The following is a 57,143-nucleotide window of genomic DNA, read 5'->3' as shown; positions in this document are numbered from 1 at the left end:
GAAGCCGTAGATGCTCATCGGCCGGCGCAGATAGGGTGTCTCGCCGCCGAGCGAGGGGCACAGCAGGTTGAAGAACTGGCCGGCCCGGCAGAGATCGAGCATCTCGCGCGGGGCCGCCAGGACGAGGCGCATGTACTCGCCGTTGACCGGGTCGTTGGAGAGCACATCGAGGTCCCGCTCGAAGACGACGGGCTGCGCCCGTCCGTCAGCCGCGGACGCGGGTCTTGTCAGAACGCTGGTCATCCGAACACCAGATTGGGCAGGAAGGTGGAGATCGACGGGATGTAGGTGATGATCCCGAGGGCCACGAGATTGGCGATCACGAAGGGCCAGATGCCCGAAATGATCGTCATCACCGGCTTGCCGAGCGTCGAGGACGCCACGAACAGGTCGAGCCCGAAGGGTGGCGTGATCATGCCGGCGGAGATGTTCAGCGTGACGATCATGCCGAAATGCACCGGGTCGATGCCCATCGCCGTCGCCACCGGATAGAGCGGCGGCACGAGGATCAGCAGCGCCGAATTCGGATCGATGAACATGCCCGCGATCAGGAAAACGACGTTGACCACCAGCAGGAAGACGATCGGTCCCGCATCGACGGCGGCCAGGAACTCCAGGATCTGCCCGGGGATCTGCGCCAGCGTGATGAAGTAGGAGAGCAGACCGCCGAGCGCCAGCAGGATGAAGATGATGGCGGTGGACACGGCCGCCCGCTCGGTCACCTTGAACAGCTTCTTCAAGGTCAGCTCGCGGAACACGACCATCTCGACGAAGATGGCGTAGACGACGCTGACGGCCGCGGCCTCGGTCGGGGTGAAGATGCCCGAATAGATGCCGCCGAGGATGATCGCCGGCATGCCGAGCGCCCAGCCCGAATGCGCGACGGCCCGCAGCCGGTCGCCCCAGGAGGTGCGCTCGCCGGCCGAAACCCCGGCGCGCCGCGCCTCGATGGCGACCATGATGGCGAAGACGAGGCCGAGCACCAGGCCGACGGCCATGCCGGCGACGAACAGCCGCGCGACCGAGGTGCCGGTCATCCAGCCGTAGATGATGAAGGTGATCGACGGCGGGATCAGCAGCGCCGTCTCGGCGCTGGAAGCGATGAGGCCGAGCGAGAACTTGTCGCTGAAGCCGGCCTTGCGCATTTCCGGATAGACCAGCCGGCCCATCGCCGCCACCGTCGCCGGCGCCGAGCCGGACACGGAGCCGAAGGCCATCGAGCCGCCGACGATGGTGTAGCCGATGCCGCCCTTGCGGTGGCCGAACAGCGACTGCACGAGGCTGGTGAGGCGGCGGGCGATCTGGCCCTCGCCCATCAGTTCCGCCGCCAGGATGAAGAAGGGAATGGCGAGCAGCGTCGAATGGTTGATGCCGCCGAGGATCTTCTGCACGACGACCGGATCCGGCAGCGAGCCGTAGAAGAACTGCTTGATCAGGAGAGCCGGCACGCCGAGCACGAGAAACATCTCGAAGCCGGCGATCAGCAGTACCACGGCAAGCGCAACGATGAGGAAGAGAAGAATCATGCCTCGTCGGCCTCCCGTGCCGGCGTGCGATCGATCAGCCCGAGGAAGCTCAGCAGGTAGCGCAGGGCAAGCAGCCCGAAGCCGACCAGGGGCGCGACATAGATCCAGCCCATCTTGAGGCCCAGCGTCGGGCTTTTCTGGCCGGAGCCGAAGACGAACAGCGTCATCTTCCAGGCGAGCCAGACGAGATAGAGCGAGAAGAGGAAGCCGACGGCATCGATGATGCGCTGGACCGGCAGGTGGGTCGCCTCGGCGATGCGGGTGCGCCAGGTATCGACGGCGACGTGCCGTCCGATCTCGAGCGCGTATCCGAGGGCGAGGAAGACCAGGTAGAGGTTCATCAGGCGGACCGCTTCCTCGATCCAGCCGAGGCTGGAGGCAAGGGGGCTGCCCGAGGCGCGAACGACGACGTTGACGAAGTAGAGCCCCGCCATGGTCAGGAAAATCGAAACGAGTGCGCACCGTTCGACGGTGCGCAGGACCGAAAGAGCACTGCGCATAGATTTGCTCCAGACATCCGCCGCAAGGCCCGTCCCGTCCGCCACCGGACGGTGGTCGGGAGGAAGCTTGCGGGCGCGGTCCGAGCCGCGCGGACATTCAGGTCTGTACTGATGCCGGCCGGTACGGGCCGGGTGGCATCCCCCTGCTGCAACACCGCAGGCGGAAGACTGTGCGGGCGTTGTCCGGGCCCGCCCTGCCGAACGAAGCGGCAGGGGAAGAGCCTGCGGGCGCGGTCCGGGCCGCGCCCGCAGGCACCGCCGACGATTACTTGGTAATCGTAGCGTATTCCTGCTCGTACAGGTTCACCAGCTCGAGGCCTTCCTCGCCGGCGCCCTGGATGTAGGCGTTACGGGCAGCCGGGTACATGGTCTCGCGGAACGCGGCCTTCTCCTCGGCCGAGAGCTCGCGCACCTCGACGCCGGCAGCCTTGATCTCTTCCAGCGAGGAGGCGACGGAGGCCTTCTTGTGGGCGATCAGGTCCGGGATCACCTCGGCGAAAGCGTCGGTGATGATCGTGCGGTACTCTTCCGGCAGGCTGGCCCAGAAGGTCGGGTTGAAGAGGATCACGTCCTCCATCGCGCCGTGGTTGGAGAGCACGAGGTACTTCTGGACCTCGTAGAACTTCATGGCGCGGATGGTGTCGAGCGGGTTCTCCTGGGCATCGACGACGCCGGTCTGCAGCGAGGTGTAGAGCTCGCCGAAGGGCAGCGCGATGGCGGAGGCGCCGACGGCCTTGAACTGCTCGATCAGGATGCTGGAATCCATCACGCGGAACTTCTGGCCGGAGAAGTCTTCCATGCTCGCCAGCGGCTTGCTGGAGGAGAAGTTCTTGCGGCCGTTCGGCCAGAGCATCAGGCACTCGACGCCGCGGCTCTCGAAGGACTCGCACAGCGCCTTGCCGAAGGTGCCCGAGCGCAGCTCCTGGGCCTTGGCATCGTCCTCGGGGAGCAGGAAGGGAATGTCGAGGATCGACACGACCGGGTTGAAGCCGCCGAGGAAGGCAGCCGGAGCCACGGTCGCCTCGAGCGAGCCGAGCTGCACGCCCTCGGTCATCTCGCGCTGCTGGCCGAGCTGGCCCTGCGGGAAGATCTGGAACTCGACGGCGCCGTTGGTGCGCTCGGCGACCAGTGCCGCGACCTTCTCAAGGTGCACGTGACGGGACTGCTGGGTCGACTCCAGATGGCCGATCTTGGCAACGAAGTCCGCAGCGAACGCGCCGGTCGAGAAGGCGACGCCGGCAACGGCAATCACGGCCGAAGCGGCCAGTTTACGAACAGTATGTGTCATAGGGCTCCACCTCTAGGGGTAACAGGCACTGGATACGCTTTTGTTTCTTGGCGCGATACAGGCGCGGAAGTGAATAGCGTATTGAGCGCGCAGGAACCTGTCAACGACTCATCTCAAAAATGAGACAATTGGACAATTCATCCAAGAACTGATTATCATGCCAGGAATTGTACGGCCCGCTCCGGTCGACCGGCCATCGCGCCGGCGCGCCCTGAGCCAGCCCACGGGACCGCCTTTTGACCCAGAACGACGACGCCATCCGATTCAGCGACATCGGCGCAAGACTGAGGGCCCATCGCCTCGGCAAGGGCCTGACGCCGGAGGTGCTGGCGGAAAAGCTGGGCATCTCCCGCGCCGCCCTCTACCGGGCCGAAAAGGGCGAGATCCGCAAGATCGAGATGCTCACCTCCATCGCCGACGAACTCGGCGTGTCGCTGCCCAGCCTGCTCGGCGTCGGGGTGGAATATGTCAGCACCTCCATCGGCTTCTTCGAGCGCATGCGCCAGTTGGAGGACGACTGCCAGCAGATCATCGGCCTGTTCAGCCCGATGTCCTACCTGCTCACCTCCGACGGCTATGACGACATCCTCAAGGAGGTGCTGCTCGAATCGATTCCCGAAGGCACGGATCCTACGGGCGAGGCGGCGGAGGCCGTGGAGCGGCTGCTGGAGATCCTGCATGCGCGAAAGGACGCCTTCCGCCTGCGCCGGCCGCTGATCGTCAGCCTGATCTCCTCGGCCGACCTCGAGCGCTTCCTGCTGCACGGACTGATCGGCCGGCACGACCTGTCGCCGCAGGCGACCGACCATCGCCGGCTGATGGCCCGGCGCGAAGCCGAGTATCTGCTGTCGATGCTGCGCGACCAGCCCATCGGCATCCAGATCGGCATCGTCCGCGGCCCGGTGCCGGCGACGAGCTTCCAGATCTTCCGCCAGACCAACCGCTCGGTGCTGGCGATCAGCCCGTTCCGGCTCGGCGAGCAGCCGAACGTGCGCCTCGGCGTCGCCTTGATCACCTCGGCCGCCGAGGCGATGAGCCTGCACGAGGACATCGCCGAACGCCTGTGGGGCGATGCCCTGAAGGGCGCCGATGCGATCGCCTATCTGGAAGCGATGATCGAGAAATACGCGATCGCGGAGCCGCCTGCCTCGCGCTAGGGCGGCGGCGCCGACCTAGGGAAGGACCGGGGCGGACAGCGCCGCCAGGCACTCCTCGTCCGAACGCCGCTTGCCCTTCTGCCGCGCGGACGGGCCGGCCTGCAGCCCGTTCTCGGGCAGGGCGAGCGAACGGTTGATCACCAGGATATGCTCCTGCAGCAGGGCGTGGGCCGCCTCGAACTCGCGCCGCATGATGAGGTCGCGCATCTCCACATGTTCGGAGAAGGACCGGCTCCAGAAATTGCCCTCGCCCGACTGCAGCCGCGCGCGCAGCGCCTCCAGCGCCGTCGCGGTGAGATCGTAGGCCTTTTCCAGGTAGCGGTTGCCGGCCATCTGCAGGATGACCCGGTGATAGGCGCTGTCGGCGCGGCTGTAGAGCCACCACTCACCCACCTCGATGGCATGCTGCATCTGGGAGATCGCCCCGTTCAGCCGGTGCACGAGGGCATCGGGATCGCGCGCCAGCGCATCCTGCAGCGCCTCGCGCTCCAGCATCGCGCGGAAGCGGCTCATCTCCGCAACGTCCTGCCGCGAGGGCGTGACCACATAGGTGCCGGCCTGCGGCACGATCGTGACGAGCCCCATGTCGCGCAGGTCCATGAACGCCGCGCGCACCGGCGCCTTGCTCATGCCCAGCGCCCGGGCGATCTGCTCCTCCGACAACCGCTCGCCGAACTCGAACTTGCCCGACACGATGGCATCGCGCAGCCGCTCGCAGGCCTCCTGAGTGAGTGACAAGGGCGTCTCCTTCCCGGTCCGGCGGCAGTCCCAGCGCGGACGAACAAGCCTGAAATCACCCGAATTCCGGACTTTTTCAAGCGCGATAAAAACCGTTTGACATTCCATGAAATTCTAGAATTCTAGAATGGAAACGTCAATCACCAATCGCGTGCTTGCGAACTCCAAGAGGTTCACCATGTCCCGCCTACGCCTGCTGACCCCCGACGCCCAATACCCGGACGATGCCCTGATCGAGAGGGCGACGGCGGGCGAGGACGTCGAGTGGGACATCTACCGGGAGCGCAGCTTCGACCGGTTGCCGGATGCGGTGCTGCGCGGCTGCGACGCGATGGTGGTGTGGCACGAGATGCCGGTGACGCGCGAGATGATCGCAAGGCTGGAGCGCTGCCGCATCATCGTGCGGGCCGGCGTCGGCTTCGATCATATCGACCTGGACGCGGCGGCGGCTGCCGGCATCCCGGTCTGCAACACTCCCGACTACGGCACCAGCGAGGTGGCCGACCACGCCATCGCCCTGATGCTGACCCTGCGCCGGGGCATCGGCTCCTATCACCGCAACCTGATGGCCTCGCCGCAGGAGGGCTTCGACCATGCCCGCGCCCCGCTGCTCGCCCGCCTGAGGGGCAAGACCTTCGGCGTCGTCGGACTGGGCCGCATCGGCATCGCCGCGGCGCTGCGGGCCAAGGCCTTCGGCATGCGCGTGCTCGCCTACGATCCGTTGGTCTCTCGCGGCACGGAGATCGCCGCCGGCGTCGACCGCTGCGACCGGCTGGAGGAGCTGCTGGCGCAGGCGGACGTGGTCAGCCTGCACTGCCCGCTGACCCCGCAGACGCTGAAGATGATCAACGCGGAGCGCCTGGCGCAGATGCAGCCGCACGCGGTGCTGATCAACACCGCCCGCGGCGCCATCATCGACATGGACGCGTTGCTCGATGCGCTGCGCAAGGGCACCATCGCCGGCGCCGGCATCGACGTGCTGCCGGTCGAGCCGCCCTCGCCCGCGGACGCCATCGCCCTTGCCTATGCGAACGGCGCCGACCCCATCGTCGGGGAACGCCTGTTCGTCACCCCGCATGCCGCCTGGTCCAGCCCGGAAAGCGTTGCCGATGCCCGCCGCCTGTCGGTGGAGACGGCCATGCAGTTCCTGCGCGAGGGACGGCTGCGCAACCTGGTGAATTCGCCGGTCGCGACGCCGCTGAGCGGCGTCGCCTGACGTGACAGACTTCGCGGGGAAACCCCGCGGCACGATCCAGGGACATGGGATCAGACAAACATGTCCGCGCTTGGGAGGAAAACCATGAGAAAGACACTTGCAACCGCCATCCTGGCGACCGGCCTTCTGGCCGGCACCGGCGCCCTGGCACAGGAATTCGAGTTCAAGTTCCAGTCGGTCGACCCGGCCGGCAACCCGAACTTCGCCATCCAGCAGGCCTGGACCGAGCGGGTGAAGGAAATGTCCGGCGGCCGGCTCGTGATCGAGCTGCTGCCGGTCGGCGCGGTGGTCGAATACAACGAGACGCAGGACGCCGTCGGCGCCGGCATTCTCGACGGCCACATCACCGACGTCAGCTACTTCTCCGGCAAGGACCCGGCCTTCGGCCTGATCGCCAACCCGACCGGCGCCTGGTCGTCGCCCGACGAGATGTTCCGCTTCATCAACTATGGCGGCGGCCACGAGCTGATGAACGAGCTGGAAAACCCCTACGGCCTGCGCTTCATCGGCGCCACCACGACCGGCCTCGAGGGCTTCGTCTCCGCCCGTCCGCTCGACGGCGTCGACGACCTCAAGGGCCTCAAGGTCCGCGCGCCCGAAGGCCTGATCCAGGAAGTCTTTGCCGCGGCCGGCGCCGTGCCGGTGAACCTTCCCTATTCGGAGGTCTACACCGCGCTCGACAAGGGCGTGATCGATGCCGCGGACTCCACCGTGTTCTCGACCAACCACCAGCAGGGCCTGCACAAGGTGGCGCCGCACCCGGTCTATCCCGGCTTCCACTCCATGCCGCTGGTCGAGGTGTCGATGAACCTCGACAAGTGGAACGCCCTGCCGGCCGACCTGCAGGCGATCCTCACCGTGTCGGTCCGCGACTTCGCGCAGGATTCGGTCGCCATCCTGTCGATGAACGACCTGAAGACCTTCGCCGAAGCCTCGGCCGATCCGAACATCACCGTGCATAACTGGCCGGCCGAGGAGCGCGCGCGCTTCCGCACCATCGCCATGGACCAGTGGGCCAAGATCGCCGACCGCTCGGACAATGCCCGCAAGGTCTACGACACGCTGACGACCTACCTGAAGAGCCAGGGCCTGCTGAACTGAGGCACAGCCCGCATGACCCGGGCGCGCGTCCCGTGCGCCCGGGCAATCCTTAGAAACTCCCCGACAGCACCGTGCACCAGACCGGAGTGGCTCCCCATGTCCGCAGCCCCGGACCCGCGTCCCGACATCGCCAGCCCTCCCGCCAGGCGGCTCGAACACCTGCCGGAAGCCGGCCGGCTCGGCTGGGCCATCACCCGGATCGCGCGGCTTTTCGCCGTCGGTATCATCGTCGCCATGGCGGTGCTCGTGCTGGAGATCTTCCTGCGCTACGTCTTCAACTCGCCGACCACCTGGGCGCATGAGACGACGACCTTCCTCAGCGCCCTCACCTTCATCTTCGGCGGCCTCTACTGCGTGGCCCGCAACAGCCATATCCGCGTGGTGCTGATCTACGACATCGTCGGCAAGCGCCGGCGCAACGTGCTCGACGTGCTGATCTCCCTCACCTGTCTCGGCGCCAGCCTGTTCTTCGCCTGGGCCGCCTGGCTGATGGCGAAGAAGGCGATGTTCCGTCCCGACGGCAACTTCGCGCTGGAAACCAGCGGCAGCGCCTGGAACTCGCCGGCGCCGGCCGTGCTGAAGATTTTCCTGTTCGTGGTGCTGGTGACGATGAGCCTGCAGTTCCTGATCCTCACCTTCAATTACCTGCGCGGCCTCGCAAGGCCGGAGAGGCAGACCGATGCTTGATCTTCTCGACCTCGGCCTGAACCTGAAGGCGCTCGGCATCGAATACGGCACGGTGGTGCTGTTCGCCCTGCTGGTGGTGCTGCTGCTGACCGGCATGCCGCTGGCTCTGGTCACGCTGCTGGTGGCGCTCGTCTTCGCCATCGGCTGGTTCGGCCCCAATGCCGTGCCGCTGATCACCAGCCGCGTCTATTCCTTCGTCTCGTCCTTCGTCTTCGTCTCGGTCCCGATGTTCGTGCTGATGGCAGCGATCCTCGACCGCTCCGGCATCGCCCGCGACCTGTTCGACGCCATGAAGCTGGTCGGCGGGCGCCTGCGCGGCGGCGTCGCGGTGCAGACCGTCTTCGTCGCGGTGATCCTGGCGGCGATGAGCGGCATCATCGGCGGCGAGATCGTGCTGCTCGGCCTTGTCGCCCTGCCGCAGATGCTGCGCCTCGGCTACGACCGGCGTCTGGCCATCGGCGTCGTCTGCGCCGGCGGCTCGCTCGGCACGATGGTGCCGCCCTCCATCGTGCTGATCATCTACGGCCTGACCGCCAACGTCTCGGTCGGCGAGCTGTTCACCGCCGCGTTCCTGCCGGGCTTCATGCTGGCCGGCCTCTATATCGGCTACATCCTGTTCCGCTCCTACACCGATCCCACGGTCGCCCCGCCGCCGCCGGAAGACCGCCCGTCCTTCTCCGAGATGCTGCCCTTGCTGAAGGGGCTGATCCTGCCGGTCCTCGTCGTCTCGGTGGTGCTCGGCTCGATCTATGGCGGCATCGCCTCGGTGACGGAGGCCTCGGCCATCGGCGTCGCCGGCGTCATCGTCTCGACGATCCTGCGGCGCGAGTTCTCCTTCTCCATGCTGCTCGACGCGGCCATGCACACGCTGGCGACCGTCGGCATGATCATGTGGATTGGCATCGGCGCCAGCGCGCTGGTCGGCGTCTACAACCTGATGGGCGGCATCCGCTTCATCTCCTCGCTGATCACCGGCGTCTCGGACTCGCCCACCGTCATCATCCTGCTGATGATGGGCATCCTCTTCGTGCTGGGCATGTTCCTGGACTGGGTCGGCATCGCGCTGCTGACCATGCCGATCTTCGTGCCGATCGTGATCAGCCTCGGCTACGACCCGGTCTGGTTCGGCGTGCTCTTCGCCATGAACATGCAGGTGTCGTTCCTGACGCCGCCCTTCGGTCCGGCCGCCTTCTACCTCAAGAGCGTGACGCCGCCCGAAATATCGCTCGGCGAGATCTTCCGCTCGCTGGCGCCCTTCATCTGCCTGCAGGTCCTGGCGGTGGCGATCCTGATCCTCTTCCCGGGCATCGCCGTCTACTGAGCCGCCCCGCACCGCCTGCAACACAGCCCCTTCGGATACTTTCATGACGTCCACTCTCGACGGCGACTACGACTACATCATCATCGGCGCGGGAACCGCCGGATGCGTGCTCGCCAACCGCCTGAGCGAAGACCCACGCACCCGCGTCCTGCTGCTGGAGGCCGGCGGCCGGGACACCTATCCCTGGATCCACATCCCGGTCGGCTATCTCTACTGCATGGGCAATCCGCGCACGGACTGGATGCTGCGCACCCAGCCCGAGGACGGGCTGAACGGCCGCTCGCTCGCCTATCCGCGCGGCAAGGTGCTGGGCGGCTGCAGCTCGATCAACGGCATGATCTCCATGCGCGGACAGGCCGCCGACTATGACGGCTGGGCCGCGCTCGGCAACACAGGCTGGAGCTGGGAGGATGTGCTGCCGCATTTCCTGCGCTCCGAAGACCGGCCGGGGGGCGAGAGCCCGCTGCACCGCGAGGGCGGCGAGTGGAAGGTCGCGCGCCAGCGGCTGAAATGGCAGCTGTTGGAGGACGTGCAGGCGGCGGCGGCGGAAATGGGCATTCCCCGCAGCACCGACTTCAATGCCGGCGACAACGAGGGCGCCGGCTATTTCGAGGTCAACCAGAAGAACGGACGGCGCTGGAGCGCGGCCCGCGCCTTCCTGAAGCCCGCCCTCAAGCGCCCCAACCTGCGCCTTCTCACCCATGCGCAGGTTGACCGCATCCTCATTGAGGACGGACGCGCGGCCGGCGTGGCCTTTACCCGCGGCAACAGGCGGAGCGAGGCGCGCACGCGCGGCGAGGTCCTGCTGGCGGCGGGCGCGATCCACTCGCCGGTGCTGCTGGAGCGCTCCGGCATCGGCCAGGGCGCGCGGCTGAAGGAGGCCGGCATCGACGTCGTGCAGCACATGGAGGAGGTCGGCGAGAACCTGCAGGACCACCTGCAGCTGCGCATGGTCTTCCGCGTCGAGAACGCGCTGACGCTGAACCAGATCGCCAACTCGCTGACCGGCAAGATCTCCATGGCGGCGGAATACCTGTGGAGCCGCTCGGGCCCGCTGTCGATGGCGCCGAGCCAGCTCGGCATCTTCACCCGCAGCGGCCCGGACCAGGCAACGCCGGATCTGGAGTATCACATCCAGCCCCTGTCGACCGACCGGCTGGGCGAGCCGCTGCATCCCTATCCGGCGGTCACCGTGTCGGTGTGCAACCTGCGCCCGGAAAGCCGGGGCAGCGTGCACATTGCCGGCGATGCACCGGAGGCCGCGCCGCGGATCGCGCCGCGCTACCTGACGACGGCCGGCGACCGCGAGATCGCCCGCCGCTCGCTGCTGCATGCCCGCAAGCTGATGACCATGCCGGCCTTGCACAAATACGCGCCGCAGGAGGCGCTGCCGGGCGCGGAGATCGTCTCCGATGCCGAGCTGATCCACGCGGCCGGCGACATCGGCACGACCATCTTCCATCCCGTCGGAACCTGCCGAATGGGCGTCGACGACCATGCCGTGGTCGATCCGCAGCTGCGCCTGCGCGGCCTGACGGGCCTGCGCGTGGTCGATGCCTCGATCATGCCGCGCATCGTCTCCGGCAATACGGCAACGCCCGTGGTGATGATCGCCGAAAAGGCCGCCGACATGATCCTGCGCCCCGTCTGAGGGCTGCCGACAGCGCATCCCGTTTCAAGACCCGAAAGGACGACCCATGAAGTTTCTCCGCTTTGGACCGGCAGGCGCGGAAAAGCCCGGCTGCCTCGACGACACCGGCACGATCCGCGATCTCTCCGGCCTCATCGACGATTTCACGCCGGAAACACTTTCCTGCAAGACGCTGGAGCAGCTCAAGGACACCGACCTTGCCGCGCTGCCGCACGTCCCGGCCGGCACCCGCATCGGGCCTTGCGTCGGCGCGGCGCGCAACTTCTTCGCGGTCGGGCTGAACTATGCCCGCCACGCCCGCGAGACCAACAACCCGGAGCCCGAGGAGCCGGTGCTGTTTTCCAAGGCGACGTCCTGCATCTGCGGGCCGAACGACCCGATCATCCTGCCCAGGGGCTCCGTCAAGACCGACTGGGAAGTGGAGCTCGGCATCGTCATCGGCCGGGTCTGCGAGCATGTGGCGGAGGCCGATGCCCTCTCCCATGTCGCCGGCTACTGCACGATCAACGATGTCAGCGAGCGCGCCTTCCAGATCGAGCGCGGCGGCCAGTGGATCAAGGGCAAGTCCGCCCCGAATTTCGGCCCCATCGGCCCCTGGCTGGTGACGCCGGAAGAGGTGGGGGATCCGCAGGACCTTGCCCTCACCCTGTCGGTCAACGGCGAGACGATGCAGGACAGCTCCACCTCGGACATGATCTTCGGCGTCGCCACGATCATCTCCTACATGTCGCGCTTCATGCGGCTGATGCCCGGCGACATCATCGCCACCGGCACGCCGGAGGGCGTCGGCCTCGGCTTCACCCCGCCGCGCTTCCTGCGCGAGGGCGATGTGGTGGAGCTGTCGGTGGAAAAGCTCGGCGCCCAGCGCCAGACCGTCATCGCCAGCGGCAGCTGAGCAGCAAGGACAGGCGGCGCGGCGGCGACGGGACCGCCGCGCCGCACCTTCAAAGCAGCGAGGGCACCAGCGTCGCCAGCGGCGGGAACACATAGACCGCGACGGCGATGCCGAGGATCATGATCCAGTAGGGCGCAAGGCCGCGGAACACCTCGGACAGGCGCAGCTCCTTGTCCGGGATCGCCGCCAGCACCACGAAGGCGCCGATGCCGAAGGGCGGCGTCAGCACGCCGGCCTCGATCACCAGGATGCCGACGATGGCGAAGACCACCGCGTCGATGCCCATCGCCTGCGCGATCGGCCAGAACAGCGGCACCGTCAGCAGCATGATCGAGATGCTGTCGACGAAGCAGCCGAGCACCAGCCAGATCGCCGCCATCACCAGCACCGTGCCGGTAGGTCCGAGCTCCATCGTCTCGAACAGCATGCCCACCACCTGCGGGATGCCGGCGAGCGCCAGGAGCTTGGAGTACATCGCCGCGCCCAGCAAAAGCAGCATGATCGGCGTGACCACCATGCCCGCCTCGCGGGTCGCCTCGACGATGGCACTCCGGCTCATGCCCTTGGCGAGGGACAGCAAAAGCGCACCGGCAAGGCCGACGGCGCTTCCCTCCGTCGGGGTGAAGAAGCCGCCCCAGATGCCGCCGAGCGTGACGACGATGATCGCCAGGATGCCGAAGATCCCGACCGGATCGGGACGCGGTGCGCTTTCCGGCGCAACGGCGGTCTCGGCTTGCACGATCTGCGGGTTGCGGATCGCCCGCACCACGCAATAGAGCGCGAAGAGCACGGCCAGCGCGATGCCCGGCAGGACGCCGGCCGCGAACAGCCGGCCGATGGACTGCTCCGTCAGGATCGCCCAGACGATCATGAAGACCGACGGCGGGATCAGGAGGCCCAGCACCGACGACCCGGCGATGCAGCCGGCGGCGAAGCTGCGGCGATAGCCGGCCGCCTGCATCGAGGGATAGGCGATGTGGCTGAAGGTGGCCGCCGCCGCGACGCCGACGCCGGTCACCGCCGCGAAGAAGGCGTTGCCCGCGACCGTTGCCACCGCAAGGCGTGCCGGCACGCGGGAGAAGGTGCGGTTGGCGGCGGAGAAGAGGTCTGTCGCCGCGCCCGAGCGGGCGATCAGCAGGCCCATCACCGCAAACAGCGGGATCACCATCAGATTGTAGTCGCGAATGCCGTCGAAGGCCGTCTGCTGCAACAGGCCCAGCGTCATCCACCAGTCCTGGAACAGCAGGTAGAGCCCGACGGTCGAGCCGATGAGGAAGGCCAGGGCAATATGCACGCCGGCCAGCGCCAGCACGAAGATGAGGCCAAGGGCGATGACCGCGGTCTGTTCGATCATCGCGCGGTCCTCCGCAGGACGGAGCGGGCCTTGCTGAGGAAGGCGACCGCCAGCATGCACCACAGCAGCGCGACCACGAGGCGCACCGGCCAGGCGGTGACGCGGAACGCGTCGGTGCCGAAGAATTCGTGGGTCCGGTAGGCCTGCTCGATGGGCTCGACGGAGATCGCGGCAAGGCACAGGAACAGCGCCGCGCCGACCAGATTGGCAACCGTCATGGCAAGCTTCAGCACCGCGCCCGGCAGCTTTTCCAGAAGCAGCGTCATCTGCAGCAGCCGATCCTGCAGCAGCGCCTTCATGGCCTGCAGGAAGGTGACGAGAACCAGCGCGATGGCAACGAGGTCGGCCGTGCCGGCGAAGGGGCGCCCGAAGGCAAGACGGGCGCACACGTCATAGACGATGAGCCCGGCACAGAGATAGACGACGAGGCTGCCGAGATCCGCCAGCAGGCTCGACGCCCGGTTGATGAAGCGTTCCATGTCTTTCCACCTGTTGGACGGACGGCACCGGACGGCAGCCGGCCGGACTGAAAGCCCGGCCGGTAACCGCCACTCAGAACTGGTAGTCCGTCGGGAAGGTGTAGCCTTCCTCGCCGAGGATCCGGATATAGGTCCTCAGCACCTCGGCGGTGGGATAGCCCCGATCTTCCAGGCCGACAATCGAGGACACCGGAATGTCGGCCACCGCCCTCGCCCAGCGCGCGCGCTGTTCGTCGGAGAGATCGCGCACGGTGATGCCCTCGGCCGTCAGCTTCTCGGCGAGCTGGCGGTCCCGCTCGGCGCTGCGCTCGGCAACGATCACCGCCGCCTCGGCCGCCACCTCGTCGATGATCGCCACCACGTCCTCGGGCAGCCGCTTGCGGGTGTCCTTGTTCATGAAGGAGACGAAGGTCGACAGCGAGCCGAAGCCGGTGCGGGTGAAGGTCGAAGACACTTCCTTGAGCTGGAAGGCCTCCATGCCGGAAATGAAGAACAGGCTGCCCTCGGCAAGGCCCGTCTGCATCGCCTGGTAGTGCTCGCCGATGCCGAGATTGACCGGCACGGCGCCGATGGGCACAAAGAGCGGCGCGTTGGTGCCGGCCATGGCGATGCGCCGGCCCTTGAGCTCGTCGATGGCCGTCCAGTCGAAGCTGGTGGCAAGGCCGTAGGCCTCGGTGACCATCATCGACAGGATATGGGCGTTGTAGGGCTCCATGCTCTCCTGCAGGCTCGGCACCTCGGCCAGCATGCGCGAGGCGACGCGCCCCTGCAGCACCGGGTCGGACGTGGTGAAGGGCACCATGGCGCTGTAGTTCAGCAGGGCGGCGCGCGACTGCTCGAAGCCGATGGGCGACAGGCCGATGTCGAGCGTGCCGCGCTGCACCGCCTCGACGGCGCCGTCGACCTTGGCGACGCTGCCGCCCCAGGCCTTGATGAAGCGGATGTCGTGACCCGTGCGCTCCTTGACCCGCTTCTGCACCTCCTCGGCGAAGAACGTGTCATAGGTGGCGATATAGGTCAGGCCGGTGGTGTGCCCGCCGCCCATGCGCAGCAGGAAGCTGTCCGCCTGCGCCCCGATGGTGCCGCAAAGCAGCAGCGCCGCCCCGCAGACGCTGCCGCTAAAACCCTTGATCCACGTGCCCAGTTTCATTTTTTTCCCTCCCAGGTATTCCTGCCTCAGATGGCTGCAAGCACTGTGCGTGCAAACTCCTCCGGGGCGTTGACATAAGGATAGTGTCCACCGGAAATTTCCCGGTGGCCGGCCTCCGGCCAGCTGTCGCGGAACAAGGCCCTGGCCCGCTCGCCGACAATCGGATCGTCATGGCAATCGACCACCGTCACCGGGCCGGCGAAACGCTCGCCCAAGGGCACCGGCAGCGACGAGGTCACTTCCAGCAGGCGGCCTTTCAGGTCTTCCGCCGCCAGCCATCCGCTCATGGCCTGCAGCAACAGCTCCGACAGCATCGCGGGCGGGGCCGAGGCCGCGCGCTCGCGCCATTCCTCGCGCAAGCTCGCCGTCGGCGTTGCCGCGATCGCGGCATGGTCGAACAGCGGATGCGGCTTGAGGTCCTCCGCCTCGACGAAGCCGTTGCAGAGGATCAAGGCGCGGAACGGCCCGTCCGTGGCGGCGTGCTGCAGCCACCAGGCGCTGTAGGAGCAGCCAAGGGCAACAGGCGCCGCGAGCCCGAGCTCCATTGCCAGGCGCTCGGTGCGCCGGGCAAGCTCGCGCGGGGCGAGCGTGCCGGGATAGTCGACCAGCACCGGATCCACGCCGCCGGCCGCCAGCAGCGGCGCGGCAAGGCAGAAGAACTCCGAAGTGCCGCTCGCCCCCGGCAGCAGCAGCACGGGCCGCCCCGACGGGGAGGCGGACCGGCGAAACGACAGGGCGCCGTCCGCACCCTGCGTCTTGGGGAAAGCCGCGTCCAGGGCGGCAAGCGGCTCTCCCGTCAGATGTGCGCCAGTGGCCGCCATCAGTTTTCCAGCAGGCCCCGCTCGCGCAGCTCGTCCATCGAGCCCGGCGAGAACTCGGCCTTCGGCTGGTTGCCGCCGATCACGAACATCAGCAGATGCTCCTTGTCCGGCTCGTCGAAGGTGATGTTCTCGAAGCGGCGCTGCACGCCCGGGGGGAACGAGATGACGTCATGCGGGCCGAGCTCGAAGGCCTCGACCTGGCCGTCGACTTCCCACGAACAACGCCAGCGGCCGGTCATCGGAATGAAGGTCTCGTTGGTGTCGTGGTTGTGCATCATCGGCCCCTTGCCGGGCTTGGCATGGCAATAGCCGAGATTGAAGCCCTCAGAGATCTTGATCGACGCGTTTTCCGCAGCCTGTGCGCCCACCGGCGAGGTGGTGGCGACATCCTCACCCTCCGGCGGCTGGAAGCCGACCACGTTGTACAGCGTACGCTTGCACTCCGGATGATTGCTGTCCGGCAGTCCGCCGTCGAACCCCTTGAGTTCCGAGAAAAGGGCAACGCGCTTGCGCATCTCCTCACGGGTGACGCGGATCGTCTTCAAAGCCATTACGACCTCCCTGGCCTGGTTGCGTGATAACCGGCATTGCCGGTTTTGCCCTCCGTGCAACTACGGAGAACTATCACGATGGAGAATGGCGCGAGCAGATCGATTGCAGCAATCGGCTGACCTTGATATGCCTTATTCGATATCCGAATAACTGAAGAGTAAGAGATGGCTGGCCCCGACTACAGCCTGAAGGACCTGCGGGCGCTGGACGCCCTGTTGCGCGACCGGCATGTCAGCCAGGCGGCGAACCGGCTCGGCATGAGCCAGCCGGCGATGAGCATGACCTTGAAGCGGCTGCGCACGGTTTTCGACGATCCGCTGCTGATCCGGCAGGGAAACAAGCACGTCCTGACCGACGTGGCGCGCGGCCTGCACGAACGCGTGCAGATCCTGATCCGCGAGATGGAAGGGCTGGTCGACGACAGCGGCGGCTTCGATCCGCTGCGCTCGCGCCGCACCTTCACGCTGATCCTGACCGACTATATCGACGCGATCCTGATCCCCTCGCTGCAACAGCGGTTCCGCGAGCTGGCGCCGGAAGTGCGGCTGCGCATCGTCGGGCCGGACCCGTTCCGCCTCGCGCGCGTCTTCGGCGAGGGCAGCGTCGACCTGACCGTGTCCTATTTTCCCGATGCGCCGGGCGACCTGATCTCGCGCAGGATGTTCTCCGACAGGATGGTGTGCCTTGCCAGGCGCGGCAATCCGGCCCTGTCCGGCGACCTGACACTGGCCGGGTTCTGCAATCTCGATCATGTCGCCATCGAGCCGGCCGAGGCGACCATGTACCGCGCGGTGCTGGACGAATCGCTGGCCAAGCTGAACCTGGTGCGCCGGGTGGCGATCTCCAAGCCGGACTTCGTCGGCGTGCCGTTCCTGCTCGAGCGCTCGGATCTCGTGGCGACCATGCCCGAGCGCCTTGCCCGACTGTTCACCGCGAAATTCGACCTCGTCACCTTCTCGCCGCCGATAGACCTGCCGCCGCTCGACATCCAGATGATGTGGCACAAGAGCACCCACCTGTCGCCGGCCCATGTCTGGCTGCGCGATCAGGTGATCCAGGTCTGCCGGCAGCAGTCCCCGGGAACCGAGGCGGACTGAGGCTCCTTCAAGCCCCCTTGAGCGCGCGCCGTGCCAGCCGGTCCAGGGACTGCAGGAAGCGGGACCGGTCGCCCTTGGAGAAGGAGCGCCCGCCGCCCTGGTGGAAGGGATCGGCGGCGCGGATGTCCTGCATCAGGTCGCGGGTCGCCAGCCGGCCGCCGATATTGGCCGTATCGAGGATCTGTCCGTCGTGCTGCACCACATGCGCCCCCGCCTTCACGCAGCGGTCGGCAAGCGGCAGGTCGGCGGTGACGACCACGTCGCCGGGGCCGCACTGCTCGGCGATCCACTTGTCGGCCTCATCCGGGCCTTCGGCGACCACCTTCAGGGAGATCAGGCGGTTGGAGGACGGCCGCAAACCGCCGTTGCACACGAGCACGACCGGCACATCGAGCCGGCTCGCGACGCGCTCCACCTCGTCCTTCACCGGACAGGCATCGGCATCGACATAGATCGTGGTCACGCCCCTACTCCCCTTGCCGCCAAAGCGTTGCGGGCACGGCGCGCCGCGCCGCCCCGGTGCCGGCCCTTATAGGGGGTCTTTCGAGAGAGCGAAATCCGGAGGGCGGAAATCGGTGCGACCGGGGCGCCGCTCAGGCCGCCTGCTTCGGCTTGCGGATGGCGGGCGCGGCCTCGACCACCAGCGGATCGAAGCCGGACCCGTTCTCCGCCAGCATGGCGAAGAGCTGGTTGCGCATGCGCGGCTCCCAGAACTTGCTGATGTGGTCGGCGATCCCGGCCACTGCCTCGTCATGCGGACGGGTCCGGAAAAAGCCGGCGATCTGGTTGGCCATGTAGGTCAGTTTGTCAGGCGACATCTTTCAGGCTTCCCCCGATGATCCTTTGCGGATGCGTGAAGAGTTCGAACTCGTCGCCGCGCGCGACGGCCGCGAGCGTGATGCCGGCGGCCTCGGCCTCGTCGACGGCAAGGGCGGTGGGCGCGGAGACCGCGACCAGCAGGCCGCAGCCGGCAACCGCCGTCTTCTGGACCAGCTCGATGGACAGCCGGCTGGTGAGAACGACGGCGCCCGTGGCCATGTCGATCCCGGCGCGCGCCGCCGCACCGATCAGCTTGTCGAGCGCGTTGTGCCGGCCGACATCCTCGCGCACCAGCACCAGCCCCCGCTCGCTCTGGTAAAAGCCGGCGGCGTGGACCGCACGGGTGCGCAGGTTCAGCGCCTGCATCTTGGCCATCGCGGCGACGGCCCGCGACACCTCGGCCGGCGCAAGACGCAAGTCGGCGGCGACGGGCGCGGTCTCGCGCATCGCCGCCTCCAGGCTCTCGATCCCGCACAACCCGCAGCCGACCGGCCCGGCCATCGACCGGCGCCGCTCGGCAAGCCGCTGGCCCGCATCGCCGGCAAGGCTGACCTGCAGGTCGAGGCCGCGGCCGCAATCGACCGTGGCAACCTCCTCGATCTCCGCCACCGAGGCCACAAGCCCCTCGGTCAGCGAGAAGCCGTAGGCCAGATCCTCCAGATCGGCGGGCGTTGCCATCAGCACGGCATGGGACGTGCCGTTGTAGCTGATCGCAACCGCCGCCTCCTCCGCCAGCTCCCGGGTGGACGCGGCGAAGCGACCATTGCGATAGGCGGTGCCGGAGGCGGGACGATGCGTGACCATGCGGCTACTCGGCAGCCTCGATCCGCCGCGACAGGGCCGAGAACTCCTCGTATTTCTCCTGCCAGTCGGTCGGGCCGTTGGACGGCATCACCTGCACCGCCGTCACCTTGTATTCCGGGCAGTTGGTCGCCCAGTCGGAATAGTCGGTGGTGATGACGTTGGCCTGCGTCGTCGGGTGGTGGAAGGTGGTGTAGACCACCCCCGGCGACACACGGTCGGTGATCTGTGCCCGCAAGGCCGTCTCGCCGGAGCGGCTGGCGAGCTTCACCCAGTCGCCGTCCTTGACGCCTCGCGTCTCCGCGTCATGCGGATGGATCTCCAGCACGTCCTCCGCATGCCAGACCACATTGGCGGTGCGCCGGGTCTGCGCGCCGACATTGTACTGCGACAGGATGCGGCCGGTGGTGAGCAGGAGCGGGAAGCGCGGCCCGGTCTTCTCGTCCGTCGCCACGTAGTCGGTGCGGATGAAACGCCCCCTGCCCCGCACGAAGCCGTCGACATGCATGATCGGCGAGCCGTCCGGCGTCTTGTCGTTGCACGGCCACTGCACCGAGCCCTTCTTGTCCAGCATCTCGTAGGAGACATTGGCAAAGCTCGGCGTCGTCGCGGCGATCTCGTCCATGATCTGCGAGGGGTGGGTGTAGGACCAGTTGGCGCCCATGGCATTGGCCAGCATCTGGGTCACTTCCCAGTCCGCGTAGCCGTTGCGCGGCGCCATCACCTTGCGGACCCGGTTGATCCGGCGCTCTGCGTTGGTGAAGGTCCCGTCCTTCTCCAGGAAGGTCGAGCCAGGCAGGAAGACATGGGCGTAGTTGGCCGTCTCGTTCAGGAACAGGTCGTGGACGATGACGCAATCCATCGCCGCAAGGCCGGCCGACACGTGACGCGTGTCGGGATCCGACTGCAGGATGTCCTCGCCCTGGCAGTAGAGGCCCTTGAAGGTGCCGTCGACCGCCGCGTCCAGCATGTTGGGAATGCGCAGACCCGGCTCGTCAGAGATCTCGACGCCCCACATCTTCTCGAAGATGTCTCGCACTTCCTGGCCGTTGACATGCCGGTAGCCGGGCAGCTCGTGCGGGAACGAGCCCATGTCGCAGGAACCCTGCACGTTGTTCTGGCCGCGCAGCGGGTTCACGCCGACACCCGGCCGGCCGATATTGCCGGTGAGCATGGCAAGGTTGGCGATACCGATCACCGTGGTCGAGCCCTGGCTGTGCTCGGTGACGCCGAGGCCGTAATAGATCGCGCCGTTGCCGCCGCGGGCATAGAGCCGCGCTGCGCCGCGCAGCTCCTGCGCCGGGACGCCGGTCAGCGCCTCGACCGCTTCCGGGCTGTGCTTCGGGTCAGAGACGAACTCCACATAGTCCTGGAACTCGTCCCAGTCGCAGCGCTCGCGGATGAAGGTCTCGTCGAACAGCCCTTCGGTGACGATGACATGCGCCAGCGCCGTCACCACGGCGACATTCGTGCCCGGGCGCAGCGCCAGGTGATGCGAGGCCTTCACATGCGGCGTCTTCACCAGGTCGATGCGGCGCGGATCGACGACGATGAGCTTTGCCCCCTGGCGCAGGCGCTTCTTCAGCCGCGAGGCGAAGACCGGATGGCCATCGGTCGGGTTGGCGCCGATCACCATCACCACGTCCGCATGCTGGACGCTGTCGAAGTCCTGGGTGCCGGCGGAGGTGCCGAAGGTCTGGCCGAGGCCGTAGCCGGTCGGCGAGTGGCAGACACGGGCGCAGGTGTCGGTGTTGTTGTTGCCGAACACCGCGCGCGTCAGCTTCTGCACCAGGTAGGTTTCCTCGTTGGTGCACCGCGAGGAAGTGATGACGCCGATAGCGTCCTTGCCGAGCTCGTACTGGATCGCGCGCAGCTTCGTCGCCGCAAAGGCCAGCGCCTCCTCCCAGGACACTTCCCGCCAGGGATCGGTGATCTTCTCGCGGATCATCGGATTGAGGATCCGGTCCTTGTGCGCGGCATAGCCGTAGGCGAAGCGGCCCTTGACGCAGCTGTGGCCGCGGTTCGCCTTGCCGTCCTTGTACGGCACCATGCGCACCAGTTCGTCGCCGCGCATCTCCGCCTTGAACGAGCAGCCGACGCCGCAATAGGCGCAGGTCGTGACCACCGAATGCTCCGGCTGGCCGATCTCGATCACCGACTTTTCCTGCAAGGTCGCCGTCGGGCAGGCCTGAACGCAGGCGCCGCACGAGACGCATTCGGAGGACAGGAAGTCCTCGTGCATGCCCGGCGAGACGCGGCTGTCGAAGCCGCGCCCCTCGATGGTCAGCGCGAAGGTGCCCTGCACCTCCTCGCAGGCCCGGACGCAGCGCGAGCAGACGATGCACTTGGACGGGTCGTAGGTGAAATACGGGTTGGTCTCGTCCTTCGGCATCCAGCGGGCGTTGACCTCGCCCAGCCCGTCGCGCGCCTTGACGTGGTTGTCGCCCTCATGGCCGTAGCGCACATCGCGCAGGCCGACCACGCCGGCCATGTCCTGCAGCTCGCAGTCGCCATTGGCAGCGCAAGTCAGGCAATCGAGCGGGTGGTCGGAGATGTAGAGCTCCATCACCCCGCGGCGCAGCTGCTTCAGCCGGCCGGTTTGGGTGTGGACCACCATGCCGTTTTCGGCCGGCGTCGTGCAGGAGGCCGGCGTGCCGCGCCGCCCTTCGATCTCCACCAGGCAGAGCCGGCAGGACCCGAAGGCGTCGACCATGTCGGTCGCGCAGAGCTTGGGGATCTGGATCCCGGTCTCCATCGAGGCCCGCATCACGGACGTGCCTTCCGGCACGGTGACCTCGAAGCCGTCGATGGTCAGCGTGACCGTCTTTTCCGACGTCGATGCCGGTGTGCCGTAGTCGGTTTCCTTGATCAGCGTCATGGGTTTACTCCGCCGCTTCGGCCATCGGCCGGGGGGTGAAATCCTGGGGGAAATGGGTGAGCGCGCTGAGGACCGGATAGGGCGTGAAGCCGCCGAGCGCGCAGAGCGAGCCGGCCTTCATCGTGTCGCAAAGGTCCTTCAGCAGGTCGACCTGCTCGTCAGAGCGCTCGCCGCCCGCGATCTTGTTCAGCGTCTCGACGCCGCGCACGGCGCCGATCCGGCACGGCGTGCACTTGCCGCAGCTCTCGATCGCGCAGAACTCCATGGCGAACCGCGCCTGCTTCAGCATGTCGACGGTGTCGTCGAAGACAACGATGCCGGCATGGCCGATCAGGCCGTCCTGTGCCGCGAAGGCCTCGTAGTCGAACGGCGTGTCGAACAGCGAGGGCGGGAAATAGGCCCCGAGCGGCCCCCCGACCTGCACCGCGCGGACCGGGCGGCCGTTCGCCGTGCCGCCGCCGATCTCGTTGACCAGGGTGCCCAGCGTCACGCCGAAGGCGGTCTCGTAGAGGCCGCCATGGCGGATGTTGCCGGCGAGCTGGATCGGCATCGTGCCGCGCGAGCGGCCGACGCCGAAGTCGCGGTAGAAGGCAGCGCCCCGGTCCATGATCACCGGCACGGAGGCCAGCGAGAGCACGTTGTTGACCACCGTCGGCCGGCCGAACAGGCCTTCCAGCGCCGGCAGAGGCGGCTTGGCCCGCACGATGCCGCGCTTGCCTTCCAGGCTGTTGAGCAGCGAGGTCTCCTCGCCGCAGACATAGGCGCCGGCGCCCACGCGCACTTCCATGTCGAAGGCATGCCGCGAGCCAAGCACCGATGCGCCGAGAATGCCTTCCCGGCGGGCGATCTCGACCGCCTCGCGCATGATCTCGATGGCATGCGGATATTCGGAGCGCGTGTAGATGTAGCCCTTGGTCGCCCCGGTCGCGATGCCGGCAATGGCCATGCCCTCGATGAGCACGAAGGGATCGCCCTCCATGATCATCCGGTCGGCGAAGGTGCCGCTGTCACCCTCGTCCGCGTTGCAGACGATGTACTTGCGGTCGGCCTCGGCCTTCAGGACGGTGTTCCACTTGATGCCGGTGGGAAAACCGGCGCCGCCGCGGCCGCGCAGCCCGCTCTCGGTCACTTGCGCCACGATATCCGCCGGCTCCATGGCGACCGCGTTCTGCAGCCCGCGCAGGCCCTTGTAGTGGCGATAGTCCTCCAGCGAGAGCGGGTCGGTGACGCCGACACGGGCAAAGGTCAGCCGGGTCTGGCTCTTGAGGAAGGGAATTTCCTTGGTCTCGCCATGGAACAGCGGATGCTCGCCGCCGTCCAGGAACCCGGCCTCGAACAGGCCGGGCACATCCTTTTCGGTGACAGGGCCATAGGCGACACGGCCATGGGCGGTGCGCACCTCGACCAGCGGCTCCAGCCAATGCATGCCGCGCGAACCGTTGCGAACGATCCTGGCTTCGATACCGCGGGCGGAGAGCTCGCGCGCGATTGCACCAGCAACCCGGTCGGCACCGACGGCAAGCGCCGCCGCGTCCCTGGGAACGAAGATCACCGGGGTCATCGGCCTGTCTCCTTCACCAGTTCGCTCATCGCCGCCTCGTCCAGCCGCCCGTGCAACTCGCCATCGAGCATCGCCGCCGGCGCGCAGGAACACAGGCCGAGGCAATAGACCGGCTCCAGCGTGACCCGCCCGTCGGGCGTGGTCTCGTGCCAGTCGATGCCGAGCGCGGAACGCACGCCGTCGGCAAGCGCATCGCCGCCCATGGACTGGCAGGCCTCGGCCCGGCAGATCTTCAGCACATGGCGACCCGTCGGCTCCTTGCGGAAATCATGATAGAAGCTCATCACCCCGTGCACCTCGGCCCGGCTCAGGTTGAGCTCCTCTGCAATGGTGCGCAGCGCCTCATCGGGCACGCAGCCGAACTCCTTCTGCACCTCGTGCAGGATCGGCAGAAGCGGTCCCTCGAGTTCAGCAAGGTCCTCCACGACCGCCAGCGTCCGTTCCGCGACCTGTCGTGACGACAATTGCAATGACATGCGTTTTCTCCCTCGCCTCGCCCGCTTCCCGGAAAGTCCGAAATGCGCGAAGAAACATCAACATCGCTGTTCCGTTGTGCGATTGCACATCCCTATAGATGAGCAAAATACTCCACTTTTACGCACTCTCCCGCCCGCTCCGCTGAGGATGCGCGGGGTCGGCCGCGCCGGATGACCGGCGCGCAAAGCAGGATCGCGAAAACAGCAGCAAGGAGGTCCGGGGCGCTGGCGCCCCGGACCGTGGGATCGCCTCAGGCCTTGGCCGGCTGCGCGCCCTCGGGGCTTGCGTCCTTCGCACCCGCACCCGCGGCGCTCTCCATGTGGTGCCTGGCATCGACCGGCCGCACTAGGGCATTGGCCACCAGCGCGATCACCAGCAGTGCCGCCATGGCATACATGGTGGTGTTGTAGAGGCTCGGCGTCGGGTCGACCGTACCAGCCGGCGCGATCTCCATCAGCTGCGCCACCGTCACCGTCTTTGCCGCGACCAGCTGGTCGAGCTGGTCGATGCCCGCGCCGAACTTCTGCGCGAAGGCCTGCGGATCCACCTTGGACGCAAGGTCCCGCAAGGCGCTGTTGAGCGACATGTTGCGCAGCTCGGTGATGGCGAGCGGCCCCAGAACGCCGGCGGTGCTCCAGGCGGTCAACAGGCGTCCATGGATGCCGCCGACATACTTGGTCCCGAAGATATCGGCGAGATAGGCCGGGATCGTCGCGAAACCGCCGCCATACATCGTGAAGATGATCATGGTGGCGCCGTAGAACATCACCAGCCAGGTCACCGCCGGATCCACGCTGACCTGTGCCGCCGCGAACGGGATGGACAGGTACAGCAGGGTGCCGAGCACGAAGAAGCAGTGATAGGTGTTCTTGCGGCCGATATAGTCCGACGTGGACGCCCAGAAGAACCGGCCGACCATGTTGAACACCGAGATCATGAACACGTAGGTCGCCGCGAAGGCGGAGTTCACGATCAACGGCAAGGTGGTGCCAAAAATCTCCGACATCATCGTCTTGGCGACGCCGATCACGCCGATGCCGGCGGTGACGTTGAAGCACAGCACGATCCACAACAGGTAGAACTGCGGCGTCTTCAGCGCCTGGTCGATATGGACGTTGTTCTGGGTGATCATCTTGCGCGAGGCTGCATCCGCCGTCGGCGGCGTCCAGCCGGCCGGGCGCCAGCCCTCGCGCGGCACGCGGTACGAGAAGGCCGCGATGATCATCACCACCAGATAGACGATGCCCAGGGTGAAGAAGGTGCCGGCGGCGCCCGTGTTGCCGGTACCGGCGACATAGATGCCTTCCTGCAGCGCGACCGGTGCGGCCGCCACTTCCTTGGCTCCGGCAAGCACCACCTCGACCAACTGGCCGTTGACCTCCGCAAGGCGGCGACCGCCCTCGGTGACCAGATCGATGGATCCGAGCGGACCGAGATAGTCCGGCGCCTTGTAGAACACGCCGAGCAGCCACTCCTTGATCGGCGTCGCGATCATCGCGCCGCCGCCGAAGCCCATGATGGCCATGCCCGTCGCCATGCCGCGACGGTCAGGGAACCAGCGGATGAGCGTCGACACCGGCGAGACATAGCCGAGGCCGAGACCGCAGCCGCCGAGCACGCCGTAGCCCAGATAGAGCAGCCACAGCTGGTGCGTCATGATGCCGAGGCCGCCGATCAGGAAGCCGCCGCCCCAACACAGCGCGGCCACGACGCCGACCATGCGCGGGCCGACTTCCTCCAGCCACTTGCCGGCAAAGGCCGCCGACAGGCCGAGAAAGACAATGGCGACCGAGAATATCCACACGACCGACGACAGGCTCCAGTCGCCGGGCGCTGCGGCCACGACGCCGAACTGCTTGATCAGCGGCGGGTTGAAGATGCTCCATGCGTAGACGGAGCCGATGCACAGGTGGATGGCAATGGACGCCGGCGGAACCTTCCAGCGGTTGAAGCCGTCCTCTGCGACGATGTGTTCCTTTTTCAGCCAGTCAAACATGCACCTATTTTCCTCCCGTGCACGGTTGTCGAGGCAGTTCCGGACCGCGTGCCGCGCCGTTGACCGGATCGTCGGCAGTCGCCGGCCGGCTCCTTTGCGGAACCGGATGCCTGCTGCCTGCCCCCCGCGCCCTGCAGGACCTCCCGTCCTGCAGACCCGCGCCAGACCGCCCGCTCGGGCGGCCCGCGTCCAGACAGCGCATCCCCCGTCGCAAGTTCGGCGCCAGTTTGGATGACGGCGGTTTTTCAATGACTTGATAGAAAAGACCCGCGCGTTGCGGACATTTTGTCCACTCGCGTCCGCCTCCACGCCCGCGGAGGTTGGACATTTTGTCCGAAGGATCAGGAGGCGCCGGCCAGCGGCTCCTCGGGCAGCCAGATGGTGAAGACGGTGCCCGCTCCCGGCGCGCTGCGGACCCGGATCTCGCCGCCCTGCCGGCTGACCAGCGTCTGGGTGATGGACAGGCCGAGACCCGTCCCCTGCCGGCTCTTGGTCGTGTAGAACGGGTCGAAGACGCGGGAGAGCACCTCCTCGCTCATGCCGACGCCCGTATCGGCGACCTCGACCGTCACTCCCGGAACCCCATCGCGCTGCGTGTCGGCGGTGGCCAGCGACAGCCGCCCGCCCTGCGGCATCGCATGGATGGCGTTGACGATCAGATTGATCAGCACCTGCTGCAACTCGGTCCGGTTCATCAGGATGGCGCGGGTCGCCCGCATCTCGCGCACCACCTCGATCTCCGTGCGCCGCAGGAGATGGCGCACCAGCGGCAGACAGTCGGAAATCACCTCGTCGGGCGCATGCCGGTCGGCATAGCCGGCATATTCGTCGGGCTTGGCGAACTGTAGCAGCTTCATCACGATCTGGTTGATCCGGTGGACCTGCTCGTCGATCAGCCGGATCTCCGTCCCGGCGACCTTCGCATGCTCGCCGAGCAGCATCCGCAACACCTCCAGATTGCCCTGGATGACGGCGATGGGATTGTTGATCTCATGCGCGACGCCGGCGGTGATCTCGCCGATGGCGGCGAGCTTTTCCGACATGATCAGCTGCTTGGTGGTTTCCTCGAGCTGCCGGTTGGCCTGCATCAGGTCGCGCGTGCGCTCCTCCACCCGGGCATTCAGCTCCTCGTTCCAGGACCGCAGCTGCCGGTCGCTCTCCTGCACCTGGTCCAGGAGATGGTCGAGATGCTGCGCGACCCGGGCGATCTCGTCGCTGCCCCCGCCCGGGCGCGTGCGTGCGCCAAGGTCCCCGTGCTCCACCCGCGCGATGGTGTCCGTCATCCGCTCCAGCGGTTTGAACACGCCGCGGGCCCAGCGCAGGAACAAAGGCACGCTGCCCGCCGTCACCAGAAGGAAGCCGATGAGAACGGCGGCGAGCGTTGCGACCTTCTCCTTCTGGAACGGCGTTTCGAGAAAACCGACATAGAGCATGCCGACCCGTTCCCCGCGGCTGTCCGTGATCGGCTCATAGGCGGAGATGTACCAGTCGTTCACGACGAAGGCGCTGTCGAGCCAGACCTCGCCCCGGCCAAGGACGCGCTCGCGCACCGCCGCCGAGACCCGCGTGCCCAGCGCCCGGCGGTTCTCGAACAGGCGGACATTGGTGCTGATCCGCACATCCTCCAGGAACAGGGTGGCGGTGCCCTGGCTGCCCTCCGGCAGGCTCGCCTCGCGGTAGACGAGATCATTGATCGTGTCGATGAAGACGAGGTTCTGGTTGAGCAGGATGCCGCCGACCAGCGCTGCGGACGAGGCATCCGGCAGCCGTGCCGGACTGGCCGAATGCACCACCATGCCCCGCGTCTCGGCGGTGCGCTGCGTCGGCACCGCGTTCGGCGTCGCGATCAGGTCGAGGCTCGCGCGCACTGCGAGATCAGGCGAGATGCCGGCAAGGTCCTCGCCCTCGAAAATGTCGACGCTGCTGGACGGGGCACCGGCCATCGCCCGCTCGACCACCGGCCAGTCCCGGCCCGTCGGCGGACGCGCCCCGGCCGGCGAGACCGCGCGGACGCTGCCGTCCTTGCCGACGAGATAGAGAAAATCGAGGCCCATTTGCGCGCGGCTGCGCTCCAGCAGCGCTGCCAGAGCGGTGCCATCGCGTGCAGAGACGATGTCGCGGAACTCCGCCGACTTGCCGAGCGCATCGAGACGCTCGCCGGTGTCCTCCAGGATACGGGTGAAATACTGGTGCGCGACCGTGAGATCGGCATTCACCTTGGTCTTGAGCAAGGCGTCGAACTTGGAGTTCCAACGCACCATCGCCCAGCCGAGGAAGAGCGGCAGCACCACCAGCGTCGGCAACAAGGCAATGGCGAGCAGGCGCACCCGGACCGACAGGCGGCCGCCGTGCAGCACGGCCCCTTCGCCCCTCCTCCAGCTCAGCCATTCCAGTCCACGAGCTTGCGGTCGATGGTCTTGCGCGAGATGCCGAGCCGGCGCGCGGCTTCCGCGCGATTGCCCTCGCATTCGTCCAGAACCGACAGGATGTGCCGGCGCTCGATATCCTCCAGAAGATCCGTCCGGCTCGGCGCCGGCGCAATCGGTTGAGTGTCCGTCTTGCGGGTCAGCTCCGCCGGAAACCGGCCGAGGATCAGCGAGCGCTCGATCATGTTGCGCAGCTCGCGGACATTGCCCGGCCACTCGTAGGCCCGCAGGCCGGCGACCACATCCGGCCCGATGGGCACGGGCGGCATGCCGAGCTGCACGGCAAGCTTGCTCATGAACAGTTCGGCCAGTTCGAGAATGTCGTCCCCGCGCTCGCGCAGCGGCGGCATCTCGATCTGCAGCACGTTGATCCGGTAGAACAGGTCCGCCCGGAACCGCCCCGCCTCCACCTCGCGCTCCAGGTCCGCATTGGTCGCGAAGACGAACCGCAGGTCGACCGGCACCTCGCGTTCGGACCCGATGGGCCGCACCCGCCGGTCCTCGATGGCCCGCAGCAGTTTGCTCTGCAGCGGCATCGGCAGCTCGCCGATCTCGTCGAGGAACAGCGTGCCGCCCTGCGCATGCATGAACAGGCCCTCGCGGTTGGACGCCGCCCCCGTGAACGCGCCCTTCAGATGGCCGAACAGCTCCGCCTCAATGACATCGGCCGGGATCGCCGCGCAATTGACCGGCACGAAGGGCTTGGCGGCGCGGTCCGACAGCTCGTGGATGGAGCGCGCGGCCACTTCCTTGCCGGTGCCGGACTCGCCGGTGATCAGCACGGAGGTCGGCAGCGGCGCAACCCGGGCGATGGTCTCGCGGATCTCGCCGATCTGGCTGGAATGGCCGATCAGCTTGTCGCGCAGCAGCAGGTGGTCAGAGGTCGCCTGCAGCTGGTGACGCAGCAGCTGGTTTTCGCGCAGCAAGGTCACCCGGTCGAGGCAGCGCGCCACCGCGTTGAGAATCTGGTTGGAGCGGAAGGGCTTCAGCACGAAATCGACGGCACCGGCCCGCAGCGCCTGGATCGCCGTTTCCAGGTCCGCATAGGCGGTCATCAGAATCGCGTGGGCGAAAAAGCCGATCTCCCGCTGTTCGGCGAGCCATTCGACGCCGGTCTTGCCCGGCATGATGTTGTCGAGGATCACCACATCGAAATGATGCCGATCCAGCATCGCGGATGCGGCCGCAGCATCCTCCGCTTCCGCGATATGCTTGCAATGCGGCGCCAGCGTCCTCACCAGGAAATTGCGCATGCCGGGCTCGTCGTCGACGATGAGGATCGCGGCCTGCGACAACCATGGCCCGAACTCCGCATCGACGGACGATGCATCCGCTACGCGCCTGAGCGATCCCGTGCCCATGATCTCCCTCCCCCCGGAGTTTTATGTCGTTCTGTGTCTATTTCTCCTCAAGAGATAGCACAGCCGTTGCGCGCCGCATAACGCCCAAGAACGCAACCGGGACGTGACCAGGCAGCACGGAAAGAGGATGGCGGCAGTGCGCGGGCGGTCGCCCCCGCGAGGAGGGCGACTTGCGCGCATGAAAAGCCCGCTCGCGCAGGCCGGTTTCTATCCGCGCGCCCGAGAGGGGGGCGACGCGCCAGCGTAGCGGCTGGTCGAGCGCGCCCTCGTTGTTTCGATCCGCGCCCCCGCGAGGGGGGCGACCCTCGGCTCGCGAGACCTCAGCAGATGACGGGCGGTTTCGATCCGCGCCCCCGCGAGGGGGGCGACCGGGTTCCGCGCCCGGCGCTGCATGATCTTGGTGTTTCGATCCGCGCCCCCGCGAGGGGGGCGACGGCTTGTGGCCGGAGGGGACTTGATGGCTTCCGCGTTTCGATCCGCGCCCCCGCGAGGGGGGCGACTTTGACGCTTGGTCCAATCATCGTTCTTGTCGACGTTTCGATCCGCGCCCCCGCGAGGGGGGCGACGCGCGGCCGGCGCCTGCGCGGTCAGGCCGGCAAGTTTCGATCCGCGCCCCCGCGAGGGGGGCGACGCAATGCCGTTGCTCTTGGCGGGTTCGGTCATGGGTTTCGATCCGCGCCCCCGCGAGGGGGGCGACACGTCCAGATGGACGCCACCGACACCACCATCATGTTTCGATCCGCGCCCCCGCGAGGGGGGCGACGACAAGGAGCGCACCGAGAAGATCCTTGGTCAGGTTTCGATCCGCGCCCCCGCGAGGGGGGCGACTCGGTGGGCGCAAAAACGTCCTTCGCGCGGTACGGTTTCGATCCGCGCCCCCGCGAGGGGGGCGACTCAGCGGCACCTGGACCGTCTTCTTGCCCTCAAGGTTTCGATCCGCGCCCCCGCGAGGGGGGCGACCGCGAAGCAAATCGCGGATGCGGCTTCGGCAATGGTTTCGATCCGCGCCCCCGCGAGGGGGGCGACGGTTCCGGCTGCGCCATCGCCTGCCGATAGTGCCGTTTCGATCCGCGCCCCCGCGAGGGGGGCGACACGGACATTACGGAAGACTTCTTCTCGGAAGAGGTTTCGATCCGCGCCCCCGCGAGGGGGGCGACTCAGCGGCACCTGGACCGTCTTCTTGCCCTCAAGGTTTCGATCCGCGCCCCCGCGAGGGGGGCGACGACCCTGAAAGCTCGCGTCACCGCCGAGACAGGTTTCGATCCGCGCCCCCGCGAGGGGGGCGACCCTTGACCTTAGCCAGCGCGGCGCGCGCCTTGTCGTTTCGATCCGCGCCCCCGCGAGGGGGGCGACGCCCGCTTCGATGCACCGGGCTTGAAAGCTGGCTTGTTTCGATCCGCGCCCCCGCGAGGGGGGCGACGCGCGGCAGAAGGGCCGGAGGTGATTGCGTAGTCGTTTCGATCCGCGCCCCCGCGAGGGGGGCGACATAATTGTTGGTGCTTTCGACCAACAAGCCGCCGTTTCGATCCGCGCCCCCGCGAGGGGGGCGACGTTTCACAAGCCGGCGGCGCAAGTGTTTCACGGGGTTTCGATCCGCGCCCCCGCGAGGGGGGCGACCTGACAGGATCGCGCGGGTGAACTTGTAGAGCGGTTTCGATCCGCGCCCCCGCGAGGGGGGCGACGCCGCCGCGTATCGGTGGCCGGTTCTATCGGCCGGTTTCGATCCGCGCCCCCGCGAGGGGGGCGACGAGGGCGAGCATGGGCACGAGATAGGCCATGACGCGTTTCGATCCGCGCCCCCGCGAGGGGGGCGACTATGACCCCGCCTGACCTCGAGCCATTCAGAAATGTTTCGATCCGCGCCCCCGCGAGGGGGGCGACCTGGATGACATCGCGGGATGATGCGTGACAGCGGTTTCGATCCGCGCCCCCGCGAGGGGGGCGACCGCGCATTTGGGTGCGGTGGGGGTCGAACGAAGCGTTTCGATCCGCGCCCCCGCGAGGGGGGCGACCCGGAGAGTAGTGCTTTTCCTTCCCTATGTCTTCGTTTCGATCCGCGCCCCCGCGAGGGGGGCGACTGGCTGCTCGTATCATGCGGTTTTTGCAGAAGAAACCCGAGCTCCGGCGCGAACTGCAAGGCGCCGCATCCCGCAGCCGCGCCAGCAGCTTGCTGACCCTAAAAAAGATTAACAATTTCAATGAGCTGTTTCCCGCGCGAACCTGCCGGGTTTTTTCGGCACGCTTCAGGTTCGCGCAGGCGACTAGACGATCAGCGGCCCGTTGAGATCCGCTGCCGGTTTTGCCCCCACATGCTCCACCCGGCGCTGCCAGTTGGCGCCCAGATGATAGTAGCGCAGACTGTCGCTACGCGGGTCGATGATGCTCTCCAGCCGCGCCTTGAGCTTGGTCCACAGGGCCGGATCGACCTCGACCTCAAAGACGGAGTTCTGCACCCGCTGGCCATAGTCCTGGCAGGCGCGCGCCACCCGCCGCAACCGCCCGGGCCCGCCCTCACTGACGGTGCTGACATCGTATGTCACGAGAACCAGCATGGCGCGCTCCTATTTCCAGAACCAGGGCGGATAGGCATCGAGGTCCCCGCGCAGATGACGCGACAGGAACTGCGCCTGTAGATAGGGCACCAGCCCCAGCGGCGCTTTCTCGTCCAGGAAGGGATGGAGACGCTCCTCGCGCTTGCGCTCCTGCCAGGCGGTCAGGACAGTGCGCCGCCCCTCCTCCGTCAACAGCACGCCGCCGCCGTCGCGCGTTTCGAAATCGCGGGCCCGCAACTGCCGGCGATTTAGCAACGAAAGCGCGAGCCTGTCCGCCAGGACGGGGCGCAACTCCTCCATCAGATCGAGGGCAAGGCTGGGGCGGCCCGGCCGGTCGCGATGCAGGAAACCGACGGCCGGGTCGAGCCCGACGCTCTCGGCCGCACTCCGGCAATCGTGGGTGAGCAGGGTGTAGAGGAACGACAGGACCGCATTCACCGGATCGAGCGGCGGACGCCGGGAACGGCCCAGAAAACGGATCTCCGGATCCGGAGACCGCACCAGATGGCCGAAGACGGAAAAGTACAGCTGGGCGGCCTCCCCTTCCGCCCCGCGCAGATGATCCAGCCCCGTGAGACCGGCGGCAAGCCGTTGCAGGATCCGCGCCAGCCGCTCGCACACCGCGGAGATCGCTCCTGCGGGCTCCTGCCCGTCCCCCTCACCATGATCGCGCAAATGCCGCAGGAGCACGCTGCGCTGGTTGGCAACCTTGCCCATCACCAGGCTGCGGACGATGTCGTCGGGCGCCTCGCTGGCGGCATATTGGGCCCGCCGCAGAAGCACGTTGCCGGCGACGGGGCCTTCGACGCGCGCCTGGAATCGGCCGACCCTGTCGAGCAGGACGAGGGAAATGCCGTTTGCCGCGCAGGCTCCCATCAGCGCGGGAGACACGAGAACCGGCCCGAACGCGACGACCGAGCCGAGCATGTGGAACGGCACCCGCGCCCGTTCCGCGCCTTCCACCTCGGCGACGAGGTTCTCGCCATCCTTGCGCAGGGCTGCACCCTCGGTGGTGACGTACAGCGTGTTGAGCAGCTTTTTCACGACGGCGCCTCCGGCAGGAGGAGTTGCTCGATCTGCCGCGCCCGCCAGGCCAACACCGGCCTTGCGAGCTGCTTCGGCCGGCAAAGCTCGCTCAGAGAACAGGCGCGACAGCGGTCGGCCCGGTAGATCGCCTGCGGCGTTGCGCGGGCGTCGAACACCACCCGCAGATCCGCCACCGTCTGCTCCGTCAAGGCGCGCAGGTCCGCGTCGAAGGGCACCTCCACCCGACGCTTCGTCTGCGCATAGAACAGCGCACCGGCCGGCACCGGGCGGCCCGTCATCTCCTCCAGGCACAGGCCCTGGGCGCAAAGCTGCACCTCGTCGGCCCGGTGCAGCTTCGCCTTTCCGCGCTTGTACTCGACCGGATAGGGTGTCTCGCCATCTTGCGAGACATGGAACTCGACCAGATCGGCAATGCCCGCGATGCCGAGGCGGCGGCTCGCAAGGGCAAGCCCGCTCGCCCGGCGGATCCCCCGCGCCCGGCGCCCGCCGGGACGATCCGTCACCGCATGCAGGACATGCCCCTCGGCCGTGAACCGGTTGTCGGCCCACAGCCGCTCCAGATGGATCAGCGCCGCCTGCCGCAGGCAATAGACCGCATGCTGCAGCGCCGACATCGGGATCGGGTCCGGCGGTTCCATCGTGCTCCCTCCCCCGTGTTCCCTCCCTCGCGTCCCGTTACAGCAGGTCGAGGATCTCCACCCCGTCCGGCAGCCCGTCCCGGTCGACGACGACCGAATAGTCGGAGAAGGCGCGGGCCGGCGGCATGTTGTCGAGCCGCCTGTCCCCGAGTGGATAGGCCTCGCCGTCGACCACGCGCTCGATCCTGACCCGGTCGAACAGGGCATGGGCCGGCGCATTACCCAGAACATTGTCGTGGCGGAAGGCAATGATGCGGCGCGCCGACATCTCGCCGCGCGCGGCGGAGCGGTCGTGCTCGAACATCGTCTTCAACGCGGCGAACAGATGCTCCAGGTCGCCTTCGGAGAAGCCGGTCTTGCGGGCCAGCGCGGCGTTGACGAAGACATGCGCGCGATAGAGGCCGTAGGGCACGATATGCTTGCGCCCCATGGTGCGGTTTTCCGTCCGCTCCTCGCCCTCGCCCGTCTTGTCGCGGTCCTCCTTCTCCCGCGCCGTGGTCGCCGCCATGCGGGTGATGGAAATCTCCAGCGGCAGGATCGGCTCGACCGAGCGGGCGAAGGCGATCTGCACCGGCCCGCGCACCTGGCCGGCATTGATGCCGGTGCTCATCACGGCACCGAAGGCGCGCACGTCGAAGAAATTGTCGCACATGAAGCCGGTGATGGCGCGCGCCTCATCGTCCGTCTGCGGATTGAGCTTGGCTTCCTTGGTCAGCTTTTCACTGTCGCCGCGCACCGCGCGATAGGCCTCGCGATGCTGCTCGTTGAGGATCGAGCCCTCCTGCACATAGATCCGGTAACCGGGCTCCTCGCCGCGCGCCAGTTCGGTGTAGTTGCGGACCTTGCGCTTCAGGCTGACATCCGACACCAGGCCCATGCTGGTCTCCGGGTCCATGCGCGGCAGGTTGCCCGCATCGGGATCGCCGTTCGGATTGCCGTTGATCACGTCGAACAGAAAAACAATGTCGTGGCGATTGGAAAGGGCCGTCATGCTGCATCCTCCCCGGCGGGCTCGGCCGCGCCGGTCTTGTCTGTCTTGTCGCTCTTGCTCAGGAAAAACGCATTGCGCTGGTGGTAATAGCCGAGCGCGAACAGCGACTGCTGGCGGTCGGGCAGATGCGCCGGGAACGGATCGTCGCCGGGGCTCATCACCTCCATGATCTCGGCAATCGTCCTCTCCAGCACAACGCGGTGTCCGGGGCGCTGCTTGCCAATCCGCGACAGGTGCGGCATCGACCCCGAGGCGAGATGTGCAAACACCTTGCGCGGCTGCGACGAGGCCGCGCCGTAATACTTGTCCTTGATGGTGGCGTTGACGTTGCGCCCGAGCGCCGCCGTCTGCACCTGTTCGTAGACCGCGAAGAGCCGGCCAAGCAGATAGCCGGGCTCGCGGCAATCCAAGTCCAGTGACACGGGCACCTCCCCCTTTAGCGTTTTCGCGAAATTCCTGATGAGAACGGACTTCAGGATGCCGACCCGCAAGGCGTTGACGTCGCCATCGGCGCGCAGCCGCTCCAGCACGCTGGACATCAGCGTCAGCGGATAGGGCGCATCCGTCAGGATCGCGCGCATCCATTCGCCGGCAAGATTGGGACGGATATTCTCCGACTTGCGCAAGGTGGCGGTCTCGATCAGCAGCCGCCACATGGAGGGCGCGGCGTCCCTCGCCGCCGGCTCCACCCGCAGCCGCGCGATATGGCGGGCATAGCGCTCGGCAAGCACGGCGAACTCGTCCTCGACATAGAAGCGCACCGACAGCCGCGCGGCATTGGGCGCAAGGCCGAGCACATGGAACCGCACGCCCTGCGGCAGATCTGGGCGGAACTCGTCGACCGGCAGGCCCTGGCGGATCTTGTCCAGGATCGTTCCGACCTTGGCCGCTTCGACAGTCTCGTCGACGGCGTTGTCCATCGCCGCGCCGCCGGGCGCTTCTGCAAAGATGCCGGAGAAGACGGCTTCGGCGACAGCGGCGCCGCTGCCATCGGCCCAGAAGACGGTGGAAGCGTCGCCGACCTGGATACGATGGCCGCTGTCGCGCTCCAGGAAGCGGTTGAGCGCGGCGACATAGGCAAACGCGGCCGCCTCCGACACCGGGGCATTGTCGCCCTGCTCGTGTCCATAGGAGGTGAAGGCATCGAGGTTGAACGAGACGATGGAGGCGCCGGACGACTGCGCGCCCCACACGCCCTTGATCGCCGGATGCAACCGCGCGACCGGACCGACGGTGCCGGTGGCAAGGCATACGGCCTGCGACGCCGTGCCTCCCGCCTGCAACCGCTCCCAGATCCGCCGCGCGGCCGGCCGGTCATGCAGGCAAAGGCCACGCAGCCGCTCCTCCTCCAGCGCGAAGACGATGTTCTGGTCCTTCATCTCCTCCGGCCAGTCGAGATCGGCAAACATCTCCGGCCGCCACCAGTAGAGGAAGGCGAGCAGCGCCGTTAGCCCCGGATCCTGCGCCCCGGCGAGCCATTCCCGGTGGCTGGCGACGAACGCCGCATGTTCCTGGCCGGTGCGCTTGCCCGCGCCGGCGGTCAGCCCGAGCACATAGGAGGTCTTGTCCCAGAGATAGTTGGGCGCGATGCCGGAGGTTCGCTTTTCCGGCCGCGGCACCGCCATCATCCGCGGCAGGCGCTTGCGGCCCGTCCCCTCGCGCAGATCGACGGGCGCGATCGCCGGCCGGCCGTCGCGGGTCAGCGAGACGAGAAACGAGATCTTTTCCTGGCTGTAGCCGAAGGGCGGCACCTCGCCGCGCTCCAGCATGCGGTCATAGACGCCGACCAGCGCCGTCAGCATGCTCATCGCAAAATCTCCGCCGAACCGGGCTGCGGCACGCGCACGACGCCGTTGTCCAGCCTTGCCCGGAAAAACAGGCTACCGCCGCCGCCCGCATGGTCTATGTCCCACAGCATGAAGCCGAGATCGCGCGTTTCCGCGATCGGCTGCGGCAGGCTCTCGCCCGGCTCGACCAGGCGGAAATCGGCGACGAATTCGCGCGTGCCAAGGCACGGCTGATGGAAGCACTGCCCCTTGCGCGCCCGCCGGTTGAAGATGTCGAGATGCTTGCCCTCGTTCTCGCCCGCATCGGCCTTGGGCGTCAGCTCGAAATGCGCCGAGATGACATAGGCGACATCGTGCAGCACGGTGGCGGCGCGCTGCTGGCGGTTTTCGTCCGCCACCAGCATCAGGCTGCCGATCTCGCCGGATTTCATCGCCGAGCGGATCTTGCCGACCGGCGCCTTGGCCCCGACCTCGTTGCGGCGGATCGACTGGAAGCGGATCGGCCTGAGCACCCGGATCTCGTCGATCACCCAGCGGATCGCCGGCTTCCAGTGGATGGCCTCCAGAATGCCCCGGGCGGCGGACGGCGTGATCACGTCATAGGAGACGCGCTCGACCTTCATTTCCGGCCTAGTGAAGCAGGCGTAGTCGCCTGAAACGAAAAGTTGGATCCCGAACGGCACTGCCCCCTCCGCTTGAAAACGGGCGCGCCGACTCCCCCACGCGACCGTCAACGGACACGCGAGCGGTCAAAATATCTTTTTTCGGCAACGCACTATCAAAAAACTGAAACTACAGATGTGTCGATCTTGCGATCACAGGATGTACCCGTCAAGCGACAACTCGTCGCCCCGCTCCCATTCCAGACCCGTCTCGCGCGTGTAGAACTGCGGGGTGGCGAGCACCGCGAACTGGTCGCCGAAGCCCTCGACGAAGGACAGATGGCCATTGGTCTTCAGCCTGTCGCAGTCGGGGCGCGGCACCTGCACGAGATGGCGCTGCAGCGCGCGGGCGGCCGCGCCCGGTGGCATGCGTTCCGCTGCCAGCGCCGCCAGTGCCGCTTTCGCCTCTTCCTCCCGGGGCACGATCACCGGCGCCATGCGCTCCTCGATCAGGCGGAAACTCTCCGCAACGCTGCGATAGGCGAGATCGAGCGTCCCGGCGCTTTCCCGAAAGCGGGACAGGACCTTGTCGCGGTCGAGCGCCTCGCCCTTGCGCCAGTAGACTTCCTCGAAATACGCAGCGATCGCGGCGGGCGAGAACAGGTCGTCATGCCCGCCGGCCATCGCGGCAAGGGCACTGGCGAACCCGGCGATCTCGCGCGGGGTTGAGGCATCCGCCGGCCGGAAGACCGTGACGATGCTGTCGGCGACGGGCCTGCGCCCCTCCCGGTTGCAACGGCCGGCCGCCTGGACGATCTGGTCGAGCCCGGCCTCCGCGCGCCAGACCCGCGGAAAGTCGATATCGACGCCGGCCTCCACCAGCGATGTCGCGATGAGACGGCAGGGGCGCGGATCCTGCGGGGCGAGCCGGAGCCGCACCTCGGCAAGAAGCGCCTGCCGGTCGCTCGCCGTCTGGCGGGTGCTGAGATGGACGAGCCCGGCAAGCCCCGCCGCCATCGCCTCACGGTAGAGCGACAGCGCGTGGCTGCGGCTGTTGACAATGACGAGCCCCTGCTCGTGGCCCGCCAGTTCGCCGATCAGATCCGCATCGCTCATCGCATCGCTCGCGCGCTGCAAGGTGACGCGCGTCAGTCGGCGATGAAGGCCCTCAGGGTCCGGCGCCAGTTCGCGCTCCGGCGACAGCTCGAAGCCGCCATCGAAGCCCCGTACGCCGGGGCGAGAGGAGGCACCGAGAGCGGGCTGGGTCGCGGTGCAAAGCACGATGGTCGCGCCATAGTTGCGCGCCAGCTCGTCGAGCATTGCAACGCAGGGACGCAGCACATGCAACGGGATCGTCTGCGCCTCGTCGAGCACGATGACCGCTCCGGCGAGGTTATGCAATTTGCGGCATCGCGACGGGCGGGCCGCGAACAGGCTCTCGAACAGTTGCACGTTGGTGGTCACGACCACCGGCGCTGCCCAGTTCTCCATCGCCAGCCGCATCTTGTCGCGGCTGGACCGCTCCTTTCCGTCCTCCGCGTCGATGGCGCTGTGATGCTCCAGCACCACGTCCTCGCCGAGCACCTCGCGGAAGATCGACGCGGTCTGCTCGATGACGGAGGTGAAAGGGATCGCATAGATGATGCGCGACAGACCATGAATGCGGGCATGGTTTAGCGCAAAGCCCAGGGACGCCAGTGTCTTGCCGCCGCCCGTCGGCACGTTCAGCGTGAACAGACCGGGCGGCAGGGAGGCTTTCGCCCTGACATGCGTCAGGATATCGGCGCGCAGGCCATTCAGCTCGTTGGGGCGCGCATCGACCTGCTTCCGCGCCATATGGGCGTCGAACTGTGCCGTCAGATGAGGGTTGATCTCGGCCAAGCGCGGCCAGTCGCGATCCGGCGTGAGGTCGGCCGCGGTCTTGAAAAAGGCTTCCGTATCCAGAAAGTCGGCATCGACGAGGCATGAGAAAATCATTCGCCCCAGCACCGAGAGCTGGAAGGGCAATCGCGCCCGCTCCCGATGTGGGCAAAACGCCTGCTCCAGGCCGAGCGTCCACGCCGTGCCCAGTTCCTCCTGCCAGGCCGGGTCGAGCGGGTCCAGCTCCTTCTTCAGCCGCTCAGCGAGACCGCCCACTCCTTCCCCATCAGCCAGCCCGGCGTGGTGGCCGGCAATGGCGTGGGCGACGAGCTGGGCAATGAGGCGGTCGCTCCCGCTGGGGAAGGCGGTAAGGATCTCGCGCGCACCGGCGATCGAATGGTCGGGACCCTTGCCCTGCCCCGGCCGATCCCCCCGGATATAGGCAAGGAACTGCGGGTTGTACTTGCCAAGGTCGTGCAGCAGCCCGGCCAACGCCGCAGCCCGGGAGGCTCCGAAGGGTCGCGCGAACTTCGCAGCGAGCCGTGACACCTGCAGAAGATGCTCGGCAAGAGGTTGCCACCGCTCCTCCGGCTCACCGGGCAATGAATGAGCGAAAAACATCGGGTTCTTTCAAAATCGCGAAATTCGAAAGATACGATGAAACAACCCCGTGCCAACAATGTCAAAGCCCTGCCGCCCGGACCGCATCGCCGGCGATGAACCGGGCAAAACAACCCACACCGGCGACGGCCGACGTGTCCTACTCACGCAAAAGGGCCCGGCCGCGTTTGTGCGACCGGGCGAGCGCGAGCGCCGCCTCAGCCGCGCAGCGACCTCGCGAGTGCATCCATCCAGATCGCGACGGCTGTTGCGCCGGCATCGGGATGCCCGAGCACACGCTCGCCGAGATAGCTTGCCCGCCCGAGCTTCGGCGTCATCTGCGCCGTTTTCTCAGCCCCGCCAGCGGCCCCTGCCGCCGCGGCGTCGAATGCCTCAAGGCCAGTGCGCCCCTCGGCCCGAGCTGCGCGCCAGCCCTCGGCCGCACCTGCCAGCGCATCGAGCATCGTCCGGTCGCCGGGCTTTGCGCCGCCGGTCGCCGACACCGCCTCGCCGGCTTCTGCCAGCGCCTTGCCCCACAGGTCCGCGGACGGCGAGGCCTCGCCCTCCAGCAGCCTTGCGACCCGCATGAGCGCAATCGCATAGAAGGGACCGGAGCTGCCGGCGATCTCGCGGCGCAGCGCCAGTGCCAGGGCATCGAGAGCCTTGGACGGCGTCGAGAACTGCTGGGCGGCGACACCGCGAAGCGCGACGGCACCGCGCACCATGCTGGCGCCGAGATCACCGTCGCCTGCAACGCTGTCGAGTTCCGTCAGCTTCTGTTCGGCCGCATCGAGCGCCTCGGCAATCGCCAGCATCGCCTTGCGCACCGCATCGGAAACCGGGCCATCGGCTTCGCCGGCGAGAATGTCGTCGGTCGCGGTCGGCGCGGCCACAGTCGGTTTTTCGTCGATCAGACCTGGGCCGGGCCAGGCCGGCGCCAGGGTCGCCTCGTCGATCAGCGCGGAGAGTTCGTCGTCCAGCGGCATCAGCGACAGGGAGCAGCCCGGCATCTCCAGGGCCGTCATGAAATTGCCGGCCCACACGCGAGCGACCTTCACGCCGCGGCGGGAGAGATCGTCGAGCGCATTGCTCGCCACGACCATCAGTTCGAGCTGGGTGGTCGCGCCGAGGCCGTTGACGACGAGCGCCACCGGCTCGCGGGAGCGCTCGCCCAGATCCTCGACGAGACGGTCGAGCATATCGGAGACGATGCGGCTCGCCGGCAGCATGGCGGAGCGGCGCGCGCCCATTTCGCCGTGAATGCCGAGACCGAACTCGATCTCCTCGTCGCCCAGCGTGAAGCTCGGAGCCTTCGCCGACGGCAGCGTGCAGGACCCGAGTGCGACGCCCATGGAGCGGACCGCATCGGCTGCACGGCCTGCCAGCTGTGCGACCGCGGCAAGGTCCCGGCCCTGCTCGGCCGCAGCGCCGGCGACCTTGTGGACGAGAATGGTGCCGGCGATGCCGCGCCGCCGCTCCTGTGCGACGATGCCCTCGAGCGCCGCATCGTCGCCCACGACAACGATCTCGACCGGAATGCCACCGGCGCGGGCGATCTCCGCCGCCAGGCCGAAATTGAGCCGGTCGCCCGTGTAGTTCTTGACGATGAGAAGCGCGCCCGCAGGACCGGCCGTCGCCTGAATGGCTTCGAGCACGGCATCCACGCTCGGCGAGGTGAACACATCGCCAAGCACCGCCGCCGTCAACATGCCCGCGCCGACATAGCCGGCATGGGCGGGCTCGTGGCCGCTGCCACCGCCGGAGATGATGGCGACCTTGCGGTCTGCCGGCGCCGGCAGGTCGGCGCGCAGCACCACATTGCGGCCGGCGATCCTGGTCAGCCCCGGCTGCACGGCGACGAGGCCGGCAACCATTTCTGCCACGGCGTTCGCGGGATCGTTGATCAGCTTCTTCATATCCATTCCCCAGATGTGGTCACACGCTCAGGCCGGTGCTTGCGCCAAAACGCCCTGCGCGACAAGCTCGTGATAGTCGTCCTCGCTGCGCCGGAGCAGGTCGACCACAACATTCCGGTTGTGCTCGCCGAGCTGCGGCGCGGTGTGCCGCACTTTCATCGCTTCGCCGTCGATCGTCCAGGGTAGTCCCTTCACCGGCTTGCCGAGCAGCGCCTCCCTGGAGGCCGCACCTATCGATGATGAGTCGTGCCGTTGCTGAGGAAGTGTGCGTCGCGCAGTCTGCCGCGAGCCGCCAGACCTGACTGCTGGAAAATTTTCTGGAGCTCAAACTGTTCGAGCGTTGCTATCGCTCGTTGGTGCCGATGGCTGATGGAGGAGGCCCGCACCACCAGCCACTCGTTCGAGCCGTCAGACAGGGCTCCCGCCTGACGCTTCTTCTTGCAATGTAGTCCGACCGCTTACTTCGGAACGGCCGGGACATGCCAGTCGTCCCACAACTTGGCGATTGCAGCGTAGTCTTCGCGCGCGTAGCCGGCGCGGGACGCCATCTCGTAGACCGAATGTGCCGCCTGGATCGCGAAGAGCGGGACGCCCTCCGTCTGGGCAAGATCGAGGGCAAGGCGGGAATCCTTGCGCGCCGCGTCCAGCGGCATGCCGCCGGCATAGTCGCCTTCCACCACCCGTTTGGCGAAGCGGTAGGTCAGCGGCCGGTGCAGGCCCATCTGCGGATCCGACAGCAGGCCGATCAGCTTGTCGATGGAGACGCCCGTGGCCGTCGCCATCGAGCCGGCCTCGGCGACCACCACCATGACGGCGTGGGCGACCGCGTTGTTGATGACCTTGGCGGCCGCGCCGGTTCCCAGGGCGCCGAACACCGTCTGCTTGTCGGCAATCGCGTCGAGCACCGGTTGGCAGGCGGAGATGGCATCGCTCTCGCCGCCGATCAGCAGCGAGGCGGTTCCCGCTTCCATCTGGCTCACGCCAGCCATCAGCGAAGCGTCGATCACCCGCAGGCCGTGCGGCGCAAGCACATCGCGACAGGCGAAAATGTCTTCCGGGTTCACCGTCGAGGTCTCGACGACCACCGCATCCTTCGGCAGATGCGGCGCGATCTGGCGCAGCACCGCGAGTGAGGCCTTGGGGCTCGGCAGGCACAGGACCACGATCCGCGTCTGCGACAATGCCTCAGGGCTTGCGATGGTCTCGGCGCCGAGCTCGCTCTTGGCCCTGGCCAGCATCTCCTCGTTCAGGTCGAACACCTGCACCGGAAAGCGGGCGGCGATCCGCTTGGCGAGCGGAAAGCCCATGTTGCCGAGACCGTAGATGGCAACCTTCGAAATATCGGTCATGGAGACTCCAGAAACTCTCAATTCGTTGTCGGGACGGATCACTTGGCGATGGGCAGCGGGTTTTCGTGCAGGCCGAAATACATGCTCTTCACCTGCGCATAGAGGCGCAGGCCGTCGATGCCCTTCTCCCGGCCGATGCCGCTGTCCTTGAATCCGCCGAACGGCGTGCTCGTCACGGACTGCTTGTAGGTGTTGATCCACACGGACCCGGCCTCGAGGGCACGGCCCGTGCGCCAGGCCTTCTTGAAGTTCTCGGTCCAGATGCCGCAGGCCAGGCCGAAATCCGTGCCGTTGGCCTTGGCGACGAGGTCCGCCTCGTCCTTGAACGGCAGCACCACCAGAACCGGGCCGAAGGCCTCCTCCTGGCAGGACAGCGCGTCGTGCGGCAGCCCGTCGATCACGGTCGGCAGGTAATAGGCGCCCGTCTCGTATGCGGCGCCCTCGGGAGCCGACCCGCCGCACAGGACGCGTCCGCCTTCCGCGCGGGCCCGCTCGACGAAGGCATGCACCCGGTCGCGGTGATGGAAGGAGGCGAGCGGTCCCACCTCGACGCCCTTGGCGTCGGGCGCGGCCACGACGATGCGCTTGGCGCGCTCCACGAGCCGCGTCACGACCTCGTCGTAGACGCTCTCCTCGACCAGCAGCCGGGAGCCGGCAACGCAGGACTGGCCGGACGAGCCGAAGATGCCGGCCGCGACCGCCGCCACCGCATGCTCCAGATTGGCGTCGGCGAAGACCACGTGCGGAGACTTGCCGCCGAGCTCCAGCGCCACCGGCACGATGCGCTCGCCGGCAACGCGGCCGATGGCCCGTCCCGTGGCCGTGCCGCCGGTGAAGGAGATCATGCCGACGCCCTTGTGTGCCACCAGCGCGGCGCCAATGTCGGCGCCGTACCCCTGCACCACCTGCAGCAGCCCGTCGGGCAGTCCCGCGGCCGCGGCAATGCGCACCAGTTCCGGCGCGAGCAGCGGCGCGTCCTCGGACGGCTTCAGGATGACCGCATTGCCGGCGGCGAGCGCCGGCGCGACCTTCGCCGCATCGTTCATGATCGGCGAATTCCACGGCGTGATGGCAGCGACCACGCCATAGGGCTCAAGCACGGTGAAGGAGACATAGTCGCCGCGACGCGGGGTGACGTCCGTCTCAAGCGTCTCGCAGACGGAGGCGTAGTAGCGGAACGTGCCGACCGCATAGTCGACCATGCCGCGGCATTCCGAGATCGGCTTGCCGTTGTCGCGCATCTGCAGCGAGGCAAGCGTCTCCTTCTCGGCGAGAAGGCCGTTGGCGATGGCGTGCAGAACCTCCGCACGCTTGTGCGGCATCAGCTCTTTCCAGCCGGTTTCCCGATACGCCTTCTGCGCGCGCGCAACGATGGCGTCGAGCTCCTGCGGGGTGGTGACCGCGACGCGCGCGACCTCGCTGCCGTCGGCGGGATTGATGCTGACGAGTTCGCCGGCTTTCGTGCGAATGTCCATGCCTGTGCTTGTCCTGTTGTGGGGTCGGGGCTGCGCTCAGCCGGCAGGCGTCCGGGGCTTGCGGCGGCGCAGCAGCGGGAGTGCGAGGATCGCCAGGATCGCGACGACCAGGATGATCGAGATCGGCGAAGAGACGAAGGAGAGCGGATCTCCGCGCGAGATCAGCAGACCCTGGCGGAAGGAGGATTCCGCCATCGGACCGAGGATCGCGCCCAGCACGATCGGAGCGATGGGATAGCCCGAACGCGACAGCACATAGCCGGTCACGCCGAAGGCGAGCATCAGCCAGACATCCGCCATGGCGTTCGTCGAGGCGTAGGTGCCGAGCGAACAGATGATCAGGATCATCGGCGCGAGCAGCGCGGCGGGAATGCGCAGCATGTTGACGAACAGCTTCGCGCCGACAAGGCCGAGGCCGAGCATCATGAAGGCGGTGAGCAGCATCTGCCACATGAAGCCGTAGACGACGTCGGCATGCTGGCTGAACAGCGCCGGCCCCGGGTTCAGGCCCTGGATGAGCATGGCACCCATCATCAGCGCGGCGACCGAGTTCCCCGGCACGCCGAGGGCGAGCGTGGGGATCAGCGACGAGGCGTTGTCGGCGTTGTTGGCGCATTCCGAGGCGGCGATGCCGCGCGGATCGCCCTTGCCGAAGCGCGAGGGATCCCGCGCCGCACGCTTCTCCTCGGCATAGCTGAGGATACCGGCGAGATTGCCGCCGGCGCCCGGCATGATGCCGATGATGACGCCGATGATGCCCGACCGGAACCAGGTGCGGGCGAAGGTGATCGCCTCGCGCAGCTTGAGGCCGGCACCGGTGAGGTCCGCGCGGCTGCTTCCGGCCGAAGGAGAGGCAAGCATGGCCAGCGCGGGAGGAATGGCGAAGAGGCCGGTCAGCATCACCGCAAGATCGACACCGCCGGCGATGTGGCGCACGCCGAACACCAGCCGTTCCGCGCCGGTCATCATGTCCATGCCGACAAGACCGACGGCAACGCCGATCATCGCCGAAGCAAGACCCTTGGCAGGAGCGCCGGCAAGCAGCAGCGACACGCTGGTGAGGCCGAAGATCGCGACCCAGAAATACTCGATCGGGCCGAACTTCAGGGCGAGCGTCACCAGCGGCGGCGCGATGATCATCAGCGCCAGCGCACTGATGATCGAGCCGGCCGTGGAGGAGACCAGCGCGATGTGCAGCGCATATTTGGCGCGGCCCGCCTGGGCCAGCGGGTAGCCGTCGAACGTGGTGGCAACGGCGGAGGGCGTGCCCGGGATCCGCATCAGGATCGCCGGAATGGCGCCGCCATACATGGAACCGTTGTAGATGCCGGCCATCATGCCGAGCGCCACCAGCGGCGACATCGTGTAGGTGAACGGCAACAGCAGCGCCATGGCGAGGGTCGCCGTGAGGCCGGGGATCGCGCCGACCAGAATGCCGGCAGCGGTGCCCACGATCATCGCCAGGATGCTGTCGACGAGCAGGGCGTGGGGAAGACCGGAGAGAACTTCGATCATGTCAGCCTCCCAGGATCAGTTCCGCCGGGAACGGCTGAGCGAAGGCGAGATGGAACACGACATAGGCCATGATCACAAAGGCGAGCGTTCCGACGACCACGCGCACGGCATTCCGATCTCCGCCGAGCACCGCCATCGCGGGGATGAAGGCCAGGGAGGCCGTGAGAAAGCCGATCTGGCCGGCGAGCGCGATGAAGACTGCAAGCAGGGCGAGGCCGGCAAAGCCCCGGACCAGGGGTGCCTCGTCCGTGAGACGCGTATCGCGGCCGAGCCGGATGATGGAGATCACCGACAGCACGATCATCGCGCTGCCGACCGCAATGGGGAAATAGGCGCTGGCCCCGTCCTGCCGGGTGCCGTCCCAGGTGACGACGGCCCCGACAAGCGCGACGAGGAGAGCCACCGCCAGCCGCTCGAGCGGCCGGACGGTGTTTCCCTCTGCCTTTTCAGGCGTTACTGCCACGGCGACTCGTCCCACATGGCCTGATAGTCCCCGCGCAGCTTCTCAACATGCTGCTGGAACTCGGCAGCCGGCTTGTAGGCCACCTCGGTGAAGAGCTCCTTGTTGCGCTCGATGAATGCCGGGTCGTTGGCCACGGCCGCAATGGCGGCGGCGAGCTTCTCGACGATGGCCGGATCGGTGCCGGCCGGAACGCCGATCCCACGCTCGGACAGCATCTCGACATCGACGCCGAGCGACTTGGCGGTCGGAACGTCAGGTGCCAGCGCAGACGGCTCGGAGCCGAAATGGGCGAGGATCTTCACCTTGCCTTCCTGGGCGTTCGGCATGGCCTCGCCGAGGTTCAGGGCAGCGGCGGACACGTGGCCGCCCATCAGCGCCGTACGGGCAGCACCGGCAGACGCGAAGGGGACGTGGGTGAACTCGGCGCCGGTCGCCTTGGCGAGGTAGCGCATGGCAAGGTGGTCGTCGGTGCCGACGCCGGTCGTGCCGATGGTCACCGCACCCGGGTTCTCCTTGGCATAGGCGATCAGCTCGTCCAGCGTGTTGAACGGGCTGTTGCCGGGAACCGAGATCGCGGACGGATCGCGCACCAGGCCCGCCACCGGGATGATCTGGTCGGCCTTGAACGCCGCATCCTTGGTGATCGGGATCGTCAGCATCGGCGGCAGGTTGAGGATGCCGATGGTGTAGCCGTCCGGCGTGGCGTTGGCGAGGGCCGCATGGCCCACTTCGCCGGCAGCACCCGGGCGGTTGACGATGACCACGGACTGGCCGAGTTCCTTTTCCAGCAACGGCTGGAGCGTACGTGCGGTAACGTCGGTGCCGCCGCCTGCACCATAGGCGACGATGAGCTCGAGCGACTTCTCGGGCCATTCGGCGAGAGCCGGGCCGGTGAAGATGGCAATGGCCGCGGCGGCCGTCATGAGTTTCCTGAGCAAGATAATCCTCCCGGATCGTTGCGGGCCGGTCTTGTGCGGTCCCGTTGAAAAGTGCCGGCAGACCATACGTCCGGGCAAACAGCCGGCAAGTGAATTAGAGGCGGCATTTGCGCCGCCGGCTCCGTCGATATAAACATCGATGAAATTATCAATAATCAGGCGCTGCATTATGGTCAGACACGGAACCATGACCGAAACGGCGGTTTCGGCGATCGTCTCGGTGCTGGAGCAGGACATCATCTTCGGCCGCTTTCTGCCGAAGCAGCGGCTCTACGAAGACGAGTTCATCGTCCGCTTCTCCACCAAGCGCCATATCGTGCGCGCCGCCCTGCACGAGCTGGAACGAAAGGGCATCGTCGAGCGCCAGCCCAATCGCGGCGCGGCGGTGCGCTATTTCTCCCGCGCGGAGGTCGCAGCGCTCTACGAGCTGCGCGTCATCCTGCATGAGGCGGCGGCACGCCGCATCCGCCTTGCGGCTGATCCGGAATGGCTCGCCCAGTTGGAGGCGGCGCGCGACGCGCACGCCGAGGCGGTCGCCTCCCGCGATCTCGGTCTCGTATTTCAGACCAACACGATCTTCCATCGCAAGCTTTTCGAGGGAACGGACAACCCCTACCTTTCCGAGGCGATCGAAACCTCGAATGCCAAGACGCACGGCATCCGCTCCCACGGCCTCGGCATGCCGTCCCTGCTGGAGAAGGCCAGGGCCGAGCATTTTGCCATGGTCGATGCCGTCCGCAATGGCGATCTCGAGGAGCTTGCAAGGCTCTGCACCAGCCACATGCAGCCCGCCCGCGCCTTCTACGAGGAAAAATACTGCGGCGCCCTGTGATCGCAGGCTGGCAAATCGGCCGAACTGTTGCAACGCCTGCGAACCGGGCTGATCCAGCCCGCCGGCCGACCCGTGCGACTCCTGCAGCAGCGCCCCTCACCGCGCGGCAAATGGCAAGCGTTTCAAGCCATTAACGCAAGCAAACTGGCGCCTCTGGCAACGCCCCATCCCCCTGAAACAACGTCCCCAGCTTTCAGATCACCGGGAACGCAATGCGCACCCGCCCCGCACGCGTGCTCGTTTTCGATGCAGGCACCGCACGAACAAGAGGCGAAGCGCCGTGCAAATCGGTCTTGAAACTAAAAACGTATGATGTGATTATCATACAATCTTGTATTAAGAGGAGGGGATCATGAACCGTAGAAACTTCGTGCTGGCCGCAAGCTGCATCGCCGCAACCATCGGGCTGGCAACCCCTGTCCTGGCTGCGGGCTATCCCGATCGCCCGGTCACGCTCGTTGTGCCGTTTTCTCCAGGAGGCGGCACCGACCTGCTGGCGCGGCTGGTCTCCAGCAAGCTGGAGACCGCTCTCGGCGCGCCGGTGGTCGTCGACAACCGCCCGGGCGCCAGCGGTGCCGTTGCCGGCGCCTATGTGAAGACGCAGCCGGCCGACGGCTACACGCTGCTGTTCGGCACTTCCTCGACCAATGCGATCTCTCCGGTCCTGCACGAGGACAAGATGGGCGACATGCTCACCGGGCTCGATCCCGTCAGCCTGGTCGCCAACAGCGCGCTCATTCTCGTGGTCCCCGCCTCCTCGCCGATCACAGATCTCAAGGGCTATGTGGAAGCCTCGAAGGAGCGTCCGCTGACCTATGGCACCTTCGGCGTCGGCTCCACGCCGCATCTTCTGGGAACGCTCTTCGCCTCCAAGGCGGGCGCCGACATGATCCACGTGCCCTACAAGGGATCGGCCCCGGCTGTCGCCGACGTGACCGGCGGCCATACCGACAGTGCGTTCCTGACCGTGACGGCGCTGACCGCCTCGCTTCAGGACGAGGCAATGCGCGGCCTGGCGGTCGCCGCCGAGGGGCGCCTGCCGCAGTTTCCCGACATCCCGACCTTCGCCGAAGAAGGCTATGACAGCCTGGACGACGCCGGCTGGTTCGGAATCTTCGCCCCGGCGGGAGTGCCGGCCGAAATCCGGACCCAGGTCTCCGAGGCCATTCGCTCTGTTCTCGGCCAGCCGGAAGCGCAGGAAGAGTTCGCCAAGCTCGGCGTCACCGCGCAGGGCAGCTCTCCGGAAGAGCTGGAGAAGAAGCGCGACGCCTCCGTGGCGCTGGTCAGGCACATCCTCGCCACCACCGATATCGACATCTCCAAGTAAACCGAAAAGGTCAACGACACGATGCGCCGAGACAATATCGCCGACTACCGGATCCGCCGTTGGTACACCCAGGAGCAGGAAGTCCTGGCCAACGAGACCTATCAGTCGGACGACGGCTCCCCCTTGCGCAAGATCCTGATCGCAGCCGCGATCAGGAACCCCTATGCGGGACGGTTCAGCGAAGATCTCAGCGAGATCATCGAGGGCAGCGACAAGTTGGGAGAGGAATTTGCCCGGCGCATCCTCGCGGCGCTCGGCGGCGCGCAAGCCGAAAGCTATGGCAAGGCCTGCGTCGTCGGCAGCGCCGGAGAATACGAACACGGTAACGCGTTCATCACCGCCCGTTTCGCCACCCCGATCCGGGCGGTGCTGCCGGGCGCCAAGGAGTGGATCCCCTCCACCGGCAAGCGCAGCGGCCCGGGCGGTCTCATCGATGTCCCGCTCGCGCATGTCGGAGAGCTCTATGCGCGCGCCTACTACGACACGGTGAGCGCCTATTTCGACGACGCGCCCAATGCCGACGAGGTGATCGTGGTTTTCGCCGTCGCGACCCGCGGACGTATCCATGCCCGCCTCGGCGGGCCCGAGGTCGCGCCGCTCGCGGCCGTGTAGACTGAGGAATCGACAAGATGGACCGGGAGCACTCCAATTTCGCCCAGCTCAACGGGCTGCGATTTCACTATCTCACCTGGGGTGATCCCGGCCGTCCGATGCTCATCTGCCTGCACGGACTGCGCAGCTACGGGCGAACCTTTGCCGGGCTCGCGGAAACTCTGGCCGACCGCTTCTATATCGTCGCACCTGACCAGCGCGGCCGGGGGGAAACCGATTGGGACCCGCAACAGAACTACTTTGCCGATCAGTATGCCGCCGATCTGGGGGCACTTATCGATCATCTCGGGGCCGGGACGGTTCACGTCCTCGGCCACTCGATGGGCGGCATCAACGCGCTGACCTACGCACTGACCCATGCCGGACGGTTTGACTCGCTGATCCTCGAAGACAGCGGACCGGAAGCAGATGCCAGCGCCGGGATCGCGCGGATCCTGAAGGAGCTGCAAACCACGCCGCTCGCCTTCGACAGCATGGACGAAGCCCGTGCCTTCTGGCGGTCGATCCGACCGAACGTGACCGAAGCGGCGATCGAATCGCGTGTCGCAAACTCGATGAAGTCCGTCGACGGCAAGATCGTCTGGCGTCACGACCAGCGCGGGATCGGAGAGTGCCGGATCAAGCAGGCAAGCACTCGGCCGAACCCGGACCTCTGGCCCGCGCTTTCCGCACTGTCCTGCCCTGTTCTGGTTCTACGCGGCGCGAATTCGGACTATCTCGATCCGGCGCGGGTCAAGCGAATGTGCGAAACGAACCCGCGGGTGGCGGCCCATGAGGTCGAAGGCGCCGGGCACTACGTGCACGACGACAATCCGGTAGACTTCAACCGGGTGGTCGGAGCGTTTCTCGACAGCGTCGCCGCAGAGAGAGGAGCCCGACGGGGATAAGATGGATATCAAGGTCAGCAACCCTGCGCGCGCCCGCGGTGGCAGTGTGCGCGAGCGCGTCACCAATGCCCTTCGGGCCGACATCATCACGGGCGTGTTCGTCCCCGGCCAGCGGCTGTCGGAAGCAGACCTGTGTTCCCACCTGGCCGCATCCCGCACACCGGTGCGTGAAGCGCTCCGCCAGCTCGAGGCCGAACGCCTCGTCGAAGTTCGCCCCAACCGGGGGCCGATCGTCGTCAAGCTCGGCTGGGAGGAAGCCGAACGGATCTACGACGTGCGCGAGCTGATCGAACCGGAGGTCGTCCGCCTCTTCGCGCTTGCCGCAACCGGCGAGCAGCTGGAGCAGATGGACCAGGCACTGCAGGACTTCGAACGCGCGTCGTCGGGAGGCCTCAATCCGGCTCAGCTGATCCTGGCCACCACCACCTTCTACGAGGTGATGTTCCAGGGCTGCAGCAACGACATCCTCGCCGACATCCTGCGCGGCCTTCTTGCACGGGTGAACCTGCTGCGCTCGCGCTCGATGTCACGGCCCGGTCGCCCGACGGAAAGCCTCAAGGAGATGCGCGCCATCCTCGCGAGCATCCGCGAAGGCGACGTTCCAGGCGCCCAGCAAGCCGCGATCGCGCATATCCGCAACGCCCGTGCACAAGCCAGGGCCGCAATGCCGGCCCCATCCGCCCCCTGATCCCGCGCCATCCCGACCCCGCAAGGACCCCGACGCCCCATGCAACCGAAGCTCAATCGTGACGCCGTGAGCGGGCTTCTGCTCGCCTTGATCGGGGCCGCTGCAGCCTATCGCGCCTTCGACTACGGCATCGGCAGCGCAGCGCGCATGGGCTCCGGGTATTTTCCGCTGCTGATCGGCGGGGCGTTGGTGTTGCTTGGCGCGGTGATCGGCATAGGCGGTCTGCGTGCATCGGCGACGCCGATCCACATCCCCTGGCGCGAGTTGACGCTGATCGCACTCAGCGTCGCCAGCTTCGCTTTGATCATCAGCCGGTTCGGACTGTTTCCCGCCCTTGCCGTCTCGGGTGTGCTCGCCTGTCTGGCAGACCGTGACATCGGTTTGCGACGAACCATCGGCATCGTCCTCTTTTCCTGCCTGCTCGTCTGGCTCGTCTTCGTGATCGGGCTGAATTCCCCTGCGGCTCTGATCAAGGTGTGATCCGATGGAGTTGTTCACGCTCGGCTTCGCCTCGCTGACGCTGACCTCCGTGGTCTATTGCTTCGCGGGTGTTTTCCTTGGGACGCTGATCGGCGTGCTGCCCGGCGTCGGAGCGCTGTCGGCAATCTCGCTGCTGATGCCGGTCTCGTTCTATCTCGACCCGACCACGGCTCTGGTCTTCCTGTCGGGCATCTATTACGGCGCCGAATATGGCGGCTCGACCGCCTCCATCATGCTCAACCTGCCGGGCACCTCGTCGAACGCCATCACCTGCCTCGATGGCTATCCGATGGCCCAGAACGGAAAGGCCGGTGTGGCCCTGACCGTCACCACTTACGTCTCCTTTTTCGGGGGCACCGTCGGCATCCTGCTTCTGAGCTTCCTTTCGCCGCTCATCAGCCGGCTGGCCGTGGCCGTCGGCCCCTCCGAATATGCCGCGATCCTGCTGCTGAGCATCATCATGGCGGCGACGATCTCCGACGGTCCGCCAATGAAGGGCATCGCGATGGTGCTTCTCGGCGCGCTGCTCGGCACCGTCGGCATCGACGTGAACAGCGGCGACTATCGTTTCACCTTCGGTGTTCCCGATCTCTTCGACGGCGTCAGCCTGGTGGCGCTGGCCCTCGGCACATTCGGCATCGGCGAGGTCATCTTCGCGATCCGCGCCCAGAAGGCCCGCGGACCGATGCCCAAGGTCACGTTCCGCTCGATGATCCCGAGCCGGCCGGAGTTTCTCAAGACCCTGTTTCCGATGGTCCGCGGCACCGGCGTCGGCAGCGTGGTCGGGCCCCTTCCCGGCGCCGGGCCGACCATCGCCTCGCTGATCGGCTACGCCATCGAAAAGCGGATCAGCCGGACGCCCCACCGGTTCGGCAAGGGCGCGATCGAAGGCATTTCCTCGCCCGAGGCTGCCAACAACGCGGCCGTCCAGACAGCCTTCATTCCGACCCTGTCGCTCGGGATTCCCGGCAGCCCCACCATGGCGATCATGCTGGGGGCGCTGATGATCCACGGCATCTCGCCCGGTCCCAAGTTCATCGCCGAGCAACCGGAGATGTTCTGGGGACTGATCGCGAGCTTCTGGCTTGGCAACATCATCCTGCTGGGCCTGAACCTGCCGCTGGTCGGCATCTGGCTCTGGCTCCTGCGCATTCCCTATTCGATGATGTATCCGGTGATCGTGGCGCTGATCTGCGCCGGCGTCTTCACGCTCACCAACAGCGCCTTCGCCGTCTGGCTGGTTCTGGGCTTCGGCTTCTTGGGCTTCCTGCTGCGGCTCTTCGATTATTCGCCGGCGCCCCTGCTGATCGGCTTCATTCTCGGCCCCATGCTGGAGGAGAACCTGCGCCGGGCCCTGCTGATCCATCGCGGCAGCTACATCGACATGCTGTCGCGCCCCGCCACTGCCGTGCTGATGCTGCTGACGGTCGCCATCCTGCTCTGGGCGATCCTGAAGCGCAATTCGCCGGTCCAGGCAGACGACGGCCACAGCGCCTGACAGTCGCGTCAGGCGACCACGCATTCACAGTGCCGGCGGCGAGATCTACTCCTGAGGCTCCGGAACGCTGGAAATATGATCCGAGAGCTTGGTCAGGATGGTCTGGAACTGCGTCAGTTCCTCGCCGGTAAGGCAGGACAGATACGCACCTTCCCTTTGAACGAAAAGCGGCTCGATTTCCCCGAAGACGCGCGCCCCCTCTGCTGTCGGGTGCAATGCGACCTGCCGCTTGTCGTGCGAGCTGGGAGTGCGCCGCACGAGGCCGCGCTTTTCAAGGCTGATCACCCCCCGACTGATCGAGTTTCGGGGCTGCCCCGTCAACTCCCAGATATCCTTCGAGATGATACCTTCCCGGATCATCACGCACAGCAGAACCGTCCACTCCGGGCGCGAAAGGCGCCAGCGTTCCTCGACCACCTTCAAAAGCGGCTCGCGGAACATGTTGCCCACATAAGCGAGGCGGAATGCCCAGGGGAAGCTGGCGGTGCTGACGAAATCATTCACGTTCATGGCTGCCATCGCTTCCTGCTTTCCTGTCGCAAGTCAAGACGCAACTATTGCCATATGGGACGAATTATGATCCCATATGGGAATAATTATCCGGACAATCCGGAGACAGGGAGGAAAATCCGATGAAGCACGTCACCTCCAGGATGGCACGCGCCATCGCGGTCGGCATCGTGGCGATCATGTCGAGCGGAGCAGCGCAGGCTGAGACGCGCACTTTGACGTATGCGACTTATCTTCCCCAGAGCTTCACCTGGGTTCAGGTGGACGACTGGTTCATGGACGAGGTCGAGGCCCGGACCGAAGGACGGATCAAGTTCGAGCGCAACTACGGCGGCTCGCTCCTCGGCCCGGTGGAAGTCTTCCCGGGCGTAAGTTCTGGCGCCGCAGACCTTGGAACGGGCGGCGCGGTCTACAACACCGACATGCTGCCGCTGGCGGGCGGATTGCTGCTCCCCTTCGTCACCGAAAATGCCGATGCCGCGGCCCGCGCCTTCACCGACCTCAGCCTGTCGAACGGCGCGCTGGCGCAGGAGTGGAAGGCAGCGAACCTGGCTCCCTCCTACTCGCTCGTGGCAACGGAGAACTCCTTCTGGACCAACAAGGCGATCGAGACGACCGACGACCTGAAGGGCATGCGCATCCGCGCTTCGGGAGGCGTTGCCCAGGTGCTGCAGATGCTCGGAGCAACGCCGGTCGCGATGGGCATGGGCGACGGCGTGCAGGCCTTCAAGTCGGGTGCCATCGACGGTTTCTCGGCCGCGCCCTTCGACGTCAGCACGCTCGTCGGTCTGCAGGACATTGCGACCCATGCGGGCGATGCCGGACGCCTCGGCGTCTACGCGGCGGTGACGCTGGCCTTCAACCTGAACACCTGGGAGAGCTTGTCCGAGGAGGACCGCGCAGTGATCAGCGAGGTCTCGGCAGGCGCGCCTGCGAAATATCTCGAGATTGCCGACGCTTCGATTGCAGCGGCCATCGACAAGATCAAGGCGGCTCCGCAGCTGAAGATCGTTAGAACCAGCCCCGAGGTCGATGCCGAATGGCGCCAGAAGACCCGCGAAACCGTCTGGAACGGCTGGATCGACGAACTGGAAGCGAAGGGCATTCCGGCACGGGCGACGTTCGACGAGTTCAGGCGTCTTGTCGCCGAAAAGGAGCCGGGCTCCGACTACACCCCCGGCTTCGACCGCCTGCAAGCCGAGCCGAACTGACTTTTAAGATGAGGGGCTTCTCCTTGAGATGGATCGACCGGGCGCATATCGCGCTCGGCTCGGTCAGCGGCCTGTGCATCCTTGCCATCATGGCCATCGTCACGCCCGACGTGATCGCACGAAAGACGGTCAGCTACACCATTCCCGGTGCAGCCGAACTGAATACGCTTCTTCTGGTCACGCTGATCTATCTCGGCCTGGCTGCAGCCGAAGCGAAGCGCGCCCATTTCGTCGTGACGTTGCTGACCGATTCCCTCACTCCCAGATACCGGCACATCGCGGCGATCATCAGCACCCTCGTCAGCCTCGGCTATGTCGGCTTCCTGGCCTGGCTGACCACCCTGGCCGCCAGCAAGTCCTTCCTGTCGGGCGAAACGACGTTCGGGGTCGTCTCCTTTCCCGTCTGGCCGAGCCGCATCGCGGTCGCGCTGGGACTGTCCCTCCTCACGCTTCAGCTTCTCGTCGAGCTGATCAGACTTCTGGGTGGCCGTCCCGCGCATGTGCGGGATCGCAAAGGAGCCGGCCAATGACCGGGATCGAGATAGCCCTCCTGATGGGCGCAATGCTCATCGTGTTGCTGCTGGTCGGGACACCGATTTCCTTCGCGCTCGGCGCGACCGGCGTCGCCGGTCTCGCTCTTGCACGAAGCTGGCAGTCGGTCCTGTTTCTGGTCGGTTCGAAACCCTTCGCCTTCACGGCCGAGCTGACCCTGATCATCGTGCCGCTGTTCCTGCTGATGGGGCACCTCGCCTTTTCGGCCGGCATATCGCGTCGCGCCTTCGAGGCCGCACGGGCATGGGTCGGCCATATCCGTGGCGGCCTGGCGATGACGACCATTCTGGCCTCTGCGCTGTTCGCGACCGTATCGGGAACCAGCGTCGCAACCGCCGCGACCATCGGGCGGATCGCGATTCCCGAGATGCTTCGTTTCGGTTACCGCGAAAGGCTTGCCGCCGGTGCCGTGGCCGCCGGCGGAACACTCGGGGTCCTGATCCCGCCGTCCGGCGTCCTCGTCATCTATTCCATCGCGACCGGCACCCGGTTGAGCGACCTTTTGCTGGCCGCGATCCTGCCGGGCATCATGACGGCTGCCGCATATATGGTGGGCGTGCATCTTCTAGCCCGGTTCCATCCCGGTTTCCAGAGCACGCAGGTCTTGCCGCGGGAGGGCTGGACCCGGCGCGGAACGACCCTGCTGAAGGCGTGGGACCTCTGGCTGCTGTTCGCCGTCGTGATCGGATCGATCTATGCCGGCGTCGCCACGCCGACCGAAGCGGCCGGCGTCGGCGCGACCATGGCACTGATCATCGCCCTGTTCCGTCTGCGCGGGAACGTCCGCCAGTTGGTGTCCGGCTTCATCGAGACGGCCGTCTCGACGGCTGCGATCTTCGCGCTGATCATCGGCGCCGGACTGTTCAGCCTCGGCCTGTCGGCAACGCAGGTTCCGCAGGATCTGGCGTCCTGGGTGGCCATGCAGGACGTCCCGCCCACCCTCCTGCTGATCCTTGTTCTT

At 66.9% G+C, this 57,143-nt stretch carries 52 protein-coding genes and 1 CRISPR repeat array (2 of these 53 cut by a window edge); of the genes, 18 read left to right on the top strand and 34 right to left on the bottom strand.

Going from position 1 to position 57,143, the window contains the following annotated elements; all coding sequences use genetic code 11:
• The 4 genes from BBX35_RS10250 to BBX35_RS10235 all read right to left on the bottom strand — a co-directional run.
• On the bottom strand, window positions 1-243 hold the start of the coding sequence (locus tag BBX35_RS10250; RefSeq protein WP_067219409.1) for a dihydroorotate dehydrogenase electron transfer subunit. 609 nt of this gene lie to the left of the window's left edge; 243 of the gene's 852 nt are visible here — the first part of the coding sequence; its start codon is at window positions 241-243; the stop codon falls past the left edge of the window.
• A complete protein-coding gene (locus tag BBX35_RS10245) occupies window positions 240-1,526 on the bottom strand; it encodes a TRAP transporter large permease (RefSeq protein WP_067219407.1) in 1,287 nt (428 codons plus the stop codon). The genes BBX35_RS10250 and BBX35_RS10245 overlap by 4 nt, the downstream gene beginning before the upstream one ends.
• Window positions 1,523-2,026, bottom strand: a complete 504-nt coding sequence (locus BBX35_RS10240; protein WP_067219404.1) for a TRAP transporter small permease — start codon at window positions 2,024-2,026, stop codon at window positions 1,523-1,525. Before BBX35_RS10240 ends, BBX35_RS10245 begins: the two co-directional genes overlap by 4 nt.
• A gap of 265 nt (window positions 2,027-2,291) precedes the next feature.
• Window positions 2,292-3,314 (bottom strand): TRAP transporter substrate-binding protein, encoded by a 1,023-nt coding sequence (locus BBX35_RS10235; protein ID WP_067219401.1) that lies wholly within the window; start codon window positions 3,312-3,314, stop codon window positions 2,292-2,294.
• Window positions 3,315-3,550: 236 nt separating this feature from the next.
• Here BBX35_RS10235 and BBX35_RS10230 point away from each other — a divergent pair, with 236 nt between their 5' ends.
• Window positions 3,551-4,471, top strand: a complete 921-nt coding sequence (locus BBX35_RS10230) for a helix-turn-helix domain-containing protein (protein ID WP_067219398.1) — start codon at window positions 3,551-3,553, stop codon at window positions 4,469-4,471.
• Between the two features lie 15 nt (window positions 4,472-4,486).
• Here the strand turns inward: BBX35_RS10230 and BBX35_RS10225 are convergent, their stop codons facing one another.
• Complete coding sequence (locus BBX35_RS10225) at window positions 4,487-5,209, bottom strand: GntR family transcriptional regulator (RefSeq protein WP_067219397.1); 723 nt, start codon at window positions 5,207-5,209, stop codon at window positions 4,487-4,489.
• Window positions 5,210-5,387: 178 nt separating this feature from the next.
• On the opposite strand from BBX35_RS10225, the gene BBX35_RS10220 reads away from it, so the two are divergent.
• The 6 genes from BBX35_RS10220 (at window position 5,388) to BBX35_RS10195 (ending at window position 12,080) form a co-directional block, all read left to right on the top strand.
• A complete protein-coding gene (locus BBX35_RS10220; protein WP_067219393.1) occupies window positions 5,388-6,425 on the top strand; it encodes a C-terminal binding protein in 1,038 nt (345 codons plus the stop codon).
• Between the two features lie 84 nt (window positions 6,426-6,509).
• Window positions 6,510-7,526: a TRAP transporter substrate-binding protein gene (locus BBX35_RS10215; protein ID WP_067219392.1), complete on the top strand. Its 1,017-nt coding sequence runs from the start codon at window positions 6,510-6,512 to the stop codon at window positions 7,524-7,526.
• A gap of 96 nt (window positions 7,527-7,622) precedes the next feature.
• Complete coding sequence (locus tag BBX35_RS10210; RefSeq protein WP_067219391.1) at window positions 7,623-8,213, top strand: TRAP transporter small permease subunit; 591 nt, start codon at window positions 7,623-7,625, stop codon at window positions 8,211-8,213.
• A complete protein-coding gene (locus BBX35_RS10205) occupies window positions 8,206-9,534 on the top strand; it encodes a TRAP transporter large permease (protein WP_067219388.1) in 1,329 nt (442 codons plus the stop codon). The genes BBX35_RS10210 and BBX35_RS10205 overlap by 8 nt, the downstream gene beginning before the upstream one ends.
• A gap of 43 nt (window positions 9,535-9,577) precedes the next feature.
• The gene (locus BBX35_RS10200; protein WP_067219386.1) at window positions 9,578-11,185 is read left to right on the top strand and encodes a GMC family oxidoreductase; all 1,608 of its coding nucleotides are present in this window, start codon (window positions 9,578-9,580) and stop codon (window positions 11,183-11,185) included.
• 46 nt (window positions 11,186-11,231) lie between these two features.
• Window positions 11,232-12,080, top strand: coding sequence for a fumarylacetoacetate hydrolase family protein (locus BBX35_RS10195; RefSeq protein WP_067219385.1), 849 nt, complete (start codon window positions 11,232-11,234; stop codon window positions 12,078-12,080).
• Between the two features lie 49 nt (window positions 12,081-12,129).
• On the opposite strand, the gene BBX35_RS10190 is transcribed toward BBX35_RS10195, so the two are convergent.
• The 5 genes from BBX35_RS10190 to BBX35_RS10170 form a co-directional block, all read right to left on the bottom strand.
• Window positions 12,130-13,434: a TRAP transporter large permease gene (locus tag BBX35_RS10190; RefSeq protein WP_067219383.1), complete on the bottom strand. Its 1,305-nt coding sequence runs from the start codon at window positions 13,432-13,434 to the stop codon at window positions 12,130-12,132.
• Complete coding sequence (locus tag BBX35_RS10185) at window positions 13,431-13,913, bottom strand: TRAP transporter small permease (protein WP_067219380.1); 483 nt, start codon at window positions 13,911-13,913, stop codon at window positions 13,431-13,433. The genes BBX35_RS10190 and BBX35_RS10185 overlap by 4 nt, the downstream gene beginning before the upstream one ends.
• A 73-nt stretch (window positions 13,914-13,986) precedes the next feature.
• On the bottom strand, window positions 13,987-15,063 hold the full coding sequence (dctP, locus tag BBX35_RS10180; RefSeq protein WP_067219378.1) for a TRAP transporter substrate-binding protein DctP: 1,077 nt from the start codon (window positions 15,061-15,063) through the stop codon (window positions 13,987-13,989).
• Window positions 15,064-15,089: 26 nt separating this feature from the next.
• Complete coding sequence (locus BBX35_RS10175; protein WP_067219376.1) at window positions 15,090-15,884, bottom strand: alpha/beta fold hydrolase; 795 nt, start codon at window positions 15,882-15,884, stop codon at window positions 15,090-15,092.
• Entirely contained in the window at window positions 15,884-16,435 is a 552-nt protein-coding gene (locus tag BBX35_RS10170) for a cupin domain-containing protein (RefSeq protein ID WP_067219373.1), read from the bottom strand. The genes BBX35_RS10175 and BBX35_RS10170 overlap by 1 nt, the downstream gene beginning before the upstream one ends.
• A gap of 165 nt (window positions 16,436-16,600) precedes the next feature.
• Between BBX35_RS10170 and BBX35_RS10165 the strand changes: the two genes are divergently transcribed.
• Entirely contained in the window at window positions 16,601-17,533 is a 933-nt protein-coding gene (locus BBX35_RS10165) for a LysR family transcriptional regulator (protein ID WP_067219367.1), read from the top strand.
• Window positions 17,534-17,540: 7 nt separating this feature from the next.
• Here BBX35_RS10165 and BBX35_RS10160 read toward each other — a convergent pair whose 3' ends face one another.
• The 23 genes from BBX35_RS10160 to BBX35_RS10055 form a co-directional block, all read right to left on the bottom strand.
• Complete coding sequence (locus BBX35_RS10160; RefSeq protein ID WP_067219364.1) at window positions 17,541-17,996, bottom strand: YaiI/YqxD family protein; 456 nt, start codon at window positions 17,994-17,996, stop codon at window positions 17,541-17,543.
• Window positions 17,997-18,126: 130 nt separating this feature from the next.
• Window positions 18,127-18,351, bottom strand: coding sequence for a formate dehydrogenase subunit delta (locus BBX35_RS10155; protein ID WP_067219362.1), 225 nt, complete (start codon window positions 18,349-18,351; stop codon window positions 18,127-18,129).
• Window positions 18,341-19,156, bottom strand: a complete 816-nt coding sequence (gene fdhD / locus BBX35_RS10150; RefSeq protein ID WP_067219357.1) for a formate dehydrogenase accessory sulfurtransferase FdhD — start codon at window positions 19,154-19,156, stop codon at window positions 18,341-18,343. The genes BBX35_RS10155 and fdhD overlap by 11 nt, the downstream gene beginning before the upstream one ends.
• A gap of 4 nt (window positions 19,157-19,160) precedes the next feature.
• Window positions 19,161-22,031, bottom strand: a complete 2,871-nt coding sequence (gene fdhF / locus BBX35_RS10145; RefSeq protein WP_067219355.1) for a formate dehydrogenase subunit alpha — start codon at window positions 22,029-22,031, stop codon at window positions 19,161-19,163.
• Between the two features lie 4 nt (window positions 22,032-22,035).
• Entirely contained in the window at window positions 22,036-23,592 is a 1,557-nt protein-coding gene (locus tag BBX35_RS10140) for a formate dehydrogenase beta subunit (protein ID WP_067219353.1), read from the bottom strand.
• Window positions 23,589-24,068, bottom strand: coding sequence for a formate dehydrogenase subunit gamma (locus tag BBX35_RS10135; protein WP_067219351.1), 480 nt, complete (start codon window positions 24,066-24,068; stop codon window positions 23,589-23,591). Before BBX35_RS10135 ends, BBX35_RS10140 begins: the two co-directional genes overlap by 4 nt.
• Before the next feature lie 251 nt (window positions 24,069-24,319).
• On the bottom strand, window positions 24,320-26,065 hold the full coding sequence (locus tag BBX35_RS23895) for an OFA family MFS transporter (protein WP_067219349.1): 1,746 nt from the start codon (window positions 26,063-26,065) through the stop codon (window positions 24,320-24,322).
• 341 nt (window positions 26,066-26,406) lie between these two features.
• Window positions 26,407-28,326 carry a sensor histidine kinase gene (locus tag BBX35_RS10125; protein ID WP_244271617.1) on the bottom strand — a complete coding sequence of 640 codons (1,920 nt, stop codon included), beginning with the start codon at window positions 28,324-28,326 and terminating at the stop codon, window positions 26,407-26,409.
• A 119-nt stretch (window positions 28,327-28,445) separates the two neighbouring features.
• Complete coding sequence (locus BBX35_RS10120) at window positions 28,446-29,852, bottom strand: sigma-54-dependent transcriptional regulator (RefSeq protein ID WP_067219344.1); 1,407 nt, start codon at window positions 29,850-29,852, stop codon at window positions 28,446-28,448.
• A 203-nt stretch (window positions 29,853-30,055) separates the two neighbouring features.
• Window positions 30,056-31,930: a CRISPR direct-repeat array (repeat unit 32 nt; unit sequence GTTTCGATCCGCGCCCCCGCGAGGGGGGCGAC).
• A gap of 183 nt (window positions 31,931-32,113) precedes the next feature.
• A complete protein-coding gene (cas2, locus tag BBX35_RS10115) occupies window positions 32,114-32,404 on the bottom strand; it encodes a CRISPR-associated endonuclease Cas2 (RefSeq protein WP_067219336.1) in 291 nt (96 codons plus the stop codon).
• Between the two features lie 9 nt (window positions 32,405-32,413).
• Window positions 32,414-33,448 (bottom strand): type I-C CRISPR-associated endonuclease Cas1c, encoded by a 1,035-nt coding sequence (gene cas1c, locus BBX35_RS10110; protein WP_067219333.1) that lies wholly within the window; start codon window positions 33,446-33,448, stop codon window positions 32,414-32,416.
• Window positions 33,445-34,089 (bottom strand): CRISPR-associated protein Cas4, encoded by a 645-nt coding sequence (gene cas4 / locus BBX35_RS10105; protein ID WP_067219330.1) that lies wholly within the window; start codon window positions 34,087-34,089, stop codon window positions 33,445-33,447. The genes cas1c and cas4 overlap by 4 nt, the downstream gene beginning before the upstream one ends.
• Before the next feature lie 37 nt (window positions 34,090-34,126).
• On the bottom strand, window positions 34,127-35,080 hold the full coding sequence (gene cas7c, locus BBX35_RS10100) for a type I-C CRISPR-associated protein Cas7/Csd2 (RefSeq protein WP_067219327.1): 954 nt from the start codon (window positions 35,078-35,080) through the stop codon (window positions 34,127-34,129).
• Entirely contained in the window at window positions 35,077-36,888 is a 1,812-nt protein-coding gene (gene cas8c, locus BBX35_RS10095) for a type I-C CRISPR-associated protein Cas8c/Csd1 (protein ID WP_067219325.1), read from the bottom strand. The genes cas7c and cas8c overlap by 4 nt, the downstream gene beginning before the upstream one ends.
• Complete coding sequence (cas5c, locus tag BBX35_RS10090) at window positions 36,885-37,550, bottom strand: type I-C CRISPR-associated protein Cas5c (protein ID WP_083206186.1); 666 nt, start codon at window positions 37,548-37,550, stop codon at window positions 36,885-36,887. The genes cas8c and cas5c overlap by 4 nt, the downstream gene beginning before the upstream one ends.
• 132 nt (window positions 37,551-37,682) lie before the next feature.
• A complete protein-coding gene (locus BBX35_RS10085) occupies window positions 37,683-39,950 on the bottom strand; it encodes a CRISPR-associated endonuclease Cas3'' (RefSeq protein WP_067219317.1) in 2,268 nt (755 codons plus the stop codon).
• A 197-nt stretch (window positions 39,951-40,147) separates the two neighbouring features.
• Window positions 40,148-41,845 carry a dihydroxyacetone kinase family protein gene (locus BBX35_RS10080; protein ID WP_067219315.1) on the bottom strand — a complete coding sequence of 566 codons (1,698 nt, stop codon included), beginning with the start codon at window positions 41,843-41,845 and terminating at the stop codon, window positions 40,148-40,150.
• Window positions 41,846-41,872: 27 nt separating this feature from the next.
• Window positions 41,873-42,040 (bottom strand): hypothetical protein, encoded by a 168-nt coding sequence (locus BBX35_RS23650; protein WP_171901428.1) that lies wholly within the window; start codon window positions 42,038-42,040, stop codon window positions 41,873-41,875.
• A 263-nt stretch (window positions 42,041-42,303) separates the two neighbouring features.
• Window positions 42,304-43,194 (bottom strand): NAD(P)-dependent oxidoreductase, encoded by an 891-nt coding sequence (locus BBX35_RS10075; RefSeq protein WP_067219308.1) that lies wholly within the window; start codon window positions 43,192-43,194, stop codon window positions 42,304-42,306.
• Between the two features lie 38 nt (window positions 43,195-43,232).
• On the bottom strand, window positions 43,233-44,669 hold the full coding sequence (locus BBX35_RS10070; protein ID WP_067219306.1) for an aldehyde dehydrogenase: 1,437 nt from the start codon (window positions 44,667-44,669) through the stop codon (window positions 43,233-43,235).
• Window positions 44,670-44,705: 36 nt separating this feature from the next.
• Window positions 44,706-46,184, bottom strand: coding sequence for a tripartite tricarboxylate transporter permease (locus tag BBX35_RS10065; protein WP_067219304.1), 1,479 nt, complete (start codon window positions 46,182-46,184; stop codon window positions 44,706-44,708).
• A gap of 1 nt (window position 46,185) precedes the next feature.
• A complete protein-coding gene (locus BBX35_RS10060) occupies window positions 46,186-46,647 on the bottom strand; it encodes a tripartite tricarboxylate transporter TctB family protein (protein ID WP_171901427.1) in 462 nt (153 codons plus the stop codon).
• Window positions 46,638-47,585 (bottom strand): tripartite tricarboxylate transporter substrate binding protein, encoded by a 948-nt coding sequence (locus tag BBX35_RS10055; protein ID WP_244271603.1) that lies wholly within the window; start codon window positions 47,583-47,585, stop codon window positions 46,638-46,640. Before BBX35_RS10055 ends, BBX35_RS10060 begins: the two co-directional genes overlap by 10 nt.
• Before the next feature lie 169 nt (window positions 47,586-47,754).
• On the opposite strand from BBX35_RS10055, the gene BBX35_RS10050 reads away from it, so the two are divergent.
• The 7 genes from BBX35_RS10050 (at window position 47,755) to BBX35_RS10020 (ending at window position 53,909) form a co-directional block, all read left to right on the top strand.
• A complete protein-coding gene (locus BBX35_RS10050) occupies window positions 47,755-48,417 on the top strand; it encodes a GntR family transcriptional regulator (RefSeq protein ID WP_171901426.1) in 663 nt (220 codons plus the stop codon).
• 352 nt (window positions 48,418-48,769) lie between these two features.
• Window positions 48,770-49,744, top strand: coding sequence for a Bug family tripartite tricarboxylate transporter substrate binding protein (locus tag BBX35_RS10045; protein ID WP_067219294.1), 975 nt, complete (start codon window positions 48,770-48,772; stop codon window positions 49,742-49,744).
• 21 nt (window positions 49,745-49,765) lie between these two features.
• Window positions 49,766-50,356, top strand: coding sequence for an amino acid synthesis family protein (locus tag BBX35_RS10040; protein ID WP_067219292.1), 591 nt, complete (start codon window positions 49,766-49,768; stop codon window positions 50,354-50,356).
• Window positions 50,357-50,373: 17 nt separating this feature from the next.
• Complete coding sequence (locus BBX35_RS10035; RefSeq protein WP_067219290.1) at window positions 50,374-51,243, top strand: alpha/beta fold hydrolase; 870 nt, start codon at window positions 50,374-50,376, stop codon at window positions 51,241-51,243.
• Window position 51,244: 1 nt separating this feature from the next.
• Window positions 51,245-51,931 (top strand): GntR family transcriptional regulator, encoded by a 687-nt coding sequence (locus BBX35_RS10030; RefSeq protein WP_067219288.1) that lies wholly within the window; start codon window positions 51,245-51,247, stop codon window positions 51,929-51,931.
• A gap of 39 nt (window positions 51,932-51,970) precedes the next feature.
• Window positions 51,971-52,411: a tripartite tricarboxylate transporter TctB family protein gene (locus BBX35_RS10025; protein WP_067219287.1), complete on the top strand. Its 441-nt coding sequence runs from the start codon at window positions 51,971-51,973 to the stop codon at window positions 52,409-52,411.
• 4 nt (window positions 52,412-52,415) lie between these two features.
• Window positions 52,416-53,909, top strand: a complete 1,494-nt coding sequence (locus BBX35_RS10020) for a tripartite tricarboxylate transporter permease (protein WP_067219286.1) — start codon at window positions 52,416-52,418, stop codon at window positions 53,907-53,909.
• Between the two features lie 45 nt (window positions 53,910-53,954).
• On the opposite strand, the gene BBX35_RS10015 is transcribed toward BBX35_RS10020, so the two are convergent.
• Window positions 53,955-54,428 carry a MarR family winged helix-turn-helix transcriptional regulator gene (locus BBX35_RS10015; RefSeq protein ID WP_067219285.1) on the bottom strand — a complete coding sequence of 158 codons (474 nt, stop codon included), beginning with the start codon at window positions 54,426-54,428 and terminating at the stop codon, window positions 53,955-53,957.
• A 113-nt stretch (window positions 54,429-54,541) separates the two neighbouring features.
• Here BBX35_RS10015 and dctP (BBX35_RS10010) point away from each other — a divergent pair, with 113 nt between their 5' ends.
• The 3 genes in view from dctP (BBX35_RS10010) to BBX35_RS10000 are tightly spaced (at most 23 nt apart) and all read left to right on the top strand, a layout consistent with a single transcriptional unit that may run on beyond the window.
• Complete coding sequence (dctP, locus tag BBX35_RS10010) at window positions 54,542-55,630, top strand: TRAP transporter substrate-binding protein DctP (RefSeq protein WP_067219284.1); 1,089 nt, start codon at window positions 54,542-54,544, stop codon at window positions 55,628-55,630.
• A 23-nt stretch (window positions 55,631-55,653) separates the two neighbouring features.
• Window positions 55,654-56,160: a TRAP transporter small permease gene (locus BBX35_RS10005; protein ID WP_171901425.1), complete on the top strand. Its 507-nt coding sequence runs from the start codon at window positions 55,654-55,656 to the stop codon at window positions 56,158-56,160.
• On the top strand, window positions 56,157-57,143 hold the 5' portion of the coding sequence (locus tag BBX35_RS10000) for a TRAP transporter large permease (RefSeq protein ID WP_067219273.1). It continues 309 nt past the right edge of the window; 987 of the gene's 1,296 nt are visible here — the first part of the coding sequence; it begins with the start codon at window positions 56,157-56,159; the stop codon falls past the right edge of the window. The genes BBX35_RS10005 and BBX35_RS10000 overlap by 4 nt, the downstream gene beginning before the upstream one ends.

It is taken from the genome of Stappia indica (assembly GCF_001696535.1).
Taxonomy (GTDB): domain Bacteria; phylum Pseudomonadota; class Alphaproteobacteria; order Rhizobiales; family Stappiaceae; genus Stappia; species Stappia indica.
This window is presented reverse-complemented; position numbering and strand designations above follow the sequence as displayed.

Bases quoted from the DNA above. Each gene is read 5' to 3' on its own strand.
- BBX35_RS10195 (WP_067219385.1), top strand. From the start codon at position 11,232: ATGAAGTTTCTCCGCTTTGGACCGGCAGGCGCGGAAAAGCCCGGCTGC.
- fdhD (WP_067219357.1), bottom strand. From the start codon at position 19,156: ATGGTCACGCATCGTCCCGCCTCCGGCACCGCCTATCGCAATGGTCGC.
- BBX35_RS10120 (WP_067219344.1), bottom strand. From the start codon at position 29,852: ATGGGCACGGGATCGCTCAGGCGCGTAGCGGATGCATCGTCCGTCGAT.
- BBX35_RS23895 (WP_067219349.1), bottom strand. From the start codon at position 26,065: ATGTTTGACTGGCTGAAAAAGGAACACATCGTCGCAGAGGACGGCTTC.
- BBX35_RS10155 (WP_067219362.1), bottom strand. From the start codon at position 18,351: ATGTCGCCTGACAAACTGACCTACATGGCCAACCAGATCGCCGGCTTT.
- BBX35_RS10025 (WP_067219287.1), top strand. From the start codon at position 51,971: ATGCAACCGAAGCTCAATCGTGACGCCGTGAGCGGGCTTCTGCTCGCC.
- BBX35_RS10200 (WP_067219386.1), top strand. From the start codon at position 9,578: ATGACGTCCACTCTCGACGGCGACTACGACTACATCATCATCGGCGCG.
- BBX35_RS10080 (WP_067219315.1), bottom strand. From the start codon at position 41,845: ATGAAGAAGCTGATCAACGATCCCGCGAACGCCGTGGCAGAAATGGTT.
- BBX35_RS10170 (WP_067219373.1), bottom strand. From the start codon at position 16,435: ATGGCTTTGAAGACGATCCGCGTCACCCGTGAGGAGATGCGCAAGCGC.
- cas2 (WP_067219336.1), bottom strand. From the start codon at position 32,404: ATGCTGGTTCTCGTGACATACGATGTCAGCACCGTCAGTGAGGGCGGG.
- BBX35_RS10165 (WP_067219367.1), top strand. From the start codon at position 16,601: ATGGCTGGCCCCGACTACAGCCTGAAGGACCTGCGGGCGCTGGACGCC.
- BBX35_RS10140 (WP_067219353.1), bottom strand. From the start codon at position 23,592: ATGACCCCGGTGATCTTCGTTCCCAGGGACGCGGCGGCGCTTGCCGTC.
- BBX35_RS10190 (WP_067219383.1), bottom strand. From the start codon at position 13,434: ATGATCGAACAGACCGCGGTCATCGCCCTTGGCCTCATCTTCGTGCTG.
- fdhF (WP_067219355.1), bottom strand. From the start codon at position 22,031: ATGACGCTGATCAAGGAAACCGACTACGGCACACCGGCATCGACGTCG.
- BBX35_RS10070 (WP_067219306.1), bottom strand. From the start codon at position 44,669: ATGGACATTCGCACGAAAGCCGGCGAACTCGTCAGCATCAATCCCGCC.
- BBX35_RS10185 (WP_067219380.1), bottom strand. From the start codon at position 13,913: ATGGAACGCTTCATCAACCGGGCGTCGAGCCTGCTGGCGGATCTCGGC.
- dctP (WP_067219378.1), bottom strand. From the start codon at position 15,063: ATGAAACTGGGCACGTGGATCAAGGGTTTTAGCGGCAGCGTCTGCGGG.
- BBX35_RS10015 (WP_067219285.1), bottom strand. From the start codon at position 54,428: ATGGCAGCCATGAACGTGAATGATTTCGTCAGCACCGCCAGCTTCCCC.
- BBX35_RS10175 (WP_067219376.1), bottom strand. From the start codon at position 15,884: ATGGCGGCCACTGGCGCACATCTGACGGGAGAGCCGCTTGCCGCCCTG.
- BBX35_RS10050 (WP_171901426.1), top strand. From the start codon at position 47,755: ATGGTCAGACACGGAACCATGACCGAAACGGCGGTTTCGGCGATCGTC.
- BBX35_RS10205 (WP_067219388.1), top strand. From the start codon at position 8,206: ATGCTTGATCTTCTCGACCTCGGCCTGAACCTGAAGGCGCTCGGCATC.
- BBX35_RS10240 (WP_067219404.1), bottom strand. From the start codon at position 2,026: ATGCGCAGTGCTCTTTCGGTCCTGCGCACCGTCGAACGGTGCGCACTC.
- cas4 (WP_067219330.1), bottom strand. From the start codon at position 34,089: ATGGAACCGCCGGACCCGATCCCGATGTCGGCGCTGCAGCATGCGGTC.
- cas7c (WP_067219327.1), bottom strand. From the start codon at position 35,080: ATGACGGCCCTTTCCAATCGCCACGACATTGTTTTTCTGTTCGACGTG.
- BBX35_RS10245 (WP_067219407.1), bottom strand. From the start codon at position 1,526: ATGATTCTTCTCTTCCTCATCGTTGCGCTTGCCGTGGTACTGCTGATC.
- BBX35_RS10125 (WP_244271617.1), bottom strand. From the start codon at position 28,326: ATGGTGCGTTGGAACTCCAAGTTCGACGCCTTGCTCAAGACCAAGGTG.
- dctP (WP_067219284.1), top strand. From the start codon at position 54,542: ATGAAGCACGTCACCTCCAGGATGGCACGCGCCATCGCGGTCGGCATC.
- BBX35_RS10075 (WP_067219308.1), bottom strand. From the start codon at position 43,194: ATGACCGATATTTCGAAGGTTGCCATCTACGGTCTCGGCAACATGGGC.
- BBX35_RS10210 (WP_067219391.1), top strand. From the start codon at position 7,623: ATGTCCGCAGCCCCGGACCCGCGTCCCGACATCGCCAGCCCTCCCGCC.
- BBX35_RS10030 (WP_067219288.1), top strand. From the start codon at position 51,245: ATGGATATCAAGGTCAGCAACCCTGCGCGCGCCCGCGGTGGCAGTGTG.
- BBX35_RS10235 (WP_067219401.1), bottom strand. From the start codon at position 3,314: ATGACACATACTGTTCGTAAACTGGCCGCTTCGGCCGTGATTGCCGTT.
- BBX35_RS10020 (WP_067219286.1), top strand. From the start codon at position 52,416: ATGGAGTTGTTCACGCTCGGCTTCGCCTCGCTGACGCTGACCTCCGTG.
- BBX35_RS10065 (WP_067219304.1), bottom strand. From the start codon at position 46,184: ATGATCGAAGTTCTCTCCGGTCTTCCCCACGCCCTGCTCGTCGACAGC.
- BBX35_RS10040 (WP_067219292.1), top strand. From the start codon at position 49,766: ATGCGCCGAGACAATATCGCCGACTACCGGATCCGCCGTTGGTACACC.
- BBX35_RS10035 (WP_067219290.1), top strand. From the start codon at position 50,374: ATGGACCGGGAGCACTCCAATTTCGCCCAGCTCAACGGGCTGCGATTT.
- BBX35_RS10085 (WP_067219317.1), bottom strand. From the start codon at position 39,950: ATGTTTTTCGCTCATTCATTGCCCGGTGAGCCGGAGGAGCGGTGGCAA.
- BBX35_RS10220 (WP_067219393.1), top strand. From the start codon at position 5,388: ATGTCCCGCCTACGCCTGCTGACCCCCGACGCCCAATACCCGGACGAT.
- cas8c (WP_067219325.1), bottom strand. From the start codon at position 36,888: ATGAGCATGCTGACGGCGCTGGTCGGCGTCTATGACCGCATGCTGGAG.
- BBX35_RS10045 (WP_067219294.1), top strand. From the start codon at position 48,770: ATGAACCGTAGAAACTTCGTGCTGGCCGCAAGCTGCATCGCCGCAACC.
- BBX35_RS10215 (WP_067219392.1), top strand. From the start codon at position 6,510: ATGAGAAAGACACTTGCAACCGCCATCCTGGCGACCGGCCTTCTGGCC.
- BBX35_RS10135 (WP_067219351.1), bottom strand. From the start codon at position 24,068: ATGTCATTGCAATTGTCGTCACGACAGGTCGCGGAACGGACGCTGGCG.